General features: G+C 33.0%; 56 protein-coding genes (1 of these 56 running past the window's edge). 39 read left to right on the top strand and 17 right to left on the bottom strand.

Annotated elements, in window-relative coordinates; translation table 11 throughout:
• The 7 genes in view from ACXJH6_RS02845 to napA are tightly spaced (at most 9 nt apart) and all read right to left on the bottom strand, a layout consistent with a single transcriptional unit that may run on beyond the window.
• Positions 1–184 carry the 5' portion of a chaperone NapD gene (locus ACXJH6_RS02845; RefSeq protein WP_456470256.1) on the bottom strand. The gene continues 161 nt to the left of window position 1, outside the view, so 184 of the gene's 345 nt are visible here — the first part of the coding sequence; its start codon is at positions 182–184; its stop codon lies off the left edge, out of view.
• Between the two features lie 9 nt (positions 185–193).
• Entirely contained in the window at positions 194–1,147 is a 954-nt protein-coding gene (locus tag ACXJH6_RS02840; protein ID WP_456470255.1) for a WD40 repeat domain-containing protein, read from the bottom strand.
• 9 nt (positions 1,148–1,156) lie between these two features.
• Positions 1,157–1,633 carry a 4Fe-4S dicluster domain-containing protein gene (locus ACXJH6_RS02835; RefSeq protein WP_456470254.1) on the bottom strand — a complete coding sequence of 159 codons (477 nt, stop codon included), beginning with the start codon at positions 1,631–1,633 and terminating at the stop codon, positions 1,157–1,159.
• Complete coding sequence (locus tag ACXJH6_RS02830) at positions 1,627–2,124, bottom strand: nitrate reductase cytochrome c-type subunit (protein WP_456470253.1); 498 nt, start codon at positions 2,122–2,124, stop codon at positions 1,627–1,629. Before ACXJH6_RS02830 ends, ACXJH6_RS02835 begins: the two co-directional genes overlap by 7 nt.
• On the bottom strand, positions 2,102–2,953 hold the full coding sequence (gene napH / locus ACXJH6_RS02825) for a quinol dehydrogenase ferredoxin subunit NapH (protein ID WP_456470252.1): 852 nt from the start codon (positions 2,951–2,953) through the stop codon (positions 2,102–2,104). The genes ACXJH6_RS02830 and napH overlap by 23 nt, the downstream gene beginning before the upstream one ends.
• The gene (gene napG / locus ACXJH6_RS02820) at positions 2,941–3,762 is read right to left on the bottom strand and encodes a ferredoxin-type protein NapG (RefSeq protein WP_456470251.1); all 822 of its coding nucleotides are present in this window, start codon (positions 3,760–3,762) and stop codon (positions 2,941–2,943) included. Before napG ends, napH begins: the two co-directional genes overlap by 13 nt.
• 8 nt (positions 3,763–3,770) lie before the next feature.
• The gene (gene napA / locus ACXJH6_RS02815) at positions 3,771–6,587 is read right to left on the bottom strand and encodes a nitrate reductase catalytic subunit NapA (protein ID WP_456470250.1); all 2,817 of its coding nucleotides are present in this window, start codon (positions 6,585–6,587) and stop codon (positions 3,771–3,773) included.
• 142 nt (positions 6,588–6,729) lie between these two features.
• Between napA and modA the strand changes: the two genes are divergently transcribed.
• From modA to ACXJH6_RS02725, 18 genes are all read left to right on the top strand, one after another.
• Entirely contained in the window at positions 6,730–7,446 is a 717-nt protein-coding gene (gene modA, locus ACXJH6_RS02810; RefSeq protein ID WP_456470249.1) for a molybdate ABC transporter substrate-binding protein, read from the top strand.
• Positions 7,439–7,813, top strand: coding sequence for a hypothetical protein (locus ACXJH6_RS02805; protein ID WP_456470248.1), 375 nt, complete (start codon positions 7,439–7,441; stop codon positions 7,811–7,813). Before modA ends, ACXJH6_RS02805 begins: the two co-directional genes overlap by 8 nt.
• Positions 7,810–8,487: a molybdate ABC transporter permease subunit gene (gene modB / locus ACXJH6_RS02800; RefSeq protein WP_456470247.1), complete on the top strand. Its 678-nt coding sequence runs from the start codon at positions 7,810–7,812 to the stop codon at positions 8,485–8,487. The genes ACXJH6_RS02805 and modB overlap by 4 nt, the downstream gene beginning before the upstream one ends.
• Complete coding sequence (locus ACXJH6_RS02795; protein ID WP_456470246.1) at positions 8,474–9,337, top strand: ATP-binding cassette domain-containing protein; 864 nt, start codon at positions 8,474–8,476, stop codon at positions 9,335–9,337. The genes modB and ACXJH6_RS02795 overlap by 14 nt, the downstream gene beginning before the upstream one ends.
• Positions 9,334–9,981, top strand: coding sequence for a response regulator transcription factor (locus ACXJH6_RS02790; RefSeq protein WP_456470245.1), 648 nt, complete (start codon positions 9,334–9,336; stop codon positions 9,979–9,981). The genes ACXJH6_RS02795 and ACXJH6_RS02790 overlap by 4 nt, the downstream gene beginning before the upstream one ends.
• Positions 9,968–11,578, top strand: a complete 1,611-nt coding sequence (locus ACXJH6_RS02785) for a sensor histidine kinase (RefSeq protein WP_456470244.1) — start codon at positions 9,968–9,970, stop codon at positions 11,576–11,578. Before ACXJH6_RS02790 ends, ACXJH6_RS02785 begins: the two co-directional genes overlap by 14 nt.
• Before the next feature lie 59 nt (positions 11,579–11,637).
• Complete coding sequence (locus ACXJH6_RS02780; RefSeq protein WP_456470243.1) at positions 11,638–12,195, top strand: cytochrome c3 family protein; 558 nt, start codon at positions 11,638–11,640, stop codon at positions 12,193–12,195.
• Between the two features lie 83 nt (positions 12,196–12,278).
• Positions 12,279–12,698 carry a thioredoxin family protein gene (locus ACXJH6_RS02775; RefSeq protein WP_456470242.1) on the top strand — a complete coding sequence of 140 codons (420 nt, stop codon included), beginning with the start codon at positions 12,279–12,281 and terminating at the stop codon, positions 12,696–12,698.
• The gene (locus ACXJH6_RS02770) at positions 12,695–15,187 is read left to right on the top strand and encodes a cytochrome c biogenesis protein (protein WP_456470241.1); all 2,493 of its coding nucleotides are present in this window, start codon (positions 12,695–12,697) and stop codon (positions 15,185–15,187) included. Before ACXJH6_RS02775 ends, ACXJH6_RS02770 begins: the two co-directional genes overlap by 4 nt.
• On the top strand, positions 15,184–15,654 hold the full coding sequence (locus ACXJH6_RS02765) for a PhnA domain-containing protein (RefSeq protein ID WP_456470240.1): 471 nt from the start codon (positions 15,184–15,186) through the stop codon (positions 15,652–15,654). Before ACXJH6_RS02770 ends, ACXJH6_RS02765 begins: the two co-directional genes overlap by 4 nt.
• Positions 15,655–15,656: 2 nt before the next feature.
• Entirely contained in the window at positions 15,657–16,919 is a 1,263-nt protein-coding gene (hemA, locus tag ACXJH6_RS02760; RefSeq protein WP_456470239.1) for a glutamyl-tRNA reductase, read from the top strand.
• A 24-nt stretch (positions 16,920–16,943) separates the two neighbouring features.
• On the top strand, positions 16,944–17,984 hold the full coding sequence (hemE, locus tag ACXJH6_RS02755) for a uroporphyrinogen decarboxylase (RefSeq protein WP_456470238.1): 1,041 nt from the start codon (positions 16,944–16,946) through the stop codon (positions 17,982–17,984).
• Positions 17,981–18,958: a porphobilinogen synthase gene (gene hemB, locus ACXJH6_RS02750; protein WP_456470237.1), complete on the top strand. Its 978-nt coding sequence runs from the start codon at positions 17,981–17,983 to the stop codon at positions 18,956–18,958. Before hemE ends, hemB begins: the two co-directional genes overlap by 4 nt.
• 36 nt (positions 18,959–18,994) lie before the next feature.
• A complete protein-coding gene (gene hemC / locus ACXJH6_RS02745) occupies positions 18,995–19,882 on the top strand; it encodes a hydroxymethylbilane synthase (protein ID WP_456470236.1) in 888 nt (295 codons plus the stop codon).
• Positions 19,879–21,237, top strand: a complete 1,359-nt coding sequence (hemN, locus tag ACXJH6_RS02740) for an oxygen-independent coproporphyrinogen III oxidase (protein ID WP_456470235.1) — start codon at positions 19,879–19,881, stop codon at positions 21,235–21,237. The genes hemC and hemN overlap by 4 nt, the downstream gene beginning before the upstream one ends.
• Positions 21,238–21,247: 10 nt before the next feature.
• A complete protein-coding gene (locus tag ACXJH6_RS02735) occupies positions 21,248–21,943 on the top strand; it encodes a hypothetical protein (RefSeq protein ID WP_456470234.1) in 696 nt (231 codons plus the stop codon).
• 177 nt (positions 21,944–22,120) lie between these two features.
• Positions 22,121–22,675 carry a DJ-1 family glyoxalase III gene (locus ACXJH6_RS02730; RefSeq protein ID WP_456470233.1) on the top strand — a complete coding sequence of 185 codons (555 nt, stop codon included), beginning with the start codon at positions 22,121–22,123 and terminating at the stop codon, positions 22,673–22,675.
• A gap of 20 nt (positions 22,676–22,695) precedes the next feature.
• The gene (locus ACXJH6_RS02725) at positions 22,696–22,998 is read left to right on the top strand and encodes a hypothetical protein (RefSeq protein ID WP_456470232.1); all 303 of its coding nucleotides are present in this window, start codon (positions 22,696–22,698) and stop codon (positions 22,996–22,998) included.
• A gap of 10 nt (positions 22,999–23,008) precedes the next feature.
• Here the strand turns inward: ACXJH6_RS02725 and hypA are convergent, their stop codons facing one another.
• A complete protein-coding gene (gene hypA / locus ACXJH6_RS02720; protein ID WP_456470231.1) occupies positions 23,009–23,359 on the bottom strand; it encodes a hydrogenase maturation nickel metallochaperone HypA in 351 nt (116 codons plus the stop codon).
• A gap of 46 nt (positions 23,360–23,405) precedes the next feature.
• Between hypA and ACXJH6_RS02715 the strand changes: the two genes are divergently transcribed.
• The 11 genes from ACXJH6_RS02715 (at position 23,406) to ACXJH6_RS02665 (ending at position 40,566) form a co-directional block, all read left to right on the top strand.
• Positions 23,406–23,993: a TetR/AcrR family transcriptional regulator gene (locus tag ACXJH6_RS02715; RefSeq protein WP_456470278.1), complete on the top strand. Its 588-nt coding sequence runs from the start codon at positions 23,406–23,408 to the stop codon at positions 23,991–23,993.
• Positions 23,977–24,843, top strand: coding sequence for an NADH-quinone oxidoreductase subunit B family protein (locus tag ACXJH6_RS02710; RefSeq protein WP_456470230.1), 867 nt, complete (start codon positions 23,977–23,979; stop codon positions 24,841–24,843). The genes ACXJH6_RS02715 and ACXJH6_RS02710 overlap by 17 nt, the downstream gene beginning before the upstream one ends.
• Positions 24,818–25,975, top strand: a complete 1,158-nt coding sequence (locus tag ACXJH6_RS02705) for a nickel-dependent hydrogenase large subunit (RefSeq protein ID WP_456470229.1) — start codon at positions 24,818–24,820, stop codon at positions 25,973–25,975. The genes ACXJH6_RS02710 and ACXJH6_RS02705 overlap by 26 nt, the downstream gene beginning before the upstream one ends.
• 170 nt (positions 25,976–26,145) lie before the next feature.
• A complete protein-coding gene (locus ACXJH6_RS02700; RefSeq protein WP_456470228.1) occupies positions 26,146–27,279 on the top strand; it encodes a hydrogenase small subunit in 1,134 nt (377 codons plus the stop codon).
• A 3-nt stretch (positions 27,280–27,282) separates the two neighbouring features.
• A complete protein-coding gene (locus ACXJH6_RS02695; protein ID WP_456470227.1) occupies positions 27,283–29,019 on the top strand; it encodes a nickel-dependent hydrogenase large subunit in 1,737 nt (578 codons plus the stop codon).
• A gap of 10 nt (positions 29,020–29,029) precedes the next feature.
• Positions 29,030–29,728 carry a Ni/Fe-hydrogenase, b-type cytochrome subunit gene (cybH, locus tag ACXJH6_RS02690; RefSeq protein WP_456470226.1) on the top strand — a complete coding sequence of 233 codons (699 nt, stop codon included), beginning with the start codon at positions 29,030–29,032 and terminating at the stop codon, positions 29,726–29,728.
• 61 nt (positions 29,729–29,789) lie between these two features.
• Positions 29,790–30,374, top strand: coding sequence for a HyaD/HybD family hydrogenase maturation endopeptidase (locus tag ACXJH6_RS02685; RefSeq protein WP_456470225.1), 585 nt, complete (start codon positions 29,790–29,792; stop codon positions 30,372–30,374).
• Positions 30,371–32,095, top strand: coding sequence for a hypothetical protein (locus ACXJH6_RS02680; protein WP_456470224.1), 1,725 nt, complete (start codon positions 30,371–30,373; stop codon positions 32,093–32,095). Before ACXJH6_RS02685 ends, ACXJH6_RS02680 begins: the two co-directional genes overlap by 4 nt.
• A 132-nt stretch (positions 32,096–32,227) precedes the next feature.
• Positions 32,228–34,381 (top strand): carbamoyltransferase HypF, encoded by a 2,154-nt coding sequence (gene hypF, locus ACXJH6_RS02675; RefSeq protein WP_456470223.1) that lies wholly within the window; start codon positions 32,228–32,230, stop codon positions 34,379–34,381.
• A 15-nt stretch (positions 34,382–34,396) separates the two neighbouring features.
• Entirely contained in the window at positions 34,397–37,303 is a 2,907-nt protein-coding gene (locus tag ACXJH6_RS02670; protein ID WP_456470222.1) for a site-specific DNA-methyltransferase, read from the top strand.
• A complete protein-coding gene (locus tag ACXJH6_RS02665; protein WP_456470221.1) occupies positions 37,303–40,566 on the top strand; it encodes a DEAD/DEAH box helicase family protein in 3,264 nt (1,087 codons plus the stop codon). Before ACXJH6_RS02670 ends, ACXJH6_RS02665 begins: the two co-directional genes overlap by 1 nt.
• On the opposite strand, the gene ACXJH6_RS02660 is transcribed toward ACXJH6_RS02665, so the two are convergent.
• Positions 40,558–41,172 (bottom strand): hypothetical protein, encoded by a 615-nt coding sequence (locus ACXJH6_RS02660; RefSeq protein ID WP_456470220.1) that lies wholly within the window; start codon positions 41,170–41,172, stop codon positions 40,558–40,560. The two genes, ACXJH6_RS02665 and ACXJH6_RS02660, sit on opposite strands and share 9 nt — an antisense overlap.
• Positions 41,169–41,690 (bottom strand): hypothetical protein, encoded by a 522-nt coding sequence (locus tag ACXJH6_RS02655; protein WP_456470219.1) that lies wholly within the window; start codon positions 41,688–41,690, stop codon positions 41,169–41,171. Before ACXJH6_RS02655 ends, ACXJH6_RS02660 begins: the two co-directional genes overlap by 4 nt.
• A gap of 342 nt (positions 41,691–42,032) precedes the next feature.
• Between ACXJH6_RS02655 and cbiM the strand changes: the two genes are divergently transcribed.
• The 10 genes from cbiM to mnmH are packed head-to-tail and all read left to right on the top strand — an operon-like array spanning position 42,033 to position 49,173.
• Complete coding sequence (cbiM, locus tag ACXJH6_RS02650) at positions 42,033–42,677, top strand: cobalt transporter CbiM (RefSeq protein WP_456470218.1); 645 nt, start codon at positions 42,033–42,035, stop codon at positions 42,675–42,677.
• Positions 42,674–42,979 carry a PDGLE domain-containing protein gene (locus tag ACXJH6_RS02645; RefSeq protein ID WP_456470217.1) on the top strand — a complete coding sequence of 102 codons (306 nt, stop codon included), beginning with the start codon at positions 42,674–42,676 and terminating at the stop codon, positions 42,977–42,979. The genes cbiM and ACXJH6_RS02645 overlap by 4 nt, the downstream gene beginning before the upstream one ends.
• The gene (locus ACXJH6_RS02640) at positions 42,969–43,514 is read left to right on the top strand and encodes an energy-coupling factor transporter transmembrane component T family protein (RefSeq protein WP_456470216.1); all 546 of its coding nucleotides are present in this window, start codon (positions 42,969–42,971) and stop codon (positions 43,512–43,514) included. Before ACXJH6_RS02645 ends, ACXJH6_RS02640 begins: the two co-directional genes overlap by 11 nt.
• A complete protein-coding gene (locus ACXJH6_RS02635; RefSeq protein WP_456470215.1) occupies positions 43,507–44,256 on the top strand; it encodes an energy-coupling factor ABC transporter ATP-binding protein in 750 nt (249 codons plus the stop codon). Before ACXJH6_RS02640 ends, ACXJH6_RS02635 begins: the two co-directional genes overlap by 8 nt.
• Before the next feature lie 39 nt (positions 44,257–44,295).
• Positions 44,296–45,006, top strand: coding sequence for a hydrogenase nickel incorporation protein HypB (hypB, locus tag ACXJH6_RS02630; RefSeq protein ID WP_456470214.1), 711 nt, complete (start codon positions 44,296–44,298; stop codon positions 45,004–45,006).
• Between the two features lies 1 nt (position 45,007).
• A complete protein-coding gene (locus ACXJH6_RS02625; protein WP_456470213.1) occupies positions 45,008–45,319 on the top strand; it encodes a HypC/HybG/HupF family hydrogenase formation chaperone in 312 nt (103 codons plus the stop codon).
• Positions 45,316–46,431: a hydrogenase formation protein HypD gene (gene hypD, locus ACXJH6_RS02620; protein WP_456470212.1), complete on the top strand. Its 1,116-nt coding sequence runs from the start codon at positions 45,316–45,318 to the stop codon at positions 46,429–46,431. The genes ACXJH6_RS02625 and hypD overlap by 4 nt, the downstream gene beginning before the upstream one ends.
• 8 nt (positions 46,432–46,439) lie before the next feature.
• A complete protein-coding gene (gene hypE / locus ACXJH6_RS02615; RefSeq protein WP_456470211.1) occupies positions 46,440–47,420 on the top strand; it encodes a hydrogenase expression/formation protein HypE in 981 nt (326 codons plus the stop codon).
• A 27-nt stretch (positions 47,421–47,447) separates the two neighbouring features.
• Positions 47,448–48,152, top strand: coding sequence for a bifunctional demethylmenaquinone methyltransferase/2-methoxy-6-polyprenyl-1,4-benzoquinol methylase UbiE (ubiE, locus tag ACXJH6_RS02610; RefSeq protein ID WP_456470210.1), 705 nt, complete (start codon positions 47,448–47,450; stop codon positions 48,150–48,152).
• A gap of 19 nt (positions 48,153–48,171) precedes the next feature.
• The gene (gene mnmH, locus ACXJH6_RS02605; RefSeq protein WP_456470209.1) at positions 48,172–49,173 is read left to right on the top strand and encodes a tRNA 2-selenouridine(34) synthase MnmH; all 1,002 of its coding nucleotides are present in this window, start codon (positions 48,172–48,174) and stop codon (positions 49,171–49,173) included.
• On the opposite strand, the gene ACXJH6_RS02600 is transcribed toward mnmH, so the two are convergent.
• The 7 genes from ACXJH6_RS02600 to ACXJH6_RS02570 all read right to left on the bottom strand — a co-directional run.
• Positions 49,135–49,893 carry an ABC transporter permease gene (locus ACXJH6_RS02600; protein ID WP_456470277.1) on the bottom strand — a complete coding sequence of 253 codons (759 nt, stop codon included), beginning with the start codon at positions 49,891–49,893 and terminating at the stop codon, positions 49,135–49,137. The genes mnmH and ACXJH6_RS02600 overlap by 39 nt on opposite strands.
• A 74-nt stretch (positions 49,894–49,967) precedes the next feature.
• Positions 49,968–50,966, bottom strand: a complete 999-nt coding sequence (locus tag ACXJH6_RS02595) for an ABC transporter ATP-binding protein (protein WP_456470208.1) — start codon at positions 50,964–50,966, stop codon at positions 49,968–49,970.
• On the bottom strand, positions 50,953–51,957 hold the full coding sequence (gene wtpA / locus ACXJH6_RS02590) for a tungstate ABC transporter substrate-binding protein WtpA (protein ID WP_456470207.1): 1,005 nt from the start codon (positions 51,955–51,957) through the stop codon (positions 50,953–50,955). Before wtpA ends, ACXJH6_RS02595 begins: the two co-directional genes overlap by 14 nt.
• 141 nt (positions 51,958–52,098) lie before the next feature.
• Complete coding sequence (locus ACXJH6_RS02585) at positions 52,099–53,031, bottom strand: formate dehydrogenase subunit gamma (RefSeq protein ID WP_456470206.1); 933 nt, start codon at positions 53,029–53,031, stop codon at positions 52,099–52,101.
• A 12-nt stretch (positions 53,032–53,043) separates the two neighbouring features.
• Positions 53,044–53,637, bottom strand: a complete 594-nt coding sequence (gene fdh3B / locus ACXJH6_RS02580) for a formate dehydrogenase FDH3 subunit beta (protein WP_456470205.1) — start codon at positions 53,635–53,637, stop codon at positions 53,044–53,046.
• 10 nt (positions 53,638–53,647) lie between these two features.
• The gene (locus ACXJH6_RS02575; protein WP_456470276.1) at positions 53,648–56,473 is read right to left on the bottom strand and encodes a molybdopterin-dependent oxidoreductase; all 2,826 of its coding nucleotides are present in this window, start codon (positions 56,471–56,473) and stop codon (positions 53,648–53,650) included.
• Between the two features lie 459 nt (positions 56,474–56,932).
• Positions 56,933–57,671 (bottom strand): TorD/DmsD family molecular chaperone (locus ACXJH6_RS02570; protein WP_456470204.1); only part of this gene is annotated, 739 nt, incomplete at its 5' end.

Genomic DNA, 57,671 nt, shown 5'->3' with positions numbered 1-57,671 from the left:
TCTGTTCTATTTGAGTTAGTTTTTCAATTTCCTCTTCAACGTTTTCACCTTCTATCGTAATAATTATTACGCCTTTTTGTTTATCTCCGAAATGAACGTCGCAAAGAGGTGATTCTTGAAGATTTAACCAAACTGCGTCGTAATGTTCAGGCTTTGTTTTTACTATAATACTCGAAATATTCATGTGACTCCTTTATTTGATTTTCCATATAATTATTTCTGCCGGTGAAAAACTTAAAATTTCTTTTTCATTTAAATATTTCATTCCGTTTAAAGCCATGGTGTGGCCTTTTAGAAGTAATTTAGGTTTATTAAATATAGAATAAACCATAATATCGTTTGCCTCGTCATATTGAATTGCAAAAGCGTCCAATGTTGGAGAGAGTGCGGTTGCGTAAGGTAAAAATTTTGCTTTTAGTCTGTTTTTTGCATATCCGCTATTTATATCATAAATTCCGACTCTCATATCACTGCTTCCGTTTATTACAAGATTTTTAATAAAATCCAAACTAAGAGTTTTATCTTTATTGAATCCTTTTATTTCTTTTAATTTTTTCCCGTTAATTACATCTATTATTTTAACGGCTCCGCTTTCGTCTCCTACAGCGGCTTTTGTTTTTGTTTCGTTTAATGCATAAGTGGAAAATACATAATTTCCTGCTTGGATTTTATATAGCCATTTTTTTGATTTTAAATCATAAAGGGCCATTTCATCGCTTAATAAGGCGAAAAATATTTGTGAATTGTTAATAAATCTTGCTTTCATTAATGTCTGTTTTGTAGTAAATAAGTGAGATAATTTATGATTTTTTAAATCGAATAAGAAGAATTCTCTAACAGCGTTTTCCCCTTCGGCAAGAATTAAAAGTGTTTTGTTATCAGGGGAAATATCAAGGGAGTAAATAGGCATAGCTATTAAATCTCCCATAAAATCATGTATTTTAGGTAAAGAAAACTTATAAATATCTTTTAATGTTTTAAAATCTCTTATTACAATTTCTCCATTTTCAAGACCGGCTATTATATATGTGTTATTGTATGTAATTTTTGATATGTAATAAGTATATTTTATAGTCTTGAAAGGAGTCAGCGTTTGATATGCAAAAACCATTATACTTATAATAACTATTAAAAAAATCTTTTTCATTAAAACTCCTTATAAAATTTTAATTTCTATAGCGTTGTTTGGACATACGCTTATACAAAAACCACAGCCTGTACATTTTTCCAAATCTATCGCAGGGTTAAATGTCCCATTATATATTATAGCAGATTCTTCACATATATCCTGACAGGAAAAACAGATTGTTTGATTCCATGCAAGACATTTTGACGGATTAATAATCATTTGAGCGTCTAATTTATTTTTTTTATTTTTTATCGACAATACTTCGTAAGGACAGGCTAAGGCGCATTCGTCACAAAAAGTACATCCGTTTTGTCCAAATTTAATTATAGGAAAATTTTCTTCTATATAAATAATTTTTTCCTTGCATGCATTCAAACAATCTTTTGTTTCACATTCTATACATTTTATAAAAGATTCTTTTGAAGAATAATATGGGGGAAATAAGAAAGACTTAAAAGGAGAGGAAACTCTCCTAAAAAAATTTCTTTTTGATTTGTCTACCAATTTTTTAGGCTTTCAAATTTGTTTTCCACAACAGGGTTTACTTTTGCCTGAGGAGTGTGACAAGTTGTACAGAAATATCTGCTTCCTGCAACTTTTGGAGCTTTTTTGTTTCCTCCGAAATTGTCAACAAAATGGTCTGCCGGCATAGGCGTAACTCCTAAAGCCTTGGCTGTTGAAGGCATATGGCAGTTTAGGCACATATTTTTGCCTACTTTAATAGGAACCATACCTTTTACGCTGTGAGGAATCATAGGAGGTGCGTCTGAAAAAGATTTTTTAAACGGTTTTACTTTTCCAGGAATAGGAGCTGGCGCATGATATTCCACTACAGGCAGATTCTCACTTCCAGCATTTAAATCTGTTTTTCTAACTCCAGTAATTTCTACTGTTTTATTTGAGACTTTATTATTTTGAGTCTGAGATTGTGTAGTACATCCGGCAAATACTAATACTGCCGCTGCTATTGAATTAACTATTAGCAGTTTTTTCATGATTTTCTCCTTTTTTTTGTTTTATTAAATATCTTAGAGTGAATTTTAAAGCGTTATCGTTGCATACCTCAATACATCTTCCGCAGTTAGTACATTCAATTCCGGAAATGTAATCGCTTTTTTTATGAATTACAGGAGAGAGAACCTGATTCTCAGGACATACGATTAAACACTCTCCGCAATTTGTACAGTTATCTTTTTCATGATAAACCCTTACGATGCTTTTTGAGCCTATAATGCTGTACATAGCTCCAACCGGGCATATATGCCCGCACCATCCGTTTTTAAGTACAAAAGCGTCAAAAAGAAAAATTACCAAAAGCCATACCCATCCAAATCCAAGCGTAAAGGCTATACCTCTTGTAAATATTCCGATTGGGCTTATGAATTCAAATGCCGCCGCTCCTACAAGCGTTGAAACTACAAGCATAATTACTAAAAAGAAATATCTGAATTTTTTTATTTTTTGTGCACTGATTAAATTATCTTTTTCATGATGCGTTTTTCTTCTAACCCATGCCGCTAAATCAGTTATCATATTAACCGGGCATACCCAGCTGCAATAAGCTCTTCCTCCTATTAATCCGTAAAAAAAGAGTATGATTAAAACGCCTATAATCAGGTCGGTACTGATAACTGCTCCTGCAAACGCCATTTGAAGTACCGCAAAAGGGTCGGCTAACGGTATAGTGTCAAAAAGTTTGGAAAAGCTTAAGTTTCCGGCTAATATTTTCCATCCGTAATAATTTGCCGTAAAATATAAAAATAATATTGAAATTTGGGTTATACGTCTTAGGATGAGATATCTGTTTTTAATTATTGATCCCATGTTACACCTTGGTTAAGATTTTCAACAGCACTTTTTTTGCTTCTTCCCGTTACGGTAGTTGTTTTGGTAGAAGCTTTTTGAACTCTTTGTTCATCTTTTTTATCCCATCCTTTAACGTACCTATCACCCGCTTTTCCTAAAAATACTTCTCTTGGGAATATTTTTATAGCCGCTTTTTCCGTAACGCAAGCCATTTCACACATTCCGCAACCTGTACAAAACTCTTCATGTACAACAGGGATACGATAAGCGTGTTTTCCCGTTCTTTCGTTTTTTTTCCATTCTATGGTAATTGCTTTGTCCATTTCAGGACATGCCCTATAACAAGCGGTACATTGCAAGCCCCAAAAAGCTATGCAGCTGCTTGGGTCTATTACCGCGACGCCCATTTTAGCGTAGTCAATTGCTACTTCCCCTTTATCATTTTTACACATATCAGGAGTAAGAGCGCCTGTTGGACAGGCGTACATACAAGGTATGTCGTCACACATAAAACAAGGTCCGGTTCGTGCAATAAAATAAGGAGTCCCTATAGGAACTTTATCTCCAGGGGCTCCTAGTTTTAAAGTAATTATTTCATTTCCGTCTATAATTACTTTATTATCTCTGTTTTTGCATGCTTCAACGCATAACCCGCATCTGATGCAGGTTTTTAAAAAGTCTTCCTCTTTTAACGCTCCTGGAGGGCGAAGAGTCAAAGGTTTATCTTTATTCTCTTCGACAAACCCCGCAACCACACTGCCGGCTGCTATTGCAGCAGCCGAAACCTGAGCCATTGAAGTAATAAATGAGCGTCTTTTTGTATCCATTAAAATCCTTACGCTTTATAAATTTTAACTGCCGCTTTTTTGTAATCTGTTTCTTTACTCATTGGACATGTCGCGTCTAAACATACTTTGTTGATGAGTACTTTTTCATCAAACCATGGAACGAATACCAATCCTCTTGGAGGTTTGTTTCTTCCTCTTGTTTCTACTCTTGCTTTTACTTTTCCTCTTCTACTTTCTATTACTACTAAATCAAATCTGTTTAGACCTAACTCTTTAGCGTCTTTAGGGTTCATATAACATAAAGCTTCAGGCATTGCTCTGTAAAGCTCAGGTACTCTCATAGTCATAGTACCGCTATGCCAATGTTCAAGCACTCTTCCTGTACATAGCCAGAAATTGTATCCTTTTGTATCATATTTAGGGTCTTCAGGGTGAACCATAAACGGTCTCCAGAAGATTTTCGCTTTATTTTTAAGGTTAATTTTACCTTTGCTAGCAATAGGACCTTTTAAGTCACCTCTTTTAATTGTTTTTAGTAACGGTCCGTAGAATGCAAATTTTTCACCAGGTTTTGCATGTTTTCTTGCATATGGGTCGTATTCTACGTTAAATCTCCATTTTGTTTCTTTTCCGTTGACTACAGGCCATCTAAGTCCTCTTACTTTATGGTATGTATCAAAATCAGCTAAGTCGTGTGCATGTCCTAGACCAAATTTTCTATATTCTTCCCAAAGAGCTTTATGTACGAAGAATCCGTATCCTTTGAACGGTTTACCATCTTCTCCTATAATTTCTCTACCGTCTCCTTCAGCTTCAGTGTTTTTATGCATTTTTCCTGTTTGAGGATTTTTGGCAATTGGATCTGGCCATGGGAAGTTTTTATGATATTCAGGTCTGTTGTATAGAACATCAAACAGTGTCATTTCAGGGTCGTATCCCATAGCTTTTGCTTTATCAAGTACGTTTGGAAGTTTTGCCTGAGGCCATTCTTTCCAAACTTCTTTTAATTTAAATCTTTTTGAAAATTCCATCATTGTCCAAAGGTCCGGCATTGCTTCACCCGGAGGTGTTACTTGTTGTCTCCAGTGCTGAGTTCTTCTCTCAGCGTTTCCGTAAGCTCCCCATTTTTCATAAATCATAGCTACAGGTAAAATTAAGTCTGCAACTCTTGCAGATACTCCAGGATATGCTTCATTAACAACAATGAAATTATCCATAGTTCTTGCTGCTTTTAACCAGTGATTTGCATTAGCGGTATTTTGCCATGGGTTGTTTACGTGTACCCATACCCATTTGATTTTACCGTCTTCAATGTCTCTCATGATTTTTACAAAGTGGCTTCCAACTTTTGGATTTAGTGTACCTTCAGGTAATTTCCACATTTTTTCGGTAATTTTTCTGTGTTTAGGATTTGCTACAAGCATATCTGCCGGAAGTCTGTGTGCGAATGTACCAACTTCTCTTGCCGTACCACATGCACTTGGCTGTCCTGTAAGTGAGAATGCACCGCTTCCAGGAAGTGACTGTTTTCCAAGCAATAGGTGAATCATATAAATTTGTTCGTTAACCCAGCTTCCTCTAACATGCTGGTTGAATCCCATGGTCCAGAAAGATACTACTTTTCTATTTGGGTCACAGTAAAGGTCTGCTAGTTTTTGAAGTTTTCTTTTGAAACTATCAAGTGATTCGTCTGGGTCACCTTTAGCTACTTTAGCTACATAATCAAGAGTATAAGGTTCAACTCCTTTTTTGAAATCTTCAAAGCTTATTTCCCAATGCCAGAAAGGTTTTTTACCGGCTGCATGTTTCATTTCCATTTCATCGCCGGCTTTCCATTTTCCAATTGGTGATAAAGCTACAGCTTCTTCGTCCGTTACTTTTTTTACTACTTGTTTAACAACGGTATCTTTTTCTTTTTCCGTTACGTTAGGATTATTAGGGTTTCTCATACCGTATCCGGTATCGGCATGTCCTGTCGCAAAGATAGTATGTTTTTTAACAAAATCCCAATTTACGGCATTTCTTTTGATAATTTCTCTTGCTATGTAGTTCATAATAGCAAGGTCTGCGTTAGGTCTGAAAATGATTTCCATATCCGCAAGGTTAGAACATCTGTTTCTGTATGTTGATAAGTTTACTACATAATATTTATCAGGGTTGTTAAGTTTTGCATCTGATACTCTTGACCAAAGAATAGGATGCATTTCCGCCATATTAGCACCCCAGGTGATTACCGTATCTGTAATTTCGATATCGTCATAACATCCTGCAGGTTCGTCAATACCGAATGTCTGATAAAAACCTACAACTGCACTTGCCATACAGTGTCTTGCATTTGGGTCGATGTTGTTACTTCTCCATCCGGCCTTTATTAATTTTACGGCTGCGTATCCTTCTTGGATTGTATATTGTCCAGAACCGAATATCGCAACTCCTGTAGGTCCTAGTTCGTTATAATATTTTTTAAATTGTTTTTCCATTTCATCAAACGCTCTTTTCCAAGAAACAGGTCTGAATTTTCCGTTTTTGTCAAATTCACCTTTATCGTTCATTCTTAGAAGCGGTTGAGTAAGTCTGTCAGCACCGTACATAATTTTTGCGTTGAAGTAACCTTTAATACAGTTAATACCTCTGTTTACTGGACTTTCAGGGTCACCTTTTACCGCTACGATTTTATCGTCTTTTACCGCTACCATAATACCGCATCCGGTACCACAGAAACGACATACGGCTTTATCCCATTGCCAACCGGCTTGAGATTCTTTTGCTGCAGCTTCAGCTTCTTGTGGAATGGTTATTCCAGCTGCGCTTGCAGCTGCTACTGCTGCTGTTGTTTTTAAAAATTCTCTTCTGTTCATTGACATATGCTCTCCTTTTTGAGATTTTACGCTTTTTTTACGTAATAATGATACTACTTTTCTGGAGTTTTGTGGTAAAATTTTTAAAAATTTTATAAAAAAAAGCACTTTATTGGCACTTTTTAATTTTATTTTAAGGATTTTTTATATGAAAAAAATACTCTTTATATCTTTTTTAGCCATATTTTCATTAGCCGATGTATATGTGGCGGCTGCTTCTAATATAAATTACGCTTTACCTGAGCTTATAAAAGAATTTAATAAAAAATATCCTGAAATAAATATTAAAACGGTTTTGGCAAGCAGCGGGAAACTAAGCGCTCAAATAATTCACGGGGCCCCTTATGATATTTTTTTAGCTGCTAATATGAAATATCCTAAATTTTTATATAAAAAAGGTTTTGCAAAAACAAAACCCAAAGTTTATGCAAAAGGCGCTATAATTCTTTTTAGTATAAAAATAAAAAATCTGGATTTAAAAAAATTAAAAAGCGTTAATCAAATAGCTGTTGCTAATCCAAAGACGGCCCCTTATGGAGAAGCTGCTCTTGAAGCTTTTAAAAATGCCGGTATTGATAAATGTATTAAAAATAAATTGATATATGCCGAAACGGTAAGCAGTGTAATCCCTTACGTTTATCATTCCGCTGATGTGGGGGTTATAGCAAAATCATTAATTTATTCAAAAAAATTAAGGAATAAAAGATTCTATTATAAGGATATACCGTATAATTTATATACTCCCATTAATCAGGGAGTGGTATTGTTAAAAGATAATGAAGAGGCAAAAAAATTTTATAGGTTTATCTTTTCTGAAGAGGCAAAAAAAATCTTAAAAAAATATGGATATATCGTAAATGAATAAAATCAGAGCATATTTAGAAAATATTCATTCTTTAAAACACCTTAATTTACTTGAATTTAAAATAGAAAAGTATATACTTAATGTAGTGGTGTTAGAAATGAATATAGATTTAAAAACAGGGGATGAGGTTTTTTTAGGTATAAAACCTACGAAGCTTTTTATTTCCGGTAAAATATGCGATTTTGAAAATGTTTTGCCTGTAAAAATAAAAAATATTCAAAAAGGCGAAATACTTTCAAATGTGTTATGTGAAATTTCATTACAGCAGATAGAAGTTATTATGTTGAGCAAAAACGTGAATTTTGAAAAAGAGGGGTATTTACTGTTTAAATCAACCGACGTATATATTATAGGAAAAGTTAAATGATAGATTTTACCCCTTTTATTTTGTCGTTTAAACTGGCTTTTTTTGTAACATTGATTTTGCTTGTTGTCGGTATTCCTTTTGCATGGTGGCTGTCTCGTTTGAAATCCGGCATAAAACCTCTAATAGAATCCATTACGGCCCTTCCTATAGTATTGCCGCCTTCGGTACTGGGATTTTATCTTTTAGTTTTTTTATCCCCTGATTCTTTTTTTGGAAAAATCATTTACGATATTTTTAATATTAAACTTGTTTTTACATTTGAAGGATTGGTAATTGCGAGTTGTATTTATTCTTTTCCTTTTATGATTCAGCCTATTCAAAGCGGTTTTGAGAGTCTTAACAAAAATATAATAGAAGCTTCTTACGTAAGCGGCAAAGGTTTTTTGACAACGCTTTTTAGGGTAATTCTTCCAAATATAAAAACTTCTCTTTTAACTGCGATTATTATTACTTTTGCTCATACTATAGGAGAATTTGGAGTAGTATTGATGGTGGGAGGAGCTATACCTGGGAAAACGGAAGTTGCAAGTGTGGCGATTTATGATTTTGTTGAAACTCTTGATTATAAAAATGCCCATATATACAGTGCCATTATGCTTTTAATAAGTTTTACGGTATTACTTGCGGTTTATTATATAAATTACAGGATAAAGAAAAAACATGGTATCGGTTAATATTACAAAAACACTTCACGGTTCTAAAGGAAAGATGGAGCTTAATTGTGATTTTGAAATTTCTAAAGGGGATTTTTTAGCCGTTTTCGGGCCTAGCGGTAGCGGTAAGACTACTCTTTTGAGAGTTATAGCCGGTTTGGAAAAATCAAAAGGAGAAATTGTAGTCGATAAAAAAGTTTGGCAAAACGATAAAATTTTTTTAAAACCTCAAAAAAGAGAAATAGGGTTTGTTTTTCAGGATTTTGCTCTTTTTCCTAATATGACGGTACTTGAAAATCTTTTGTATGTAAATAACGATAAAAAATTTGCTTTAAAACTGCTTAAAATGGGGGAAATTTTGGAATTAAAAGACAGATTCCCTTTAATGCTCAGCGGTGGTCAAAAACAAAGAGTCGCTTTAATAAGGGCTATTATGAGGAAGCCTAAACTGCTTTTAATGGATGAGCCTTTTTCGGCTCTTGATGTTTCTATGAGGGAAAAACTTCAAAATGAAATTTATATGTTTCATAGGGAGTTTGGACTAACTACCATTATGGTGTCTCATTCCCCGGGCGAAATTTATAAACTGGCCAATAAAGTTTTAGAAATAGACCATGGAAAAATTATAAATTTCGGGGATGTTTCAAAAATTCTATTAAAAACAAATACAAGCGAAAAATTTTCAATAGAAGGAACTATTCTTGATATAATAAAAACAGATGTAATTTATATTGCAGTAGTCGAAATAGCTTCTAGAATAGTTGAAATAGTCCTTTCTCAAAAGGAGGCTTTAAATTTTAAAACCGGAGATAAAATTATAATATCGACTAAAGCTTTTCATCCGAATATAAAATTAAAGGAAAAAGTATGAAAATTTTACTTGTTGAAGACGATGAATTTATAGGTGAGAGTATAAAAGATTATTTTGAACTTCAGGGAAATCGTGTAGATTATTATTCTTCTCCTAAAAAGGCTTTAGAAGAGATATATCCTAATAATTATGATATTTTTTTAATAGATATTAATATGCCCGGTATGAACGGATATGAATTTTATGAGGAGCTTAAAAATTATGCCGGGGAAGTGCCGGTAATATTTATTACCGCTTATTCTGATATAGAACATGTGGAAAAAGCGTTTGAGTTAGGTGCGGCGGATTATATTAAAAAGCCTTTTGATTTAAAAGAGCTTGAGCTTCGTGTTAAGAGACTGGTTTTTAAAAAAACCAACTGGATAAAAATAAGTGACAATTATAAATTTGACTTAAGTAAACTAAAACTTTTTTATAAGGATAAAGAAGTTGATTTAACCCAGAACGAAAAATATTTTTTGGAAATTTTAGTAAAAAACATAGGGCAGGTAGTTGATAACGAAACATTAAAAGATTATGTATGGGACGGAAAGGATATATGTAACAACACCATAAGAACCCATGTGAAAAAGCTTAGAAGCAAGTTGGAAGAAAATTTTATTAAAAACGTTAGGGGAAGCGGATATAAAATTGAGAAACAGTAACGATTTTAAATTTGATATTACTATAGCTTTTGTGATTTTTGCCTTTTTAATAGTCGTAAGTGTTACTTATACGGCTATTTATATTTTTACAAATTTAACAACACAGGAATTTAAAGAAAAAGTTAAACTTTCGGCAAACAGTTTTTATTATATCTATAACCAAAAAGAAAATTCCATAAAAAACAGCGTCAGGGCTTTGGCTTCTAATGATATTTTTAACGTAAAATTCAATGTAAATCCGGAAATAATAAAATCGGTGTTTAAAACAATGCTTCTTGCTAATTATTCTATAAAAGAAATAAATTATTATAATCCTTACGGAAAGCTTGAGGTAGGATGTGAAAAATTTAATAAAAATGTTATCTGTTATTCGGATAACAGAAGAATGCTTAACACCAAAAACTTTAAATTTGACAAGCTTTTTATAAGAAGAAATTTTGTAAAAGACGCTATAGAGTTTATAGCCATATCTCCAATCATAAATACAAAAAAGGGTTTTATAGAAGTTAAGTCCTTAATTCATTTAGACTATCCTTCCGATTTATTTAACATTATTTTAGTGGATAAAAAAGGTATTATTCATTTTATGTCTTCTTCTTATTCAAGACCGGTTAATAGTATATATGATATTTTTAATTATTTTTTAGGGGATAAAATATTAAAAACAAAAGAAGGTTTTGTTACCGACGATATTTATGTAAAAGAGTTTTCTTCTGATTTTAAAATTATTTTTATTCAAAATAAAAGCGTAATAAGCAAAACCAATAGAGTTTCTCAGAAAATGGCTTTTATTATGCTTATAATTTCTATTTTTGTGGCTATTCCCCTTGGAATGTTTTTTTCAAAACCTTTTTATAAATTTTATGAAGAGCTTGATAAAAGAGTAAAAGAAGAAATAGAAAAAAGACAGCAAAAAGAACAGCTTTTAATGCATCAGAGCAAACTTGCTGCCCTTGGTGAAATGCTTGGGAATATAGCCCATCAGTGGAGACATCCTTTAACTAGGCTTTCCTTGCTTATTCAAAATCTTGAAATGGCTTTTAAAATGAATAAACTCGATGATAAAAGGTTTAACCAGTTTAAAGAAAACGCTATGCTTCAGATAAATTATATGTCAAATACGATAGATGATTTTATTAACTTTTTTAAAAAAGATACAAAAAAAGTAGAGTTTTACCCAAACGAAATAGTAGAAGACGCTATAAAACTTATAGAAGGAAGAATCAAACAAAACGGAGTGGAAATTATCAGGGAAATAGGTTCTGCTAAATCTGTTTACGGATATAAAACGGAATTTTCTCAAGTTATACTTAATATTTTAAATAATGCTATTGATGTTTTAACAGAAAGAAACATAAAGGATAAAAAGATATGGATAAGAATAAACGGTAGTAAATTAGAGATAGAAGATAATGCAGGAGGAATACCTGAAGAGATAAAAGATAAAATATTTGAACCTTATTTTACCACTAAATTTCAGTCTCAAGGAACGGGAATAGGACTTTATATGAGTAGAGTCATAATAACTCAGCATTTTAACGGCAAATTGTATGTTTATAATTCAAAAAACGGGGCTGTATTTGTAATAGAAGTGTAAAAAAGCACTTTATAAGCACTTAATTTGTTTATAATCCTCCTAAAAAAAAAGGTTTGAGAATGAAAAAATCTACTCTTGGAGCGTTAATAGTAGGAGCTGTTGTAGGGCTTGGTATTTCTTATGTTGCAGCTGTTATGGTGGATATTACGGGACAGCCTAAATTTTGTGCCAACTGTCATACGATGAAACCTATGATTGAAAGTTTTCATTACAGTGTGCACGGAGGAAATAACCCTCAAGGATTTGCCGTTCATCACTGTACGGACTGTCATCTTCCGCACAACTCTTTAATCGGGTATTTGTTTGCAAAAGGGTTAAGTGGGGCAAGAGATGCAATGGCTCAGTTTGGTGTTATTAAAATGGTTGATTTTAAAGAAAATTTCTGGGAAATGAAACATTATGTGTATGACAGTGCTTGTCTTAGCTGTCACCATGGAATAAAAGAGCCTGAAAAAGCAATCGGACTTGCAGATAATGTAAAAGAATTGCATCAAAAATATTATTGGGATGCTAAAAATTCAGGAAAAGATATCAGCTGTGTAAATTGTCACAACGACTATACTATGAGTCATTTTGCTCATCCTAACTTGTTGGAAACCCTTAATACTGCGGAATAATTTTCAATTTTCTTCTTTTTTTCTCCTTAATATATATTTAATGTAAAATTTTTGTTACAATACCTCAAAAAAAAGGTGTTGAAATGAAAAAAGTGCTGCTTTTATTGGTAGGTATTTTTCTGTTTGCTTTTGAATGGAGCGGAAAAGTAAATTGGGCGATGAGTTATGATTTGGCAAAGTCGATTGCCGCTAAAGAAAATAAACTGGTAATGGTGGATATTGCTCTAACAAACTGTCCTCCATGCAGGTATTTAGCGACTAAAGTTTACACGGATGATAAAGTTGCGAATTATATAAACAGTAATTTCGTACCGGTGTTTTATCTAGCGGACCAAGATAATATCCCTGCGGAGGTTCGAAACTATTTTACAGGTTCTACTCCGACGATTCTTTTCATAAAACCAAACGGAGAGCTTGTTTATTCTTTTATAGGTGCAAGACCTCCTAGTGCTTTTTTAAAAATTTTACAGGATGTTAACAGTAAATATAAGGTTTCTAAATGAAAGAGGTGTTAAAAAGAATTTATAAAATTTTCTTTTCGCTTGAAGTTGCGGTTGTGCTTTCTTTGTTGTTTATAGCCGGTCAGATGTATGCTACCTTAGGATTTGGTACAATGCAGGAAGCGTGGAAATATGTTTATGAAACAAAATGGTTTGAAGCTATTATGTGGCTTCTTGGCATTAATCTTATTGGAGTTATGTTTAAATACAAAACCTATAAAAAACCACCTGTTTTTATTTTGCATCTTTCCGTCATAATTATTTTAATAGGAGCGGCTGTTACAAGATATTTCGGATACGAGGGAACTCTTCATTTAAGAAACGGAGAAACCAAATCGGTAATTATGATAGAAAAAAGCAAGGCAAATCCTGCAGACGTTTATCCGAAAGAACTCGGCTTTAAAGTAAAACTTGATAAGTTTGTAATGAGAAAATATCCGGGAAGTATGCAGCCAAGTTCTTATGACAGTTATGTTACCGTTATAGATGAAAAAAATAATAAAAAATTTCAGTATCATATTTATATGAACCATATTTTGGTTTATGGAGGATATAGATTTTATCAGGCAAGTTACGATATGGACGAACAGGGCAGTATTCTTTCGGTAAATCATGACCCTGGTATGTGGATTACTTATTTTGGCTATCTTTTACTTGCGATAGGATTTTTATGGAGTATGATTTATAAAAAGAGCAGATTTATGTTAACGGTTAAAAAATTAAAACAAAGCGGGCTGTTTGCTTTTTTCATGGTTATGTTTTTAGGTTACGGTGCGAATTTATATGCTTTTGATTTAAAAGAGTATGCTCAAAAATCAAAAGCCGTTGCCGATGAGTGGAGCAGGGTGCTGGTTCAAAAAAGCGGTAGGGTTGAGCCTATGGATACCCTTGATTTGGATATAGTCCATAAGCTTACTTTAAAATCAAAAATGCATGGTCTTGATTACAATCAAATAGTTGCCGGAATGGTGGCCTATCCTAATGAATTTCAAAAAATTCCTCTTATTTATGTAGGACATCCGGCAATAAGAAAACTTCTTGGAATTAATGGAAAATACGCTCCTTATAACGCTTTTTTCTTTCCAAACGGGGATTTTAAGTTTTCAAAAGAGATTGATACGGCATTTAAAACACCTGATAAAGACAGAACCATTTTGCAAAGAGAATGGATAAAAATTAATGAAAGAGTGTATGTAGCATTTGAGGTTTATACGGCTAAAATATTTAAAATTTTTCCTACCCCTAATGCAAAAAGTATGAATTACAGATGGTTTAGTATAGATGATATTCAACAAGCCATTAAAATGGGAATGATGAACCCTATTGACGCTCAGTTTTATTTTAATCTTTTTAGGGATTTGGCTTTTGGAGTAAAAAATTATGACGTGAAACTGGAACGCGAAACCCGTCTTAAAATATATGAACTTCAAAAAAGTTATTCAGCTGAAATATTACCTAGCCCTAGCCGAATAAAATGGGAAATTACTTATAACAGAATGCAGATATTTCCTAAACTTATAGGAATATATACGACTATCGGTCTTCTTGCTATAGTTTTAGGGTTTATTGAGATTTTAAAAGAGAAAAGATTTAGAAAACTTGAGATTTCTTTAGTCATTATTGGATGGCTTGCCATTTTAATTCATACGGCAAATATGCTTCTTAGATGGTATGTCGCAGGGCATGCTCCTTGGTCTGATGCGTATGAATCTATTATATTTATTGCATGGGGTGCTGCTTTTGCAAGTGTATTGTTTTTTAGACGTTCAATGCTTGCCCTTGGTGCCGGGTTGTTTGTTGCGGGTATGTTTATGATGGTGGCTCATTTAAACAATATTAATCCTCAAATTACCAATCTGGTGCCGGTTTTAAAAAGTTACTGGCTGCTTATTCATGTTGCCGTAATTACTTCAAGTTACGGATTTTTAAGTGTTGGGGCGATGTTGGGGCTGCTTAATTTAATTTTGTTTGCTTTAAGAAAATACAGACCTCTTGACAATCAGATAAAACAGCTTAATAATATTATTTATATAGCTCTTTATATCGGTTTGGCCCTTCTTAGTATCGGTACGTTTCTTGGAGGTGTTTGGGCAAATGAAAGCTGGGGTAGATATTGGTCTTGGGACCCTAAAGAGACTTGGAGTCTTATTTCTATGGTAGTTTATGCCCTTGTTATTCATACTAAGATGATTCCTAAAATGAGAGGGGAGTTTATTTTTTCTTTATTGGCGTTTTTATCGTTTTTCTTTATTTTATTTACTTATTTTGGAGTCAATTTCTATATTGCTCAGGGACTTCACAGTTACGGACAGGGAGTTGCCGACGGTTACGGATGGGTAAATATTTTATTTGCCGGAATGGGGGCATGGTTTGGAGTGTTTATTTTTGGAATTGGAAGTGCCATTATGCAAAAAATTTCAAAACCGGTTGAGCTTGTTACCGATAACGATAAAAACGATTATCATCCGGAGTTTAAAAAGGAGAAAAAATGATTTGTGATTTATGCGGTAGTAATAAAAATGTAAGTGTTTTTAAAGTGGAGCCTAAAGATGAATATGTAAATTTATGTGAAGTTTGCAAAAGTCAAATTGAAAGCGGAAATCTTGACGAAAATCATTTTCAGTGTCTAAATGATTCTATGTGGAGCGAAAAAAGCGCTGTTAAGGTTTTAACTTACAGACTTTTAAAAAAGCTCGGACGGGCAGACTTAATGGATATGATGTATCTTGAACCTGAAGAATTGGCATGGGCTCAGGCTGAAGCCGAAGAAAAGTTTGATAGTGTAGGCAATAAATTAAACAACGGCGATAACATTATGGTTATAAAAGATTTGCCTGTAAAAGGCGGAGATACTATAAAAAGAGGAACGGTATTTAAAAATATACGCTTAGGGGATACCCCGGGGCATATTTTGGCTAAAAATATTTATATAAAAACGGAGTTCATAAAAAAGGTTTAGTAATGTATTATGTTATAAGTTTTAATTATAGAAATTCCGATGTTGTTCTTAGAAGTAAATTAGCGAAGTTAAAGTTGGAGGATTTTAAAGATTTTAAAGAAGTTCTTTTTCTTTCCACCTGTAATAGAATAGAAGTTATGTTTGATAAAAAAAGAGATTTAAACGAACTTTACGATAAGGTTTTTTATAAGGTTATTACTCCTAAAGAAATGGTGAAAGCGGAAACTTATGAAGATGATGAAGCAGTAGAACATATATTTAAAGTGGCAGCTTCTCTTGATTCTATGGTAGTGGGAGAGACACAAATCACAGGACAGCTTAAAGATGCTTTTATAGAAGCGTATGAAAAACATTATATAGGTCAGGATTTGACAAGACTTATTCACTTTTCTTTTAAGTGCGCCAAAAAAATAAGAAATCAGACCAATATCTCAAGCGAGCCTGTAAGTGTTGCTAGTATTGCGGTAAGACTTGCTAAAGAAAAATTAAACGACCTCAGCGGGTACAGTGCCGTTGTAGTCGGAGTGGGAGATACAGCGAGGATTGTATGTAAAAATCTTATAAAAGAAGGTGTTAATATAATTTTGGTAAACAGAACGGTGGAAAACGCACTTGCTTTAAAAGAAGAACTTGGAGATGAGGTTAATATTGACGTTCATTCTTTGGATTCATTGCCAAAACTGATAAATAACTACAGGCTTCTTTTTTCGGCCACGGCTTCAAATTATCCGGTCATTAGAAAAGAGTTTATAAAACCTACAAAATTTAAAAGACTTTGGTTTGATTTAGCTATTCCTAGCGATATTGAAGAGAGCAGTGAATGTGATAATATAGAAATAATTAAAGTGGACGATTTAAAAGAGATAAGCGAAAAAAATAAGAAAAAAAGAGAAAATGAATTAAAAAGCGCAAATGAGCTTATAAAAAGATGTGTAAAAGATTTTAATAAATATTTGCAATCCGTATCGGTAGAGCCTGTTATTAAATTTTTACAGGATAAAGCTCATGAGTGTTCTAAAAGGGCTTTAAAAAATGCCGTTAAAAAGCATTATATTCCTGAAGAGCTTGAAGAAGAAGTCGAAAAAATTCTTCATAACGCGTTTAAGAGGTTTTTACATCATCCTAATATAACTCTTAGAAAGATGGCTGAAAGTGCAGAAGTGGATATTTTCGTATCGGTACTTAAAAAACTTTTTGGTGCAAACGGTATGGATATGGATATAAATAAATGTGAGTACCATATGGAAAAAGGTATATTTAAATAAGGAAAAAATAAAAAAGGAATAAAAATGGGAAAATTTTTTATTGATGCATGTTTTGGAAAAGAGACTCCATATACGCCTGTGTGGATGATGAGACAGGCTGGAAGATATCTGCCGGAGTATATGGAAGTTAGACGTAAAGCCGGAGATTTTCTTACAATGACAAAAAACCCGGAAATGGTGGCAGAAGTTACCCTTCAGCCGATTGAAATTTTGGATGTGGATGCAGCGATTTTGTTTAGTGATATTTTAAATCTTCCAATGGAGATGGGATTGCCTTTGAAGTTCGAAAAAGGAGTAGGGCCTGTTTTTGAAAAAACTATTTCTTTTGAAGAGGATATTGACGCTTTAGACCCAAAAGCCGATGAAAAAATTTCTTACGTATATGAAGGAGTCAGAAAAATAAAAGAAAGACTGCCTGAAAATAAAGCCCTTATAGGTTTTGCCGGAAGTCCTTGGACTATTGCTACATATATGGTGGAAGGAAGAGGCTCAAAGCAGTACGCAAAAATTAAAAAAATGGTTTACGCAAATCCTATGATGCTTCATAGATTACTAGCATTCAATACAAAAGAGACTATTGAATACCTCTCAAAACAGATTGAAGCCGGGGCTGACGCTGTTATGATTTTTGACAGCTGGGGCGGTGCTCTTGAGAAGGAGAAATTTTTTGAATTTTCGTGGAATTATATGAAAGAAATAGCTAAAAAACTTAAAGAAAAATATCCTAATGTACCTGTTATAGGGTTTTCAAAAGGAGTGGGGCTTTATATGAGCGATATGGATGGAGAGTTTGATGTCATAGGAGTTGACTGGAATACTCCTATGGATTATGCTCTTGGTATATTTAAAGATAATTATACCCTTCAGGGAAATATGGACCCTACAAGGCTTTATTCTAAAAGCGCTACAAAAGAAGCTGTTGAAAAGATTGCTGAGATTATGAATGGACATAGGCATATATTTAATTTAGGACATGGAATTCTTCCTGACGTGCCTGTAGAAAACGCCAAATTTTTTGTGGATTATGCAAAAGAATATTCTAAAAAATTAAGGGAGCAAAAATGAATCTAAGAAGACTTAGATTAAATTCAAATATAAGAGATTTGGTTAGAGAAACTTACATAACTAAAAACGACCTTATAATGCCTGTTTTTATTAAAGAGGGGCTTGATGGTAAAAATGAAATAAAATCGATGCCGGGGATTTATCAGTTTGGCGAGAATAGTTTTTTGGATGAGGTGAATGAATGTATCGAACTTGGCATTAAAGCGGTAATTCTTTTTGGAATTCCTAAACTAAAAGATTCCTGCGGGAGCGATGCTTTAGATGAAGAGGGACTTATTGCAAGAAGTGTTAGAAAAATAAAAGAGACGTTTGGGGATAAAATTGCCGTTATTACAGATTTATGTTTTTGTGAGTTTACAGACCATGGACATTGCGGGATAATAAACCCTAAGTTAAAGACGGTTGATAACGATGCAACACTTGAAATAAGCGCAAAACAGGCTTTGATTCACGCACGTGCGGGGGCTGATATGATAGCGCCAAGCGGTATGATGGATAATATTATTGAAACTCTTAGAAATGCATTAGATGAGAATGGATTTTCCCATATTCCTATTATGAGTTATTCTACTAAGTTTGCTAGCGCTTTTTACGGGCCTTTTAGAGACGCGGCCGAGAGTGCCCCCGTAGCGAATGAATATCTGCCAAAAGATAGAAAAACGTATCAAATGGATGTGGCAAACGCACGTGAGGCGCTACTTGAGAGTCTGATTGATGAAGCTGAGGGTGCTGATATTTTAATGGTAAAACCGGGACTTGCTTTTATGGATATTATTAAAACGATAAAAGAAAATACTCTAAAACCGCTATGTGTTTATAATGTAAGCGGTGAATATTCAATGGTAAAGGCGGCAGCACTAAACGGATGGATGGATTATGAAAATTTAATGATGGAAATACTTCTTTCTTTTAAAAGGGCTGGTGCGGATATGATTATAAGCTATCACAGTAAAGATGCGGCAAAATTATTATAAAATGATATAATTTAAATAAAAAATAAAGGGAGATTTATGAAACTGACAATTGCGACAAGAGGTAGTAAACTTGCTTTATGGCAGGCTGAGTGGGTTAAAAAAAGACTGGAAAATTTAGGCCATGAAGTAGATTTAAAAATCGTAACGACAACAGGGGATAAAATTCTTGATAAACCTTTAGCGGAAATAGGAGGAAAAGGGCTTTTTATTAAAGAAGTAGAAGAAGCTCTTTTAAGAGGAGAAGCTCAAATAGCAGTACATTCTTTAAAAGATTTTCCTACTCAATATGAAACGGAACATTTTGAACTGGCTGCTATTCCTAAAAGAGAAGCGGTTGAGGATGTGTTTTTGAGTGAAACATTTGAAACATTAGCCGAACTTCCTCATAACGCGGTTGTTGGGACTAGCTCAATCAGACGTGCTATGCAATTAAAAGCGTTTAGAGATGATTTGGTAATTACCGACCTTAGAGGGAATGTCGATACAAGAATCAATAAATTAAAAAGAGGCGAATACGACGCTATTATTTTAGCTTATGCGGGTATTAAGAGGCTCGGACTTATGAAAGAAGTTAAATATTTTGAGGTTTTGGATACCGATATTATGATTCCTGCTATGGGACAGGGGGCTCTTGGTATTGAAACTATAAAAGATAAAGCCGTAATTGAAGCGGTAAAACCTCTTAACGATTTATGGACAAGAGTAGAAGTGACGATTGAGAGAGATTTTGTAGATGAACTTAATCTAGGTTGTCATGCTCCTGTTGGGGTAAATGCTAAGATTATGGTAGATGATTCCATAAAAATCAAAGCAGCGCTTCTTGATAAAAATGAAAAACTTATTAAAAAAGAGCTGGTAGTGCCGTTTGATGAGTGGCAAACAGCCGGTAGAACATTTGCTAACGAATTTAAGGAATATTTATGAGCGGGATAGATTTTAAGAAACTTTCTCGTTTTTCCCGTCATGCGCCAAGATATACTTCTTATCCTACGGCGGTTGAGTTTAAAGACCTCTCACCCGAAGATATAATTGACGAATTAAAATCAGACAAACCTCTAAGTCTTTATTTTCACCTTCCTTTTTGTAAGAGTGCTTGTTATTTTTGCGGATGTAATGTAGTTTATACAAGTAAAGCTGATAAAAGAAGAAGATATATCGATTATTTAAAGCGAGAGCTTGATATTTGGGCAAAGTATCTTGATACGCACAGAATGGTAAGACAGCTTCATTTCGGAGGAGGTACGCCTACGTTTTTTACTCCAGAAGAGCTTGAGGAAATTTATGAATTAATTTATTCTCATTTTAAAAATTTTGAAAAAGACGCTGAAATCAGCGTAGAAATTGACCCTAGATTTTTTTCTCAGGAACATATGGATGTTATGAAAAAATACGGTGTAAACAGAATCAGTTTCGGAGTTCAGGATTTTAACGAAGAAACCCAAAAAGCCGTAAACAGAATTCAGCCGTTTGATTTAACAAAAGAAGCTGTGGATATCGCAAGGTCTGCGGGAATTAATTCCATAAATATCGACTTGATTTACGGACTTCCGTTTCAGACATTAGAAACGTTTAAAAAGACGCTTGAGCTGGTAAAAGAGTTAAATCCTGACAGATTGGCCGTATTTAATTACGCTCACGTTCCATGGCTGAAAAAGGGGATGAGAAAAATAGACGAAACTACTCTTCCAACTCCTGAAGAAAAGCTTAAAATTTTTAAATACGTTATAGACTTTTTTGAAAACAACGGTTATAAAATGGTGGGAATGGACCATTTTGCAAAACCTGACGATGAGCTTTTTAAAGCAATCGAAAAAGGCGAGCTTCACAGAAATTTCCAAGGATATACTACAAAAGGAGGAGCCGATTTAATCGGATTTGGATTAACTTCCATCAGTGAAACAAGTAAAGCCTATTTTCAAAACTATAAAGATTTGAAATCTTACGAAAAAGCTATTGATGAGGGAAGACTTCCTGTATTTAGAGGAGTTGTGTTAAATGAAGAGGATTTAATAAGAAAATATGTCATTATGGAAATGATGGCGAATTTCTCTTTTGATATTGAAAGATTTGAAAAAACGTTTGGAATTGATTTTAGAAAAAAATTTGAAAATGAACTTAAAGAGCTTGAAGAGTTTATAAAAGAAGGTCTGGTTGAAATTACGCCTAAAAAAATATTGGTAAATAAAACGGGAAGTCTGTTAATTAGAAATATCGTACTTCCTTTTGATGAATATTTCAAAAAAATGGCAAATCAAAAAGTCTTTTCAAAGAGTATATAAAGGAAAAAATATGGTTATCTCAATTGGAAATCTGCCTTTAAAAGAGATAAAAGCGGATGTTTTTTTACATCCTGTAAAATACAAAGATTCCATTACTTACGAACCTATGGCTGAAGAGGCAGTAATTGCTCTTATTGCCAAGCATTTTACATACGATAAAGTTCCTGAGAAGGTAAAAGAGTATTTTGATGAAATGGATGACGGGTATTTGTTTAGTGAGAGCAATTTTGATGAATTTGATTTGGAAAAACTTGATGTCGGAACTATTTTAGCCGGGCGTGATTTATCACTTCATCCAAAAACCGAAAACATAAGGAAGTTTTTAGCTCTTCTCAGGGATTTTGGCGGATTTGAAATAAAAGGTATTGAAGTGCCGGAATTTTTTACCCCAAGCGACCCGGAGCTTGCGGAAATCGTAGAGACGGAAAAAAGTTATGAAATTGCCCTTGAAGAGATTGACGAGCTTGAGAGTTTTGACGGAAGTGTTGTATATGCTTGTGATGACCCTATTGTGGTGAAAAATAACGAACTTTTGTGTTCTCACCAATTTATTATCGCCAATAAAATAAAATCACTTAAAGTAAAAGTTGACGGAGAAATTAAGGAAATTAAAAAAATTCCCGAACTCAAAGGGACATTTGGAGTTATATTAAAACCGGTGGATGAGTATCCGTTTTTAAGAGTTAAAATTCAAAACGTTAATTGAGACACTGACTAAATAAAGTAAAACAATTGTAAATTTAAGTGGTGCGTAAGCAAAAAGAAGCACGGAGCTGTCATATTTTTATTTTTGGAGTTTAGCATGAAACAACCCTAGTTTAGTCAGTACTTTAATTGATTATATTAAGAAAATTTAGTATAATTAGCTAAAAAGGAGGGGAAAATGGCAGTAAATGTATGTGTTCCTTTAGCAAACGGATTTGAAGAAATCGAAGCTATGAGCTTAATTGATGTTATGAGAAGAGGCGGTTTAAATGTAATAGTAGCGGGAGTCGGAGGGGATGTAATTTTCGGTGCTCATAATATTAGAGTGATTCCCGATACTAAAATTGAACTTGTAAATGCGGATGATTTGGACCTGGTGGTGCTTCCAGGAGGTCTTCCGGGGGCTATTAATTTGGCAAAAGACGAATACGTTCAAAATCTTTTAAAAGAGATGGATAAAAAAGGAAAATATGTAGGGGCAATCTGTGCTGCACCTTACGCCTTAAAAGAAGCGGGAGTGCTTAAAGATAAATATACGGCATATCCTGGATGGGAAGAAAACATTAAAAAAGAAGGATATGTTTCAGATGCTAAAGTAGTAGAGGATAAAAATGTATTGACTTCAAAAGGTCCTGGAACCGCTATATGTTTCGGACTTGAAATTGTAAGAAAGTTTGCAGGAGAAGAAGTTTATAAACAGCTTAAAGCAGGGCTTTTAGCAGATTACTGCTAAGGCCTTTATAGGAGGTAAAAATGAGAGGAATTGACGCATTGGAATATTTTTTGGAAAACTGGCATGGTAAAATCAGGGAGTTTGATGAGATAGAAGAATTTGAAGCAATGGTTGAGTATGCTTTTGGAAGCGATATAAGGGTTGTAAATACAAAAGTGATAATTGAAAAATTTTTTGATAAAAGAATAAGATTCGAAGATATACTGTTTGAAGATTTAAAAACCTGCTTTTTACCGGAAGAAGTTGAATTTGACCCTGAAAGCGGAAATCTTTATATCACAAGAAATATGTATAGAATTAAAATAGCGCCTAAAATCTGCTGATTTGGCGCTTTTAATCCGGTGTTTCAAGTTCTAAGCTCATAAGATACATATCTTCTCCGTCGATTATTTCCAAGTCACCGCTACCGCAATGCGGACATAAATATTCATCTTTTTTTAGCGTGCTTTGAGTGTTGCATTTTCTGCACCGTACTACAACGGGTTGTATATTCATTATAAATTCTGCGTTTTCACACATAGTACCTTCTTTAAACGTATCAAATGCGGTTTTTAAAAGTTCCGGTTCTACACCGCTTAAGACTCCTATTTTTATTTCAAGTTTAGTTACTTTCGTGGCTCCGTTTTTTATTGCGTGTTCTTCAGCTAATTGAAGAAGGGAATCTACTATTGAATATTCATGCATTCATCACCTTTTTTTTAAAATTATATTATAATAATAAGAAAAAAGGATAAAAGTGAGCAAAGAAGAAAAAAAAGAACAAATAATGAAAACAGCTTTATCTCTTTTTGCAAAACAAGGTTTTTATAGTACTACAATAGCCGATATTGCCCGAGAAATGGGAATGAGTGTCGGTAATATGTATAATTATTTTCCTTCAAAAGAATCTTTAGCAAAAGAACTTTTAATTTATACGTCAAAAAAATTCGGAGATGAAATTAGAAAAATTAATGAAATGGATATTTCATCGAAAGAAAAAATTAAAAAAATTGTTGAATTGTACTTCAAAAAAGCGGTTGAAGAGCCGGAATTAGTGGATTATTTTATGAGGGTTTATTTATCAAACAAAGAAATATTTAATAACGGATGTGAAGGTATGCTTTGCGTTTCGGCGTTTGTAACTGAGATTATGATTTTTTTTGAAGAAGGTGTTAGAAAAAAAGAGCTTAAAAACCAGGATTTTTTTGCAGCATTCGGGCTTTTTATGGGATATATAGGAGGGCTTGCGTTTTTAAACAGGGAAAATATTTTAGGAAAACCTCTTGAAGAATATATTGAGCCTGTAAGCGAGAATATTTATAATGCGCTTAAAGCCTAAAATAATATGGATAGATGGGGTGGGATGCAACGGGTGTTCTCACTCTTTTTTTAATTATCCTGAAATTTCTTCTTTTTTTGAAAATTTTGAACTTTTATATCATCCGCTGCTTGACACTGATGAATTTAACGTTCAAAATTGCGATATATTAATTATAGAGGGAGCGTTAAAGTCGAATTTTTCTAGGCTCGGAAAAGATTTAAACTCTTTAATATCAGAGCTTTTTTTTAAATCTAAGAAAATTATAGCGTTGGGAACGTGTGCGGTTTACGGAGGAATTTTTGGCAAAGGATTGGTTTTTGATAAAAATGAAAAAGGAAAATTTTATAAATGCAGGGATAGAGTTATAAATATCTCCGGGTGTCCTTCACATCCCGAGTGGATTATGTATGTTCTTAATATGATAAAAAACGATAAAAAAATAGCGTTAGATGAATTTAACAGACCCGTTGAAATATTTTCTTATACTTCCCATATGGGTTGTACAAGAAACGAATATTTCGAATGGAAAATAGATGCTCAGGATTTCGGTTCTAAGGAAGGGTGTCTTTTTTATTATCAGGGCTGTCAGGGGCCTTTTACTCATAGCAGTTGTAATAAAATATTATGGAATGAAGTAAATTCAAAACCAAGAGCGGGTACACCTTGTTTTGGATGTACAGAAGTTTCTTTTCCTAAAAAAGATTTATTTAAAACGGAAACATTTATGGGAATCCCTGCCAATATTCCTTTAGGGGTTAGCAAAAGGGCCTATCTTACCATAAGCGGTATTGCAAAAAGTCTTACGAATGAGAGACTTACAAAAAAACTTATAGAGTGTGAAAATGAAGATAAACAAAAAGATAATTAATAAAATAGAAGGCGAAGCAACTTTAAAAATTTATGAAGAAAAAGATATTATAGACTTTGTCGAAATAGAATTTTGGCAGTACAGGGGAATAGAAAAATATCTTCAAAACAGGCATTATATGGATGCGTTGGTTATTAATCCCAGAGTTTGCGGAATATGCGGTCATTCTCATCTTTTAGCAACTGCCAAAGCAATAGAAAATGCTTTTGGGGCTAAAATTACTCAAAAAGCAAAAATTTTAAGAGAAATTACCACAGGGTTGGAAATTATTCAAAATCATATAAAATGGTTTTATATTACTCTTTTTCCAACTCAAATAAAAGATAGAAGTTTTACCCTTAAAGCTTTGAGGTTATCATCTTTTATTTCTAAAATTATAGCTTTAATATCCGGGCAGTTTCCTCATAATTCTTATATTATTCCCGGAGGAGTTACATGTGATTTGACAAATCTTGAAATATTTAAATTGGAAGATATGCTGAAAATGTTAATGGATGAAATTCAAGCGGTGATTGATAAGGATGGAAATTCTCGGGATTTAGAAAAATTCTTTGAAAATTTACCGAAAAATATAGGAAAATCATTAAATAGATTTTTAGTATTAGGAGATAATTTATTTTTTTCAAAAAACGGAAAAACTGAAAAAATAAAAGAAGAGAAAACAACTTCTCTTTATTCAAATGTACTTTATGAGGATAAATTTTACGAAGTAGGGCCTCTTGCTAGAAACATTAACAATTCTTTGGTAAAAAAAATATACGAAAAATATGAAGATTCAATATACACCAGAATTTTTGCCAGACTTTATGAAATTAATTTAATTATAGAGTATCTTTTAGAAAATATTAAAAATATAGATGTATGTGAGCCTTCTTATATAAAACCCGTTGTTAATAACGCTTCTGGTATTTCGGTTATAGAAGCTCCAAGAGGCAGTCTTATTCATAAAGTGGAAATAAAAGATGAAAAAATCAAATCTTATGAAATCATCGTACCTACTCAGTTTAATTTATCAAACGGTACAAAAGAAAATCCTTCTGCCGCTCAGGCAGCCCTTATGAGTGAAAGAAAAGAGTATTTAGATACTATTTTTAAATGTTTTGATATATGTGCCGTTTGTGTTACTCACTAAAAGAAATAAAAATTACGATAAGACATATTATAATAAAAAATTATAACCTTAAAAATAATAAAAATGTCTATAAAGTGCCTAAATTATTAAAAATTTATTAAGAAATATTGAAAATGAATATTTATTTATATTATAATACTCTTTGAGCAAACAAAAATGGGAGGCAGGTCATGAACGATGCTTTAATGAAACAAATGAAAGAAAGAATCGAAGCTCTCAGAAAACTTCCTGGTATTGGTTCTAAATCAATCAAAGAAGTATTAGAAGAGCATGGATTTACAAGAAGGGATTTTTTAAAATGGTCAGCGGCACTTGCTGCTACGTTGGGATTACCGGCTAGTTTTGCGCCTATAGTTGCAGAAGCTGCCGAAGTTAGTGACAGATTACCTGTTGTATGGCTACATCTTGCCGAATGTACTGGGTGTAGTGAAAGTTTAATCAGAACTGATGCTCCAACACTTGATGATTTAATTTTTAATTATATTAATCTTCAATACCATGATACTATTATGGCGGCGGCAGGATGGCAGGCTGAAGAGAATTACGAAGAAGCACTTGAAAAATTTGCCGGCAGATATGTTTTATGTGTAGAAGGTGGTGTGCCTACTAAAGACGGTGGGGAATATTTAACATTAGGACCTCATGCCGAAACAGGTCTTGAGAAATTAAAAAGAAGTGCTGAAAAAGCAGGTGCTATTATTGCCGTAGGTACTTGTAGTAGTTTCGGTGGTATTCAAGCTGCTTATCCAAATCCGACAGGAACAGTTGGTATTAGTAAAGTTTTGAATAAACCTGTAATTAATGTACCGGGATGTCCTCCAAGCGCTAAAAATATCGTAGGGACAATTGTTTATGTAATTTTATTTGGAGCACTTCCGGCAGTTGATAACTTCAACAGACCAAAATGGGCTTACGGGCTTAGAATTCACGACCTATGTGAAAGAAGAGGTCATTTTGACGCAGGCGAATTTGTAGAAGAATTCGGTGATGCCGGAGCGGAACAGGGATTTTGTTTATATAAAGTAGGATGTAAAGGTCCTTATACGTTTAATAACTGTTCACGTGAGAGATTTAATCAGCATACATCTTGGCCAGTTCAAGCGGGACATGGATGTATTGGATGTAGTGAACCTGATTTCTGGGATGCAATGGCACCGTATGAAGAGCCATTAGCGGACCATAAATTTATGAGTGTAAATGCCGATGCGGTAGCAGATAAAGTAGGTATTACTATTTTAACTGTAGCAGGTGTTGCTATAGCAGCTCATGCGGCATTAAGCGCAATTAAAAATCCTAAGGAGTAATAGATGGCTAAAAGAGTAGTAATTGACCCGATAACAAGAATAGAAGGGCATTTAAGAGTAGAAGTTGTACTTGATGAAAACAACGTAATTAAAGACGCTTATTCAAGTGCGACTTTATGGAGAGGTATTGAGGTTATCCTTAAAGGAAGAGACCCAAGAGATGCCGGATTTATGACTCAAAGAATTTGTGGGGTTTGTACTTATTCTCACTACAAAGCGGGTATTACGGCTGTAGAAAATGCGCTTGGTATCGAACCTCCGCTAAATGCAAAACTTACAAGAACACTTCTTGATTTTGCGCTGTTTTTCCATGACCATATCGTGCATTTCTATCAGCTTCACGCACTTGACTGGGTAGATATTGTAAGCGCTCTTAAAGCGGACCCTAAAAAAGCGAGTGAAGAAGCGTTTAAATATGTGCCAAAAGGTTATGAACCGATTGCTACAGGTGAAGATCATTTAAGAGATGTTCAAAAAAGAGTGGCGAAATTTGCTGAGAAAGGTGATTTAGGACCGTTTAAAAACGCATATTTCGGTCATAAAACAATGAGATTTACACCTGAACAAAATTTAATCGCACTTAGCCATTATCTAAAGACCCTTGAAATGCAAAGAATTGCCGCTCAAATGATGGCGATTTTTGGTGGTAAAAATCCACATCCTCAAAGTTTGACAGTAGGTGGTGTTACTTGTGTTATGGATTTACAAGATCCGGCAAGACTTGCTGAATATATGACTAAATTTAAAGAACTTGCCGATTATACAAACAGAGCTTATTATGCTGATATCGTAATGGCGGCGGCTGCATACGGAAACGAACCAAGTGTTGTTCAAAAAAATAATTTAGGTAACTATATTGCATACAGAACTATGCAAATGTCTCAAAATTCCTGGCTGTTTGACGCATGCGGGTATATTAAAGATTTTGACCTTGGCAAATTCTATGAAATAGACGAATCAAAAATAGAAGAAGACGTAACACATTCTTGGTATAAAGATACAGGATTTAGACATCCTTATGATGGAGAAACCGTTCCTAACTATACAGGTTATGTTGACGGTGAAAGTATTGACGGAGAAGGAAAAGTTGTTCATACTAAAGTTGCTGATCCTAAAGGAAAATATTCTTGGATTAAATCTCCAAGATACAATAAAGAACCTATGGAGGTTGGACCTCTTGCTTGTATGGTAGTTAACTACGCAAAAGGTAACGAAAAAGTTAAAAAAGTTGTAGATGAATTCTTGGCTCAAACAGGACTTCCGGCAGAAGCTTTATTTACAACTCTTGGAAGAACTGCTGCTAGAATGTTACAAACTAAAACAATTGCCGATTACGGTTTAGAAGCATTCAATAACTTAGTAGAAAACCTAAAAGTAGACCAAACTACAGTAGCACCTTATGTAATTGACAAAAACAAAGAATACAAAGGTAGATTTATCGGTGACGTTCCAAGAGGAATGCTGTCTCACTGGTGTAGAATTAAAGACGGAAAAATTGAAAACTGGCAAGCGGTTGTTCCTTCAACTTGGAATGCAGGACCGGCTGATGGAAACGGTAAAAAAGGTGCTTATGAAGCAAATTTAATCGGTATGAAATTAGCAGACCCTGCAAAACCGCTTGAAGTTATCAGAAATATCCACAGTTACGACCCATGTATCGCATGTGCTGTGCATGTAATGGACGTAAAAGGTAAAAAACTTGGTGAATTCAAAGTAGACCCACTTTACGGTGCATGCTAAGGAGGGGAAAATGAAATTTTTAAAAGTTATGGGAAACTATCTCGGTGGAATCGAATTTTCCGCCGGGTATAGATGGCAACACTGGATTAGAGCCATTTCTATTTTTGCATTAATTGCAACAGGTTTTTATTTAGCAAACCCTTTTATTACTTATGCAAATGTATCTCCTGAACCGACTAGATTTTTACATGCCGAAATTAGGGAATGGCATATAATATTCGGTTTTGCTATGATCGGAGCGGTTTTGTATAAGACTGTTTATTTCTTTTTCTTTCCGGAAGCTAAATATGAAAGAGCTTCTTTAAAAGACGCTTTTAATATTAAACTTGCCATTCAGCAAGTAATGTATTATTTGCTTATAGCAAAACACCCTCATACAAAAGGTGTTTACAATCCTTTACAATTTTGGGCTTATACAATGCTTTATGTATTTTTCTATGGTATTATTATCACTGGACTTGCCCTTTATGCCGAAGTTTATCATCAGGGACTTGGAGGAGCTTTATATCCTTTAGCTAAGTCAGTTGAAAGCTTTTTTGGCGGACTTGCATATGTTAGACTTTGGCATCATATTTTTATGTGGGCAATTATTATTGTAGTATTTGTTCATATTTATATGGCTGTTTATAATGCGGTATTTGGTAAAAACGGTGGAATGGACGCAATTTTCTCAGGTATGAAATGGGAAAAAGAGGATAAAGACCACTAATTTTCTCCCTCTTTTTCTTTCAAAAGATAAATTGTATAATTTATTTTTTGAAAGGAATTTAATGAAAATATTGGTGTTGGGAATAGGAAATATATTATTTGGTGATGAAGGAATTGGAGTTCATCTTGTTCATTATTTGGAAGAAAAATATGAATTCGAAGGTCCTCATCAAGTTGATTTTATAGACGGTGGAACTCTTGCTCAACGATTAATTCCCATAATTGTGGAATATGATAAAGTATTTATATTTGATACGGTGGATGTGGATGAAGCTGAAATAGGGGATGTTTATTTTTTTGACTTTTTAGATGTTCCTGAATGTGTCAGCTGGCAGGGAAGCGCTCATGAGGTTGAAATGCTTCAAACTTTAGAGATGATTCATATGATGGGAGATTTGCCGGAGACAAAAATTATAGGAGTTGTTCCTTATGTGATTGGGGAGGATACTACTTTTACTATAACCAAGCCCGTTCTTAAAGCTGCAAAACTTATGGAAAAAATTTTAATTACAGAGCTTGAAAAGTTAGGAATTAAAGCAAAAGTAAAAAATCCAGACGTTGATTTACAGGAAATTGCCAGAGTTTCTTATAAAAAAGGCGTTCCTGAAGAGTCGCTTAGAGGTTTGGAAATAGGGAGTGAGCAATGATTTTAAAGTTTATTTTTGAGACTCCTTCTAATCAGGGAATTATAGAAAAAATTTGTATAAGAGTGGCTGACAGTGCTGGTGTAAAATTGGGTTTAAGTAGGGATTTAAATTATATTTATGCGTATGTCGATGGAGATGAAGGAAGAATAGAAAATTTTTCAAGAAGATTAGCTACAGAACTTCCTCTTTCCATCTTTTTAAAATCCCTAAATGCTGAGATAACAGAAGAATTTAAAGACGATTTAAAAAGAGAGTTTCCAGATATTTCTCTTCCTCCCTGTCCTAAATGTTTAAGAGAGGTAAAAGACAAAAACAGTAAACATTATTATGATATATTTCATCACTGCGAAGTATGCGGATATAAAGTCCTAAAAACTGATATTGAAAATTCAAAAGAACTTTTTGATAATTTAAAAGAAAAATTAAAAAACGGTGATAAAATTTCAATTCAAACAATGAACGGGGCTTATGAAATAAGCAGTAATTTAGAAGAAGCGGAGACAGTTGTAGCAAAAGATTTAGCAAGCGTAGCTAAATATTTTATGGCTTTTGAAGGTGATGCTAAAGCGCTTGCGAGTATTGAAAAACCGCTTGTTACGTTAAAAACAAATCTTGAATTTAAAAAAGATTATGGTCTTTCAATTCCGGCATATGATGTAAAACTTCCTGATTGTATGGTACTTGAGCTTTTATTTGACGGACTTGACTTACCGCTTTTGGGACTTAAAAAAACGGATAATCCTGAAGATTTGATTTTTGAAGTCAAAACCGAAGAGATACCAAAAGCCGTAGTCACCGATTCTATCAAAAAAGATATTTTGTTATATAAAGGAGATAGGGGGATTATTCCTAAATTCGAAAATTTTATAAAAGAAGATATTATAGGCAGACATAAAGATTATGTAGCGTTTAGCGAAAATGAAAAAACTATTTTAGATAGAATTGAAAAGTATAAATTTAATGAATTTAAAGAAGTAAAACCTGCTTTTGGCGGATTTTTCGGGGTAGTTAATCAGTGGGATTTAGAAAATAAAAATATTATGGGATTTTGTTTTTATAAAGAAGGAGAGAGCAAAATTTTTATAAATTCTCCGAAGTTTGGTTTGGTTGAATATATAGATTTTAATTTTTATTTTGATAATTTTGAAGAAATTTTTTCATTGATAGGCGCTATGAACGAAACAGGTAAAAAACTTATAGAAAATTTCTCTAAAAAAAGACCGGAACTTTTCGAAAAAGCGTTAAATGTTAATATTAAAAATAATAAAAAAGGAATTTATTATCTTTGGGGGCTTATCGGAATCGTGCTTGGATTTGCTGATAATGTAGAAGAAGCGGCTATTAAGCTTTTAAAATATGCAAATGAGGCTATGACCAAAAAGGGACCTAGAATCGACTATAAGCTTGAGGGTAATAATCTAAATCCTTTATGGACAATCAGAACGGCTATGAGTTTTAATTTGGCGGGAGTTGATAATTACTTGATAAGTTATGGAGTGATTGAAAGTTTTGCTGAATTTTTAAGCAACACTTACGAACAGGTAAACAAAGAATCTCCTCTTAACGGGGCAGTTATTGTAGGGGATTTGTTTGAAGGAGAATTTTTGAATAAAATTTACAGTTATATAGAAAAAAATTATCCGGTATTTACACCAAAGGCACTTCCTGTAAGCGGAGCTGTTGAAGCATATGGAGCATTAGTGATAAATTCAAAAATTTAACAAAAATTTTACAAATTTAATATTTCTTTAATTTTGTATTTATATACTTTCAGTGCGAAAAAGCTTTTTCATTTTTTCTCCTTTTTTATTTTTTCCTCCTTTTTTTCATTATAATTTCAAAAAAGGTCTCACTTGAGATACAGATATAAAATCAATGGAATTGTCCAGGGTGTAGGTTTTAGACCGAGTGTTTATAAGATAGCCAAAAATCTTAATTTAAAAGGATTTGTATTAAATAGCGGTGATGGTGTTATAATAGAAATTGAAGGTAAAAACGCTTCAAAATTTATAAATAAACTAAAAAACAATTTACCGCCGTTAGCTAAGATAGAATCTATTGAAGAAGAAATTCTCCCTTTAGCAAATTATAAAACCTTTGAAATAAAAGAATCGAAAAACAGTTTAAAAACGACTTCAATTTCTCCTGATAAATCGATTTGTGATGAATGTATTAAAGAGATGTTTGATAAAAACAACAGACGATACTTTTATCCTTTTATAAACTGTACCAACTGCGGTCCGAGATATACTATCATAGAAAATATTCCTTATGACAGAAAAAACACCTCAATGAAAAAGTTTAAAATGTGTGAGGAGTGCTATAAAGAATATACAAATCCTCTTGATAGAAGATATCATGCAGAACCTATAAGCTGTTATAACTGCGGCCCTAAACTCAGTGTTTTAGAAGGTGGAAATTTTAAAGAGATATCTTTTGATAATGAAATAGAAAAAATAAAATTTATAGCCAATAAAATAAAAGAGGGAAAAATCGTTGCTCTAAAAGGGCTTGGGGGATTTCATCTGATGTGTGACGCTACGAATAAAGAGGCGGTTTTGGAACTTAGAAAAAGAAAAAGAAGACCCTCAAAGCCGTTTGCTTTAATGTTTAAAAATCTTGAACAGATTAAAGAATATGCCAAACTTACTCAAAAAGATGAAGAATTAATAAATTCTTATGAAAAACCTATCGTTTTAGTAAAAAAGAAAAAAGAACTCCCGGGTATTGCCGATAAAATAGACAGATACGGCGTGTTTTTGCCATATACTCCTCTTCATCTGCTTTTATTTGAATTTTTGGATTTTCCACTTGTCGCTACAAGCGCGAATGTTTCAGACGAGCCTATTATCAGAGATTCAAATGAGCTAATAGAAAAGCTTGGAAGTGTGGTGGATTATATTCTTGATAACAATAGAGATATAATAAACGCATGTGATGACAGTGTGGTTCAGGCAGTTGGAGAAGATATTATTACTATGAGATGTGCAAGGGGTTACGCTCCTTTTAGCATAAAAACAAAAAACTCTCTTAATATTTTAGCGGTCGGGGCAAATCAAAAAAACACAATTTCTCTTTCTTTTGGAGATAAACTAATTTTATCTCCTCATATAGGAGATTTACAAACGCTTGGAAGTGTTGAATATTTTGAAAGAACGATTAAAACTTTTAGAAGACTTTATGATTTCAATGAGGATATTATAATATGCGATAAGCACCCATATTACGAATCTACAAAATGGGCTTTTAAGCAAAATAAAAAAACTTATCAAATCCAGCACCATTACGCACATGCGCTTTCTACTATGTTTGAATATGACTTAGACGGTGAATATCTATGTTTTATATTTGACGGTACCGGATATGGAGATGACGGGACAATTTGGGGAGGTGAAATATTTATAGCCGATAGGCATAAATATAAGAGAATTCATTATATAAAACCTTTTAAATTAATGGGAGGCGAAAAGGGGGTAAAAAATCCTGCTAATATGGCGGTGGCATTAATTAACGATGACTTAGCTAAAAATTATCCTAATTACAAAATAGCAAAAACTCTAAAAAACGGCTCTTTTCCTTTGACAAGCTCTATGGGAAGAATATTTGATATAGTGGCATTTCTTGGCGGTATGATTGAAAAGAATGAATGGGAAGGTTTAAGCGGACTATTAATTGAGAGATATTATAACCCTAATATAAAAGAAACTGTTGAACTGAATATAGATAAAGAGATAGATTTTAGGCCTCTTCTTAATTTTGCGGCAAAACATAGGGGCGATTTTGAGAGAGTTTCAAGTGTGTTTTTAAATTCTATTATTAAAATGATTGAAAATATTTCAAAAATTTATGATTTACCGATAATTGTCGGAGGTGGGGTGTTTCAAAACAAAACTCTTCTTGGTATAATAAATAAAAAACTAAACCCGTATTTTAATAAAAAGATACCGATTAATGACGGCGGAGTCAGTGTAGGACAGGCTGCATGGGGGATTTGGAATCTAAAATAAATCTAAAGGGATATAATGGATAATAAAACAAAGTTTATAAATTTAATGGAAAATGATATTTTCGGATTGGACAGGGAGCTTGATTTTGGAATATATCATCTTTTTAAAGTTTCTAAAAAACAAATTGAAAAAATTTTGAAAAATATTGCAGAAGATGCGGATGATGATATTTATGATTATTTGTATAATTTTTTTTCATTATATTATGAAGGTGGAGATTTTGGATATACAAAGAGAGCATTTGCTACGTTTACAATCCCTTATATTCATAAAGAGTACCAAACAGATTTAAAAGAAAAATGTAGTTTTGAATCTTCTCATTCTTTTTTTTATGATGGAGAAGAAACGAAATTTACTTGGAAAACGGAAGATAGCTACTATATAAAATCTTCAAAATATTTTAATAAATTGATTGCAAAAATCGGAGATTATGAAATCATTTTTAAAGTAGTTGGAGAAGATGAAAACTTTGACAGTAAAAAAACAAGACTTTTCAGGTTTATAAATGCTAAAAAAGACGATAATAAAATAATTCTTAATTTTAATATCTCAAATACCCAAACACCAAAGCATGTTATATATTTGGTAGTAAGAAATATGATTAAGAAAGGTTTAGAAGAATTTGAATATGTTAAAAGCGAAGATTTTGAAAAAATTCCCTCACAAAACTCGCTTTTTAGCAATTTTGAAATAGAGAATTATAAAAAATATCTTTTTAAAGACTCAAAATCTATTTTTGAAAACAAAAAATCTGGGGAGGAAGATAAAGTTCAAATTTTTTCATTTCCTAAACTTTATATTACAAAAAAAGATTATATTGAAAAAGTTTATAACAAAAATGAGTTAAAGAATTTACTAAATAAAAAGACAGTTGATTTGGACAAAGATATAGACAGAATTTTTGAAGAAGACGAAAATTTAGAGTTTTTTTACAAGCTTGACAGAGTATTTAACGACTTTATAACAGGAGTTGACAGTGATTATTTTATTCACAAAAATTTAAAAAGATTTTTATTAACTGAACTTGATAAATTTATTAAAAATTATGTTTTGTATGATACAGAAAAGTTATTAAGCAAAGAGGGAGAAGACTTAAGAAAAAAAGCCCTTAAATTTAAACAAAAAGCGGAGGAGCTTATTGATTTTTTAGCGGCGGTTGAGGAGTTTCAAAAATATATTTGGGAGAAAAGAAAACTCATAAAAAAAGTTCATTATATTATCTCAAGTAACAAATTGAAAAATGATGAAGATTTGCTGAAGGAAATTTTAAAGAACAAAAATCAAACTGACGAGTGGAAAAATTTAGGATTATGCGATAAAAGTCCGAATATTGATGATTTAAAACAAAAGCCATATCCGGTTGATACAAAACATTTTGATGAAGAATTTAAAATCAGGCTTTTATCCGGGTTTAGCGATTTGGACAGTGAGACTGACGGAATTTTAATAAAAAGCGAAAATTTTCAAGCACTTAAATTTTTAGAACCAAAATTTAAAGAACAGATTAAATGTATTTATATTGACCCTCCATACAATACGGGAAATGACGGATTTGTTTATAAAGATAAATACAAAAAATCAAGCTGGCTTAGTATGATGAACGACAGACTGAGATTAGCAAAAGATTTAATGAGAGATGATGGGGTTATTTTTAGTAGTATTGATGATAATGAATTAGATAATTTATCTATTATTTTTAATCACATTTTTTCTAAAGAGAAATTTATTGCAAAATTACCAAGAACAGTAGGAACTGTTCCTAAGACAACAACTATAATTCAAAATCGGCACGATTATGTAATATGTTATGTAAAAAAAAAGATGAATGTTTTTGGTATTGATGACAATATTTCACAAGAACATTTTAAATTTAATGATAATGATGGAAGAGGAGAATATGCTTTAATTCATCCATTAGATTCAGGAACTATTAGATATTCTTCTAGTTTAGATTATAAAATATATTTTAATGGAAAATATTTTATTCCAGGAGGACATTTAAAAGACAAACCTGCGAATACATGGTCTTGGAGATGGAATAAAGACTTAGTAAAATGGGCGATTAAAGAAAATTTAATTGTAGAAAAAAATAATCGATTATATACTAAAAATTATAAAAGCATGAAAATTGAAAAAAATGGAAATTCGTATAAATTAGTAAAAAAAGAAATTGGCAAACCATATACTAGTGATATTTTATTTTCAGAAAATTTTGGAAATAGAGTAGCAACAAGAGAAATAAACAGTTTATTTAATGAAAATGTTTTTAAAAACCCTAAACCTACCAAATTAATTGAAACTTTAATTTCAATGATTAAAGATACTAATTTAATTCTTGACTTTTTTGCGGGAAGTGGTACAACAGGTGATGCTGTTATAAGGTTGAATAAAGAAGACGAAAGAAAAAGAAAATTTATTTTAATTGAGGTAAATGATTATTTTGAAACCGTAATAATCCCGAGAATTAAAAAAGTCAGTTTTTCAACAGAATGGAAAAATGGAAAAGCTCAAAAAAGCAATGGAATTGGTGGAATTTATCAATATATTTATTTGCAACAATACGACGAATTTATTGAGAATTTAAAAATTGAATTAAAAGAAAGTGATATAGAAGCTGAATATCTTTTTAATCCGCTAAAAAACAATATAAATGAAATTGAAATTAAACCGACATTGGAAATATTGTTTAGTTTTATTTATCATAAAGGTTTCAAATTAAAAGAGGTAAAAAAAGAAGAGAATTTTTTAATTGGAATTTGTGAGGAAGGAGTGGTTGTTTTAGGAGAGGGCAAAACCGATTTTAAACAATTCTTAGATAAATATACTTCAAAAGTATATACCAATTTGAAACCAGAAAATAATATAAATCCGGATAAAAATGAAATCGAAATAATTACAAGTGCTGATTTTAAAGGTATATGATGGAATTAAAACTTTATAAAGAGATTATAAATGAACTTAAAAATAGTTATGAAGATATTGACTACTTTATAGATAATCCTACGGAAGAATTTAAATATTTAATAGAAAATGATGAGTATCTGAAATTTGATTTTAGTGATATTGAAAAAAAGCTTGGAGTAAAACTTAGATATTATCAAAAGCTGGCAGTCTATTTTTCAAACTATTACCTAAACAACTTTTTTGATAAAAAACAAAATAACCAACTTGCCTATTGGATGGCTACAGGAAGTGGAAAAACACTTATTATGAAAGCAGATATTATTAATTACTTAAATTGTCTGAAACAAAAAGGTGAATTAAAAACAAATTCTCAAATAGAGATAATAATTACTTCATCATTAGCAGATTTAATTGAGCAGTTAAGAGAGGAATTTGCTGGGTTTGTAGAGAAGTTAAAAAGTGATTTTAATATAGAAAAAATTACCATTGATACTATTCAGTCCCTTATGAACAAAGATGAGTATAATCAAGCTTTACAACCTAACGAGTTTAGAATAGTTTTAGCCGATGAAGCACATATCGGGCTTAGTTCAAAAAGCAGCGCATTTAAAGAGTTTAAAGATAAACTTGTAAAAAATAAAAAACAATCTTTTTTATTTGAATACTCAGCTACTTTTTATGAAATATCAGATGAATTACAAAAGGAGTATGAGGAAAAAATCGTTTTTGATTATAACTATGATAAGTTTTTTAGGGATTTTTATGGTAAAGATTTTAAATTTGGAATAATTAAAGCAGATGCACTTGATAATGAAAATATACAAGAAAATATCAAACAGAATTTAAATGATTTTAATGAAAAATTAACAGCATTTGAAAAATGTAATAAGTTTGAAGATAAACCGCTTTTAGTGGTAGTCGGTAATAAAGTAAATGTCAAAAGTAGTGCAAAAAAAGAAAAAGAAAGTCTTAAAAATGAATTAAGCGATGTTTTGATGTTTATTGAGGAGATAATTAATTTAAATGACGAGCAGGTAAAAAATTATGAGAAAATATTTAATACTTCTTCTAAAACCGACCTTTATTTAATTTACAACAGGACGGATGATGAATTACTTTTGGCTTTTGATGAAAATAACCCTTTTGGACTTGTAAATGTAGGAGATAGTGCAGGATTGATTAAAGAGTTGAGGAATAAAAATGGAGTAGTGTATAGAGAAAAAAATTTTATAGATGAGAACTGGAAGTTTAAAAATATAGATAGTAAAAATTCTCCTATAAATATATTAATTGGAAGCAGAAAATTCAGTGCAGGATGGAACAGTTTCAGGGTTAGTCAAATTTGTCTTATTAATTTCGGGGTTGGGAAAGGAAATACGATTATTCAGATTTTTGGAAGAGGGGTTAGATTAAAAGGAATTAAAAACGATGGGAAAAGGAAAACTAATTATGTAGATGAAAACAGCTTTAAAACAGAATTTAAGCCTTATTCAAGTGAGAGTAGGTTAAGCAAAGAGGAATATGATAATTTAAAGTATCTAGAGACTCTTTTTATCTACTCTTTAAAATCTACATATTTAAAAAATTTTATTGAAGCTCATACCTCAATATTCAAACAAAAAATAATTTTAAAAAAAGAGATAAATAAAAAGTGTAAAGTTAAAAGTATAGTAATTAAAAATGATTTTGATTTTGTAAAGATTAAAAAAATTGAAATTAAAGATGGCAGAATATCTTATGAATATGATAATAAAAAGTATGAATTTGATATTAATTTTAAATTAAAGCTTGGAGAAAGTGAATTAGAAATTGATGAAAGTTTATGGAATTATATTCAAACAGATGAGTTGGAGAAATTTATACATAATAAAGATTTTGTAATTGATTTAGATACTCTAAAAAATTTAGTAAGAAATAAAAAAATAAAGATATTTTATGATGAAGAGCTAAGTGTCAAAAAATTTGAAAATTTAATCTATAAACTTATAAATAACTTTGAAAAATATATTTTCAAAAAAATAGAGAAAAAGAAAAAGAGTTATAAATTAGAAGATATCGAATATCCTTATGATGAGTATAAAGTAGAGGTTGTTTTGGAGAAAAAAGCAGATATTGATATGTATAAAAAAATTTTAGTTGAGGTAGTGGAGTTTATAAAAGAAAAGTTAGATAAAAATTGTCAAATGCCAGAAATAGATACTTTAAAAGTATTATCAAAAGTAACTGCAAAAGAGCAAAAAGTTGATATTGAGAAACTTTTTGAACAGATTAATATTTCATGCCATAATCCTATTGCCTTGCATCCGGAAAAAAACTTAGCACTGGAAGATGATAAAAACAATAAAAAGTCGCAGCAAAAGAGCCTGTTTGATTATATAAAAGAACAAGAAAAAAATATTGAAAAAATTTCAATTTCACCGGATAGTTTAGATAAATATGAAAAAAGATTTTTAGATGATTTAACAAAATATATTAATGAAAAGAAACTAAAAGTTAAAGTATTAAGAAATATTCCTAAAAAAGGGAGTGGAATAATTGGTGAAAAAGATGATTTTTATCCAGATTTTGTAATCGAATATAAAAAGGATAAAACCACTCATATAATCTTTTGCGATCCAAAAGGTATAAGAGACCCTAAAAATTTATTTAAAGTTTGCTTAGCTCCTTATTTGCTAAAAGAGTTAGAGCAGGATAATTTAAAATTTCATTCATTTATAATTTCACATACAGATTTAGAAGATATAAATTGGCCTCCTGTTAAAGGTCTGAGTGAGGATAAATGTTTTGATTATTTTAATTTGCTTTTTTATAGAAAAGAGTATATTAAAAAAATTTTTGAAAAAATAGAAAATGACACTATTGCATCTTATTATCAAGAATTTAAAAAAACAGGTGTTAATAATTTAGAGGATAATATTTTGTTTTATTTTAAGCTTAAAGATAAGTTTGAAAAAATTAAGAATATACAAATAATTGAAGATTTTTTTAATGATTTTGAAACAAAAAGTGTTAATGAATTGAACAAAGATTATGATATTTGCAGTAAAGCAATAAAAAAAGATGAAATATTAAGGCTTTTTGTATTAAAATATATTATTAATATTTCGCAGGAAGAATATAATGAGATTTGTAATAATTTATCTTCTTTAAAAGAATTATTTAAAAATAAAAAAAATTTAATATCAGAAATTGTAGCGGAAATTTTTGCTATCCCTGCTCAAGGAATACTTACAAAATTTGGAAAAGCGTTAATAGAAGATGTCAAAAGGAATCTAAAATAAATCTTTAACCTCGATTTTATATCCGTTAAATCTAAATTCCGCTTCTTTTAAATAATAAAAAAACTCTTTTTCGCTTATTCCTTTGAATCTTTTTATGAACTCTTCAAAAAAAATCCAGAATTTTTTTATGGTTGTTTTTTCATAAATTTTAATGATTTTACTTTGTCGAAACATAGACTTTATTTCATTTGGAGAGAGAGTTTCATAATTTTTCATATTGCTTAACATTATGTTGTAAATGTTACCACCGTAATCTATAGTGAGAAAATTTTGTGCTTTGTAAATGGAGTTCGGGCTTTTTTTTAATGATTTCGGAATATACAGGTACTCTTCGAATTCATTAATGTTTTCTTTTTTCAAAAATTCCTTTTCACATATATCGGCTATTACTCTTCTTATGTGTTTTATCTCTTTGACAACTGCGGCATAAGATATGTTATATTTTTTGCTGATTTCATTTGGTGTTAATAAATCCAAAAAGCCTTTTAAGATTTTTGCTTTTCTTTCTATTTTTTTGGGTGAAAATTTTCTTTTACATTTTGCACATTTATAGTATCCGTCTTTTAGTTTATATAAAATATAGTGTTCGCAGTAGATACAGCTCATTTCTTAGGCTTTAATATACATACAATTAAAACTCCAGGTACTCCTAAAATTCCTAAAAACCCAAGATATTCACTTCTGTTTTTATGTTTTGCTATAACACTGCTAAGTGCCACAAATCCTATTCTGGCATATGCTATAAGAGATACACCTAGAATAAAAGCGATAATAGCGAGTGTCTGATTTTGTATTTGATTAAATCTTGTCAGATTTACCAAAAACCCTCCGAAAATATTCATAATTACAAAAAGTATAAAAAGTTTTAACGGGTCTTTGAAATAAAAAGCATTTAAATAATTTTCCGCTTTTTTAACGTAATAATAGATTGAAAAAATAATAAGTCCTAAATTTATATAAAAATATAAAGGATTGGTGAAGCTTAGCAAAAACAATACGGCAATAACAAACGGAATAATTAAAGAGATATGAGAATATTTTGTCTGCGGGATTGTAAGAGGTTCTTTTTTACACAAAATAATAGTTACGATGATAATCAAAAGCTCAATAATAAAAAAAAGCATTTTTTTCTCCTTTATTTTAGTTCTATTATTATACAAGAAAAAAGTTTTTTTAAGCAACATTTAAGAAATTTAGTTATTATTTCTTAACCATTTTAAAAAATCCTTTTTCTTAACTTTTTTTTAATATAATTGAGTTATTATTCGTTCAACCTTTTAGAAAACCTCTTCTTTTTTTACTACTTTTCAAATCCTTTGACACTTTCTGCAAAACAGTTATTGATGTATGTTATCATAAAATTTATCAATTGTTTTTTAAATAGTCCTAGAAGTATACAAGAAATATTTAATTTTAAGTTTTTTTTAAGTTAGTGAGTTACAATTCATTCAAAAAAAGGGGAAAATATGCATATAGCCGACGGATATCTCTCACCTGCAACCGTTTTAGCCAGTTATGCCGTAGCAGTGCCTTTATGGATTTACGGATTTAAAAAATTAAAAGAAAAATTAAATGAAGAAACTCTGCCTGTTATCGGAGCATTGGCGGCATTAAGTTTTATTATTATGATGTTTAACGTGCCGGTTCCGGGAGGTACGAGCGGTCATGCTATAGGAGCTGCTCTTATTGCTATACTTTTTGACCCATGGATAGCTTTTGTGAGTGTTAGTCTGGTTTTATTGATTCAGTCAGTTGTATTTGGAGACGGGGGTATAAGCGCCTGGGCTGTTAATTCTCTGTCAATGGGATTTGTAGCAAGTTTTGTAGGATATTATGTCTTTAAAGTTTTAAAAGATAAAACAAGATTTGCCCCTTTTATAGCAGGGTATGTTTCAATAGTAACAGCTTCTTTCGTTGTGGCGACAGTGCTTGGAATTCAACCGATTTTTTGGAGCGAAAACGGGCATCCCTTATATTTTCCTTTTGATTTAAAAATCACTATTCCGGCAATGGTTGGGGAACATATGCTGTTTTTTGGAATAGTTGAAGGAATTTTTACTCAGCTTATTTACGGATTTCTAACAAAAAAAGAATTGAAGGAAGTTCAATGAAAGAGATTAAAAAAAGATTATTGATAATTTTAGGGGTAATGTTGGCCTTGGTGCCTCTTGGACTTCTTACGGATAATCCGGCATGGGGAGAGTGGGATTTGGATTATTATAAACAAAAACTTGGATTTGTCCCTGAAGGAATTGAAAAAGCGGTAAGTATCACTCCTTTAATTCCGGATTATGAAGTGCCGGGACTTGGTACTGTAAGCGGGTATTATTTGAGCGCAATTATAGGAGTGGTGCTTGTTTTTGGGCTCTATTTTATTTTAATAAAAATTTTAAAAGCTAAAAATGAATCTTAAAAGAATTTTTTTTATTCTTCTTTTTTTCCTTCTTTTGTCATTAAAAAACATGGAAATAATTGCTTTATCGTTAGCTTTATTTTTAATTTTTACGTTTGTTTTGGATAAAAATCTCAAGCTGTTTATAAAATCGCTAAAAGCTGTTTTATTGTTTAATTTAGGGGTAAGTATAGGTTATGTAATACTCTCTTTTTTTAAAAATATCGACCCTTGGCATTATATTTTGTATATAAATTTGAAAGTAGTTTTAATGACATATTTTGTTTTTTGGTATTTTAATAAAATAAGCATTGTTGAATTTTTTGCTTTTAGCAGAGAATTTAGTTATCTTTTGACTATTACTTTATCTCAGATTTATTCTTATAAAAAAACATTTATCGATTTTAGGGACGCGTTTAGAGCAAGAGTTGTAAATTTAAGAGATAAAGAAAAGCAGTTTATTGTTAATACGTTTAAATTTTTTCTAAACAAAGCCATGAAAGATTCTAAAGAAAGGGCATTGGCTATGAAAGCAAGGGGATTTTTTGATGATTAGAATAAAAAACGCTTATTTTGACTATGAAGGTCAAACGGCATTAGAAGGAATAAATTTTAAAATGGAAAAAGATAAAGTTGTTCTTCTTGGGAGCAACGGGAGTGGAAAATCGACTTTTTTAAGAATAGTTGCGGGGCTTTATTTTTTAAAAAAAGGCGAATATTTTTTTAAAGGTAAAAAAATTACGAAAAAAAGCGTTAATAAAGAGTTTAGAAAAAGTATAGGCATATTGTTTCAAAATCCGGAAGCGATGATATTTAACCCTACCGTATATGATGAAATTGCTTTTTCCCTTAAAGAATTCGGGTTTAGTGATGTGGAAGATAGGACGATTGAAATAGCTAAAAAATTTGGAATTGAAAAACTTTTAAAAAAATCTCCCCTAAATCTCAGCGGAGGTGAAAAACAAAAGGTAATGCTGGCTTCTGTTTTGGTTTATGAACCTGAAATTCTGCTTCTTGACGAACCAACGGCCGCTATGGACCCGAGAACCACAGGATGGTTTATAGATTTTATGTATGAACTGAATATTCCGGCTATTATAGCAACTCACGATTTGGCGGTGGCATATGAGATAAGTGAGAGGGCTGTTGTTATGAGTGAAGAACATAAAATTATTTTTGATGGAGATATGGAAGAGCTTATGAAAGATTTGGATATATTAATTAAGGCTAATCTTATTCATAAACACAAACACAAACACAAAAAATTTATTCATTCTCATTATCATTTGCATTTTTAAAGTATAATACGGATAAATAATAATTCATAAGGAGCAAAAATGGCGGAAATTATTAATGAAGATATCAAAAACAATCCTCAGTTATCACATAAAGTGACTGTTATTGAAAAAATTTTAAGTAAAAATAACGCAATGGCTGAAGAGATAAGAGAAGAGTTTAATAAACATAAAATTACGTGTTTTAATATGATGAGCTCTCCGGGAAGCGGTAAAACGACTACGCTTGAAAATCTGGCTGAAAAACTTCCTTTTAAGTTTGGAGTTATTGAAGGGGATTTGGAAACTTCTAGAGATGCCGATAGAATAAGAAATAAAGGGATATGGTCATTTCAGCTTCAAACGGGACGTGCTTGTCATCTTGATGCCGGAATGGTAAAACACGCAATTCCTCATTTTCCGTTTGAAGATGTTGAAGTGGCTTTTATTGAAAACGTAGGAAACTTGGTATGTCCGGCAAGTTATGATGTGGGGGCTCATTACAATATGGTATTCGTAAGCGTACCGGAAGGTGATGATAAAATTGAAAAATACCCTGTAATGTTTAGAAAGGCTGATATTGTGGTAATTACAAAAGCCGATATGTTAGACTTTTTTGATTTTGATGTTGAAAGGGCAAAAGAAGCCGCTCAGAAATTAAAACCCGGAGTGCCGGTTGTTTTATTAAATAACAAAACGGGTGAAGGTCTGGATGAGATAATCGAATGGATTAAAGAGAAACGTCAAGAACATTTAAAAAATTTGGAGGGTTAATATGTGTTTGGCGATACCGAGTAAAGTTTTAAAAATTACAGAAGACAATATGGCTGAGGTTGATACTTTGGGAGTTAAGAGGGTCGTAAGTCTTGATTTGATGCCAGAACCCGTAAAAGAAGGGGATTATGTGTTAATCCACGTGGGATACGCAATGGGTAAAATAGACGAAAAAGAGGCATTAGAGAGCATAGAAGTTTATAAACAGCTAGCCGAAGCGGCAATGGAAGAAGATTATGAAATAGACCCAGAAAAACTGGTAACGGAAGAGGGTCCGCTTCTTTATAAACCGCCTACAGAGGAAAATACATGAGTTTGAGTCTGAAAGATTTATATTTCAAATTCCGGGACCCGGAAGTGATTAAAACATTAAATACGTTAATTCATAAAGAGGCTGAAAAACTTAAAGAGCCTATGAGGGTTATGGAGATATGCGGAGGGCATACCCATACGATTATGAAATACGGGCTTAAACAACTTATGCCTGAAAATATTACCTTTATTCACGGTCCTGGATGTCCTGTTTGTGTAATGCCAAAAGAGAGAATTGACCATGCAATTGAGCTTGCCAAACAACCGGATGTAATCTTAGCTACCCTTGGGGATATGATAAGAGTGCCCGGAAGCAAATCAAGCCTTGCCAAAGTCAGGGCCGAAGGAGCATATGTAAGACCTCTTCATTCTACGTTTGACGTGTTACAAATAGCAAAAGACAACCCCGATAAAAAAGTTGTGTTTTTTGCGATAGGTTTTGAAACTACTACTCCGATGACAGCGGCTTTAATGGATAGAGCGTTTAAAGAAGGTGTTAAAAATATATATTATCATATAAATCATGTTCTTGTACCGCCTCCTATGCGCGCAATTATGAATAGCGGAGATGCTAAAATAAACGCTTTTATAGGACCAAGCCATGTCAGTGTTATAATCGGGGCAAAAAGTTATCAGTTTTTGGTGGATGAATATAATACTCCTGTAGTGGTAGCCGGGTTTGAGCCTGTGGATGTAATGGAGAGTATTTTAATGCTTTTAAAACAGAAAAATGAAGGCAGATGCGAAGTTGAAAATCAGTATAAAAGAGCTACAACCTGGGAAGGTAACGTAGTAGCGCAAAAACTTATAGAAAAATATATGGATGTCAGGGATACTTTTAGATGGAGAGGTCTTGGAGATATTCCAAAAAGCGCTCTTAAACTAAAAGATAAATATGCTGAATTTGACGCAGAAAAAATATGGGCGGATGTACTGCCAAACGAACCTAGTGATGACCACAAAATGTGTATCTGCGGGGAGATATTAAAAGGGCTTAAAACTCCTAAAGACTGTAAAGTATTCGGCATGGCATGTACTCCAAGCAATCCTCTTGGAAGCTGCATGGTAAGTGACGAAGGTGCTTGTAATGCTTATTATAGATATGCCAGATAGGAGATAATATGAAAAAAATAACTTTAGCTTACGGTGGCGGTGGTGAAGAGACTAATAAACTCATAAACGACCTTTTTTATAAATATTTCGATAACGAAATTCTAACTTCGGCTGAGGATGCGGCTGTTATAAATTCGGAAGGGAAAATAGCTTTTACCACCGATTCTTTTACGGTCAGCCCTTTGTTTTTTAACGGTGGGAATATAGGTAAGCTCTCAGTTGTTGGTACTTGTAATGATATAGCAATGATGGGGGCAAAACCTGAGTATTTAACATGCGGGTTTATGATAGAAGAAGGTCTTACGTTTGATGAACTCGAAAAAATAGTAAAGAGTATGAGCGAAGAGCTGAAAAAAGCGGGTGCTAAAATTGTGGCCGGAGATACGAAAGTGGTGCCTGCTGGAAGTGTGGATAAAATTTTTATTAATACTTCGGGAGTCGGGAAGGTAATAAAAGAAAATATTTCGGCTCATAATATAAAACCGGGAGATAAAATAATCGTAAGCCGAGATATCGGAAGACACGGAACCGTTATTATGGCTCACAGATACGGGGTAGAAACAAATATCGAAAGTGACTGTAAACTTTTATGGGATGAGGTAAAAGCATTAATAGATGGAGGTATTGACATAAAGGCTATGCGTGATGCCACAAGAGGCGGAATAAGCGCGGTTTTAAACGAATGGAGCAGGGCTAGCGGAGTGGGTATTGAGATAGATGAAGACAGACTTCCTGTTAGTGATGAAGTGGTTGGGCTTTGCGAAATATTCGGATTTGAACCTGTGGATTTGGCAAACGAAGGAACATTTGTTTTAGCTGTCGGGGAAAAAGATGCTAAAAAAGCCGAAGAGATATTAAAAACTTTCAATAAAAACGCTTCAGTAATAGGTGAAGCCGTAAGCGGTGATAAAGTAGTGTTAAAATCGCCTTGGGGTACAAAAAGGGTAATAGAACTTCCAAAAGGTGAACTTTTACCAAGGATTTGCTGATTTAAAAATTTTATATTAGGAGTGAGGGTGAGCAGACAAGAACAAATTGTTAAAATGTTTGATTCTATTGCCAAAAGATATGATTTTGTAAATAGGGTTTTAACGTTTGGAATTGATAAAAAATGGAGGGAAAAGTCAATAAAAACAGTTTTAAACCTTATAAATAAACAAGAAATAAAGGTACTTGACGTTGCCTGTGGGACGGGCGATATGATAGAGATTTGGAAAAAAGAAGCAGCAAGAAAAGGAATAAAAATTACCGTCTGCGGTCTTGACCCAAGCAGCGGAATGCTTGAAGTCGCAGAAAAAAGATTTTCTGATGTAAAGTTTTATAACGCTTATGCCACTGATATACCGTTAAATGATGAAAGTGTTGATGGAATTAGTATCTCTTTTGGAATAAGAAACGTAGTGGAAATTGAAAAAGCGATAAAGGAATTTTACAGGGTCTTGAAAAAAGACGGTATAGTTTTGGTACTTGAATTTACAAAAGCTGAAAAAACTCATAAATTAAGAGAATGCGTGGATTTTTATTCAAATAAAATTTTGCCTAAAATCGGCGGTATTCTCAGTAAAAATAAAACTGCTTATGAATATTTGCCTCATTCGATTGAAAATTTTTATACTCCAACCGAACTAAAAGAGCTTTTCGAAAAAAACGGATTTAAAACCGAAAAACTTTCATCGTTTAATTTGGGACAGGTTACTCTTTTAATAGCGAGAAAATTTTAATTTAAATAATGGGGAAACGATGAGTGTTATAGGAATTGAAGAATTTTTAAATGAAAAATTCGATTATATTTTAGATGCGAGAAGTCCTAAAGAATTTAAAGAATCCCACATTCCTGGCAGTAAAAATTTTTATGTATTAAATAATGCTCAGCATTCTTATATAGGTAATATGTATAAAAACTATTCAAAATTTCAGGCAAAAAAAGAGGCGGTTAGTTTTATGCTTGAAAATATTTCGGCACAGCTTAAAGAGTTTGACGCGAAACCCGGCAGTAAAATTGCGGTTTATTGTGCAAGGGGAGGAAAACGTTCAACCGCTCTTTATACAATACTTTCACAACTTGATTACAGGGTTTATAAACTTGAAGGGGGTTATAAGGCTTATAGAAAATGGGTACTTAATTATTTACAAAAATTTCCTCATAAAAATTTTATAGTATTAAGAGGTAACAGCGGATGTGGCAAAAGTGAACTTTTAAATTATCTTAAACCTTCTTTGGACCTTGAAAAACTGGCAAATCATTACGGAAGTCTTTTTGGAAACAGGGGTCCGCAGCCCTCTCAAAAACAGTTTGAAAATGAGATAGCCTGGTTTTTATATAATACAAATCCTCACAAACCTATATTTGTTGAAGCTGAAAGCCCAAGAATTGGCAATCTTATAATACCTAAACGGCTACATCAAAGAATGTTAAGCGGAATTCAGATAGAAATCACCGCAGATATAAGTGAAAGAATTAAAAGAATTGTTAAGTATTACGGAAATATAGATAAAAACGAATTTATTAAAAATCTGGAAAAAATAAAACCTTTTATATCGGGAAAAATTTATGAGGAAATAAAAGAGAATTTTAATAAAGGAAATCTTGAAAAAGTGGCGGAAATTTTGCTTTTGGAATATTACGACAAAAAATATAAAAAACAAAAAGCTGATTTTATAATTAAAAACGAGAATTTACAAAAAACAATACAAGAAATTAATTCAATAGCCGCTTCTGTTGTTAAGCCATCTGATAGTTAAAAAAATAATTACTGAAAAAATAATCATTAAAGCCGCGACGGGTGCGGAATAATTCAGTCCGAAATTAATAAATCTGTCGTATATTAGCACCGGTACGGTCATAGGATGATAAGCAATTATTACCACTGCTCCGAATTCACCTAGACCTCTTGCCCACATCATAAGCATTCCGTTAATAATATCTTTTTTGGCATTTGGAATTACGATTTTTATAAACGTTTCAAATTGATTTGCCCCAAGAGAACGCGCAATATTTTCAAGCTTAACATCTACGTTTTTAAAGCCTTCTTTTGCCGAATTTATAAGATACGGAGCTGATAAAAACATCATAGCAGCCATTATACCGGTTGTGGAATCAATAAATCCGAGCCCTACGGAATTTAAAAAGTTTTGAATTTTTTCAGTGCCGAATGTCATAAGAAGTGCGATACCCGCAGCCGTATGAGGTACCATAGTAGGAATGTCTATAATACTTTCAAGAAGACTTTTTCCGAAAAACTCATATCTTGCTATGATATAGGCAAGAGGCAGCCCGGTAAATAACACAAAAAGTGTAGCCATAAAAGATACTTTCATTGTAAGAAAAATAGAGTTTAAAACTTCTGTATCTTTAATTGTTTCAAAATAAGCATCCATACTGACGCCAAAAATCAGTTTTAATAAAGGAATAGTTAAAAATAAAACCAATACTCCTGAAAGGATTATAAATATTTTTTTCATCATTTTAACATTCCTTATGGTTAATTAGTTTTAAGTTTATTAATTTTCCATTGTCCATTGTCAATTTTCCATTCTTATATAAACACCACATCTTTTTTATTAAAACAGATGTAAATTTTTTCTCCTTTATTAATTAAAAGTTCTTCAAATCTTTTTTTCGGTGTTTTAATAAAAAACTGAAATTCTTTTACTTTTACGAATATTTTATAATGGTCTGTTATTCCCATAACTTCTTCGATAATTCCTTCAAAGCAGTAATCACTGTTTAACGGGGTTTTAGTGATAATAATCTGGTTTGGATCAATTGAAAAGTATTTGTGAGAATTTTCAAATCCTAAAAGAGATATGTCAAAAAGATTTTTAAAGCCCAAAAATTTAGCAACTTCTAAGGAATTTGGATTTTTAAGGACGTTTTTGGCATCCCCTGTCTGTAGCAAAATACCTTTTAGTATAATTCCGAGTCTGTCGGCGAGATATGAAGCTTCCCTGAAGTTATGGGTTACATGTATTACTGAGAGGTTGTATCTTTTAGGGAGCTCTTTTAAGTTTTTCATAATTTCGTTTCTCATAGTAGGGTCTATGGCACTAAGAGGTTCGTCTAACAGCAGCAGTTTTGGCTGAGAGTATATCGCTCTGGCAAGCGCCACTCTTTGTTTTTCACCGCCGCTTAGATTTTTAATGTCTCTATTTAAAAGATTTTCTATTTGTAAAAAACTGACTAAATCCTCAAAAAGCTCTTTATTTTTTTTATGATATTTTTCGGAAAAACGAATATTTTGTTCTGCGTTTAGATGAGGAAACAGGGCAAAATCCTGATATAAGAACCCGAAATTTCTTTTTTCGGGAGGCAGGTTTGTAATATTTTTGCCTTCAAGGTATATTTCACCTTCAATTTCCTGAAATCCGGCTATACTTTCAAGTAAAAGCGTTTTACCGCTGCCTGTTTTCCCGAGCAGAACAAAATATTCGTTTTTTTCAATATCAAGTGAAAGAATATTGAGTTTAAATTTTCCTTTTTTTAAAAACAGGTCTTTTATTTCTAATAATTTTTTTTCATTTTCACTTTTTTTCACTTCTTTCACCTTTTATCCCTTTCCATTTTTCACTTTTCACCCCGCCACTTTCCAAGTGGCCGGGTTCGCTGCGCTCATTTTCCATTTTCCATTCTCCATTTTTAATAACTCCCTGTCCGTTTTTTTGCATAATAGCCTGACCTTCGGGTGAGAGGACGAATTTGACGAATAAATCGGCGCCTTTTTTATTAGGGGCGTTTTTAAGTGCGGTAACGCCGTATATCATCGGTTCGCCTTTTTTTACAATGAATGTACCCGGTTTTTTACCCGTTATTTTAAAGCTTGCCTGTTTGTAAAAATCAGCATATTCTTTTCTTCCTAAATTTATTTCCGGGGGAAGATTAATATATTTAAGTCCGTGCTGTTTGGCTACCGATTTGTAAATAAAGAGATAATCAAATGCACCGGCTTCAAGCAGTCCTAAAAGGTCTGTTTCTTTCGGTCTTACTATCACTTTATTTCGGTTTTCCTCACCGTTTGTATAGTAATCCCCGTATCCTAAGAGTTGGTCGTAAAAGTAAGGTTTTTTATAATAAATTCCGGCCAGTTTTGCAACTATTACGGCCCTGTATCCGCAGGGGTCAAGGTTTGGGTTTGAATGTCCGACTTTTATTCCCGGTTTTAAAAGAATATCAGTCCAATTTTCAGAATTAATTATATTTGCGTATTTTGAATGAGGGGTAAAAGCTATTACCATTTCGTTTGTTGCAAAAAGTGCGTTAAATTTTGCATATTTAGGTATTAAAAGATTGTCAATTACTTTATAATCCGCACTTGCCATAACATCGGCTTTTTTGTTCAAATCCGTAATTTTCCTCGCACACGCCCGGCTTCCGGCTGCTTCTCTTATTACATCATACTGAGGGTATTTTGATTCGAATTTTTTTTCTATCTGCGAGAAAGGGACGCTTAAACTTCCGGCATGAAACACTATGATTTTTTCAGCACCGAATAATGCCGTTACAATAAGCGATAAAAAAATTTTTTTCATTTTATTTTTTCCTTAAAAACTTATTTTTTATATTTTATAGTTTATGATACGTTTTTATTGTCTTATATATGACAAATGAGCATATTTTTTTATGCTATTTTTGCATATTTTTAAATATAAAAAAAAGCCCCTAAAAAGGGCTTATTTTTCGCATTTTTCGGCTAATTCTTTATCTTTGCCTTCTTTTATTATTCTTTTGTAAAAGATTGAATGAAGATGTTTTAATTCATCTTCACTTTTGCAACCGTCAATCATGCTTTGGAGTGAACCTTTAATGGCAAAAAGACTCATATATAAATGAGTAAAAAAGAATGCTACGACGATTATGGCTAACAATAGATGAACGATGACTGCTAATCTTAATAAATCGATGTGATAAAAATTTAAATTTTTAAGGAGGGCTATGTCAAAATCCTGAAAATACATCATAACACCGGTAATAATCATTATCATTCCGCCAAGTGTCGCCAGCCAATACCACATTTTTTGTCCGGCGTTAAATTTATCTGCCGGGATTTCTTTTTTTTCTTTACTGAGGTATCCTCCTAAAATCATAAACCATTTTATATCCCAAAGTCTTGGTAGCATATCTTTAAGCCACATTAAAAACATTGGAATAACAGCAATACCAAATAATACGGCGCCTATGTCGTGAAGATATCTTGCAAATCTTACAGGAGTGCCTCCACCGAAAAATTTGGCATAAATAATTATTATTCCGGTCGGTACCAAAAGAACAAAACCGGCTGCCGCAATCCAGTGAATAATTCTTTGCCAACTCGGAAATACCAAAAATTTTCTACCGTGATGAGAAAATATTTTTGGTCCTATTATTAAATAATGAACTAAAAAAACGGTGGGAACGGCGATTAAAACAATCAAAAAAATAGTTTTAATCCAATGGGTTTGGAGATATAAAAACAATTCTCCATATTTATGCCATCCGGGTATCGCTTCTATTAGTTGCGGTGATATAAGCGCACTTCCATGATGGACGGGAGCCTGATTAGGCTCCGCCAAAGGAACTGTGCCTGCAAAGGCAAAAGTGCCAATTATAGGCATTATTTTTTTCATAACAAATCCTTATTAATAAGCTACGTCCCACCCGTAAGGTGTCATAGGACCTTTACCTTTTGCTGCTTCTCTTGCTCTTTTAATAGCAGAAACGCTTTCAGCGTCACCTACTATAAGTGCGTTTGTAGAACATACTGCCGCACACATAGGAACTTTGCCTTCGGCGATTCTGTTTTGACCGTAAAGTTCATATTCTTCTATTGAATTGGTAGGTTTAGGACCTCCCGCACACATAGTGCATTTATCCATAACCCCTCTAATTCCAAACGCGCCGTCTCTTGGGAACTGAGGAGCTCCGAAAGGACATGCGTATAAGCAGTATCCGCATCCTATGCATTTGTCTTTATCGTGAAGCACTATGCCATCTTCTCTGATATAGAAACAGTCCACCGGACATACCTGAGCGCAAGGTGCGTCGGTACAGTGCATACAGGCGATTGATGTTGAAAATTCTTTACCCTCGATTCCTTCATTTAGCGTAATAACTTTTCTTCTGTGAATGCCAACCGGCAGCTCATGTGCCTCGGCACATGCTACCGTACAGGCATTACATTCTATACATCTGTCTTCGTCACAGTAAAATTTCATTCTTGCATATTCATACATCTTTTACTCCTTACGCTTTTTCAATGCGGACTAAGCCCACTTTTGTTTCAGGAATCTGGGTAATAATGTCATATCCGTAGTTTGTAACGGTATTTGCCGATTCGCCTGTTGCGTATGGTACTAAACCTTCAGGGTAATTATCTCTCAAATCCACACCTTGCATAAATCCTGCGAAATGATACGGTAGGAATATTCTGTCCGGTGCAACTGAATATGTAAATCTTGCTTTAACTTTGATTTTGGTTCCTTCAGGTGAATGAATCCAAATCATATCTCCGTTATTAATACCGTGTTTGTAAGCAAGTTCAGGATTGATATCCGCAAACATTTCAGGCGCAAGAGCAGCCAAATATTTGCTGTTTCTTTCAATAATTCCGGCACCGCTGTACATTACAAGTCTTCCTGTCACAAGTATAACAGGGAATTCTTTTGACCAGTCTGTTTTCTGAATTGATTCATATTTAGTATCAACTCTGTAATGGTTTTTCTTATCATGGTAAGTCGGATATTTTTTAGCCAAATCATATCTTGGCGTATGAAGAGGCTCTCTGTGCATTGGGATTTTATCAGGGAATGTCCAAACATAAGCTCTCGCTTTTGCGTTACCGTAAGGCGCTACGCCGGCTTTAAGAGCATATTTGGCAATAAGTCCGCTTAAATCCACTTTCCAGTTTTTACCCATTATTGCTTTTTCGTGAGCTGATAGTTTAATTCCTAAAACTTTTTCAATATTGTCTTTTGTAAGTTCAGGATATCCGCCTTTAACTTTTGCACCTTTAATTGTGGCTCTTGGACCCGCTAATAGGCTTTCGCCTTTATATTCGGTTCCAAATCTTGCCCTGAATCCCATACCGCCTTCGCTGACAGGTATGTCAATGTTATACAGTACCGGGCTTCCGGGATGTGTTTCGCTCCAGCACGGCCATGGCAATCCGTAGTATTCGCCTTTCATAGGACCGATACCTTTAAGTGTAACCTCATCAAACATATGCCAGTTTTGCTGATGTTTTTTAAGTCTTTCAGGCGTCCATCCGGTAAGTCCGATTGTTTTGATGATTCTTGCAATTTCGCGTGTGGCGTCTTCGGGCCATTTGAATGTATCTTTTACTTTTACGGCTTTTCCGTTTCTAACACCCATCATCATGCCTCTGACGAATTCATCGTAAAAGCCGAATTTTTTAGCAAAGATGAACATAATTTCTTCGTCCGTTTTGCTCTCATATAACGGATCCACGACTTTGCTTCTCCACTGAGCCGTTCTGTTTGTAGCCGTTACGCTTCCTTCACATTCAAACTGGCTGGCAGTCGGAAGGATATATACGTTGTCTTTTTTGTTTGTAATAACAGCGGCTTCGTTTGCAAACGGTTCGGCAACTACAAGCAGGTCTAATTTATCAAGCGCCTGTTGGACTTTTGCCTGTTGCGCGATTGAAGTAATACCGTTACCTTGTACCCAAAGCGCTCTTATAGGTGCGTCGGAATACGTTTTTTCTTCCTGTAATACTCCCTGCCACCATTTAGCAAGTGTAAATCCTTTTGTATGCATCCATTTTTTAGATGCAAATCTTTTTTGAAGCCAGTTAAAATCAACACCCCAGTTATGTGCGAAATATTTCCAGCTTCCTTCACTAAGTCCGTAATATCCAGGAAGTGAATGAGACAGACAGCACATATCGGTAGCACCCTGAACGTTGTCGTGACCTCTTAGGATGTTACATCCTCCACCGAATTTACCCATATTTCCAAGTGCCAACTGAAGTATAGGAGCCATTCTGGTATTGGATGAACCGATTGAGTGCTGGGTTAATCCCATGGCCCAAATAAGAGTTCCGGGTTTGCTTGTAGCATAAGCTCTTGCAATTTTATATACAAGGCTTGCCGGCACACCCGTTACGTCTTCAACTTTTTCAGGTGTCCATTTTTTAGCTTCTTCGATTACATGATCCATTCCGAATACTCTGTTTTTGATGTAATCAGGATCATGCCATCCGTGTTTGAAAATTAAGTGAAGCATTCCATACATAAACGGAATATCCGTTCCAGGTCTTATTTTTGCATAAAGGTCTGCTTTTGCAGCCGTTTTTGTATATCTAGGATCAATTACGATTAACAGTGCATCGTTTCTTTCTTTAGCTTTTAATATATGTTTAAATCCTACAGGATGGTTTACTGCCGGGTTGGCACCAAATATAATAATAGCTTTTGAATTTTGAATGTCTCCAAGATGGTTTGTCATAGCGCCATAACCCCATGTGTTCGCGACCCCCGCGACTGTTGCGCTGTGTCAGATCCGTGCTTGGTGATCTATATTGTTCGTTCCCCAAAATGCTGCGAATTTTCTGAAATAATATGCCTGTTCGGTGCTCATTTTAGCACTACCTAAAAACATTGCAGCATCAGGTCCGCTTTCTTTTCTGATTTGAAGCATTTTTTCACTGATTTCGTTAATAGCTTCATCCCAACTTATTCTTTTCCATTTCCCGTTTACTTTTTTAAGAGGATGTTTAACTCTTTTTTCAGTTCTTACATAATCTATAGAATCGATACCTTTACAGCAGTGGCTTCCGTGGCTGATAGGATGGTCTTGTGCGACTTCCTGTCTAACCCACACACCGTTGTGAACTTCTGCTATAATTCCACACCCAACTGAACATGTAGTACATACAGTTTTAACTTTTTTACTTCCAGGGTACGGGTCTTTGATTTCTTCATCGGTGGCATTTCTAACAGCAGGTGCCGCATTTAGCATTGTAGCACCGGCTACACCTGATAATGCCGCCATTTTCAAAAAGGCCCTTCTACCCACTTTCGGATTCATTTTCTCTAGTGAGCTCATTTTTTCTCCTGAAAGGGCGTTTTTGTAATAAAGTTCCCAGTTTTTGGTTTTGCGATAAAGAATCTCTTTTTTCGGTGAGTGTCCTCTTACCACACCGTTGTCATTTTCCGGCTGAGCGGATTTGGCAAAGGCTAGTGTAGAAGAAGCGACACTCAGTGCTCCGATTCCAAGAGCTCCTTTAAGAAAGCTTCTTCTTTTCATTTTTGCTCCTTTTTTTAAGATACCCCACAAAATATTCATTTTGCGTGGGCCCCAAATTTATACCCCAAAAAACTTTCAGTTTTTCGGGGACCTCAGATTTTTACCCCACAAAATATTCATTTTGCAGGGGATCTGTTTTTTCGGATTTATCTCGTAAGAGATAACGGCAGGACTCGGTTAAGCCCTGCGGTTATATCTTAATACCCCAAAAAACTTTCAGTTTTTCGGGGACCCCTTTTTAATTTTCCATCTACTATTTTAAACTTCATCCTCAACATCTCCGCCTTCTTCAAGGTTGCATACCAAGCTTTCGCTCTCTTTTTTCTTACGTTTTTTTCTGAGTGCAGCTTCTTCGTCGGCTATACATACATTACAAACTTCTTTTTTAATTTTTTCAATTACCGGTTTTGGTTTTTCAAGGAATATCCTTTCACTTTCAATAAACGCTTTTAACACAACCGCTATGTCTTTATAAAGATTTGAAGCCTCATGCATATACACATTTTCTATAAAGTCGTCTATAAAAGTGTTTAAAATATCAAATGTTTTATTCTCAAGCCACTCGGATTTTTCATCGCCTTTTAATTTTTCAAGTATCAGATACTGCATAAACGGCAAGATAAACCCTATGTCATCTTCGCTGTCTTTGTACTCTTCGTTTTTTCTGAATTTAGAGCTAAGCACAATATCCACCATTTTAACTTTCATTTTGCCGTTTTCTATTTCCTCATCGTAAAACGACGCTGTTGTTGGAACCGGATCTTGAGAGAGGTCGTAAAAAATTTCATCATACTCATTTGCTAATTTTTGAGTATCGTAATTTTCCACAAAATGTTCAAGTGCTTTTTTTGAATTTTCTTCAAGGGCGTGTTCTTTTAGGATTTTTGCTGCTTCCTTTACTCCTGTGAATCTGTCTTTATCATAAGTAAAAGTAAAAAGTTTTGAAAAAAAACCGTAATAAAAAGCTCTTGCTTCGTTAATTTCCCTGTTTTGCATT

The sequence above is a fragment of the Caminibacter sp. genome (genome assembly GCF_053999135.1).
This window is presented reverse-complemented; position numbering and strand designations above follow the sequence as displayed.

What these genes read in the sequence shown, in the direction of transcription:
- hemE (WP_456470238.1), top strand. Translation starts at nt 16,944, where the DNA reads ATGGGAAAATTTTTTATTGATGCATGTTTTGGAAAAGAGACTCCATAT.
- ACXJH6_RS02640 (WP_456470216.1), top strand. Translation starts at nt 42,969, where the DNA reads ATGAATCTTAAAAGAATTTTTTTTATTCTTCTTTTTTTCCTTCTTTTG.
- ACXJH6_RS02735 (WP_456470234.1), top strand. Translation starts at nt 21,248, where the DNA reads ATGGTTATCTCAATTGGAAATCTGCCTTTAAAAGAGATAAAAGCGGAT.
- ACXJH6_RS02790 (WP_456470245.1), top strand. Translation starts at nt 9,334, where the DNA reads ATGAAAATTTTACTTGTTGAAGACGATGAATTTATAGGTGAGAGTATA.
- modA (WP_456470249.1), top strand. Translation starts at nt 6,730, where the DNA reads ATGAAAAAAATACTCTTTATATCTTTTTTAGCCATATTTTCATTAGCC.
- ACXJH6_RS02775 (WP_456470242.1), top strand. Translation starts at nt 12,279, where the DNA reads ATGAAAAAAGTGCTGCTTTTATTGGTAGGTATTTTTCTGTTTGCTTTT.
- hemN (WP_456470235.1), top strand. Translation starts at nt 19,879, where the DNA reads ATGAGCGGGATAGATTTTAAGAAACTTTCTCGTTTTTCCCGTCATGCG.
- hemB (WP_456470237.1), top strand. Translation starts at nt 17,981, where the DNA reads ATGAATCTAAGAAGACTTAGATTAAATTCAAATATAAGAGATTTGGTT.
- ACXJH6_RS02795 (WP_456470246.1), top strand. Translation starts at nt 8,474, where the DNA reads ATGGTATCGGTTAATATTACAAAAACACTTCACGGTTCTAAAGGAAAG.
- ACXJH6_RS02705 (WP_456470229.1), top strand. Translation starts at nt 24,818, where the DNA reads ATGAAGATAAACAAAAAGATAATTAATAAAATAGAAGGCGAAGCAACT.
- fdh3B (WP_456470205.1), bottom strand. Translation starts at nt 53,637, where the DNA reads ATGTATGAATATGCAAGAATGAAATTTTACTGTGACGAAGACAGATGT.
- ACXJH6_RS02600 (WP_456470277.1), bottom strand. Translation starts at nt 49,893, where the DNA reads ATGAAAAAAATATTTATAATCCTTTCAGGAGTATTGGTTTTATTTTTA.
- ACXJH6_RS02770 (WP_456470241.1), top strand. Translation starts at nt 12,695, where the DNA reads ATGAAAGAGGTGTTAAAAAGAATTTATAAAATTTTCTTTTCGCTTGAA.
- napH (WP_456470252.1), bottom strand. Translation starts at nt 2,953, where the DNA reads ATGGGATCAATAATTAAAAACAGATATCTCATCCTAAGACGTATAACC.
- hypB (WP_456470214.1), top strand. Translation starts at nt 44,296, where the DNA reads ATGGCGGAAATTATTAATGAAGATATCAAAAACAATCCTCAGTTATCA.
- ACXJH6_RS02805 (WP_456470248.1), top strand. Translation starts at nt 7,439, where the DNA reads ATGAATAAAATCAGAGCATATTTAGAAAATATTCATTCTTTAAAACAC.
- mnmH (WP_456470209.1), top strand. Translation starts at nt 48,172, where the DNA reads ATGAGTGTTATAGGAATTGAAGAATTTTTAAATGAAAAATTCGATTAT.
- ACXJH6_RS02625 (WP_456470213.1), top strand. Translation starts at nt 45,008, where the DNA reads ATGTGTTTGGCGATACCGAGTAAAGTTTTAAAAATTACAGAAGACAAT.
- ACXJH6_RS02685 (WP_456470225.1), top strand. Translation starts at nt 29,790, where the DNA reads ATGAAAATATTGGTGTTGGGAATAGGAAATATATTATTTGGTGATGAA.
- ACXJH6_RS02710 (WP_456470230.1), top strand. Translation starts at nt 23,977, where the DNA reads ATGCGCTTAAAGCCTAAAATAATATGGATAGATGGGGTGGGATGCAAC.
- ACXJH6_RS02585 (WP_456470206.1), bottom strand. Translation starts at nt 53,031, where the DNA reads ATGAAAAAAATAATGCCTATAATTGGCACTTTTGCCTTTGCAGGCACA.
- hypA (WP_456470231.1), bottom strand. Translation starts at nt 23,359, where the DNA reads ATGCATGAATATTCAATAGTAGATTCCCTTCTTCAATTAGCTGAAGAA.
- wtpA (WP_456470207.1), bottom strand. Translation starts at nt 51,957, where the DNA reads ATGAAAAAAATTTTTTTATCGCTTATTGTAACGGCATTATTCGGTGCT.
- modB (WP_456470247.1), top strand. Translation starts at nt 7,810, where the DNA reads ATGATAGATTTTACCCCTTTTATTTTGTCGTTTAAACTGGCTTTTTTT.
- hemC (WP_456470236.1), top strand. Translation starts at nt 18,995, where the DNA reads ATGAAACTGACAATTGCGACAAGAGGTAGTAAACTTGCTTTATGGCAG.
- ACXJH6_RS02730 (WP_456470233.1), top strand. Translation starts at nt 22,121, where the DNA reads ATGGCAGTAAATGTATGTGTTCCTTTAGCAAACGGATTTGAAGAAATC.
- ACXJH6_RS02635 (WP_456470215.1), top strand. Translation starts at nt 43,507, where the DNA reads ATGATTAGAATAAAAAACGCTTATTTTGACTATGAAGGTCAAACGGCA.
- hypE (WP_456470211.1), top strand. Translation starts at nt 46,440, where the DNA reads ATGAAAAAAATAACTTTAGCTTACGGTGGCGGTGGTGAAGAGACTAAT.
- hemA (WP_456470239.1), top strand. Translation starts at nt 15,657, where the DNA reads ATGTATTATGTTATAAGTTTTAATTATAGAAATTCCGATGTTGTTCTT.
- ACXJH6_RS02725 (WP_456470232.1), top strand. Translation starts at nt 22,696, where the DNA reads ATGAGAGGAATTGACGCATTGGAATATTTTTTGGAAAACTGGCATGGT.
- ACXJH6_RS02680 (WP_456470224.1), top strand. Translation starts at nt 30,371, where the DNA reads ATGATTTTAAAGTTTATTTTTGAGACTCCTTCTAATCAGGGAATTATA.
- ACXJH6_RS02645 (WP_456470217.1), top strand. Translation starts at nt 42,674, where the DNA reads ATGAAAGAGATTAAAAAAAGATTATTGATAATTTTAGGGGTAATGTTG.
- ACXJH6_RS02655 (WP_456470219.1), bottom strand. Translation starts at nt 41,690, where the DNA reads ATGCTTTTTTTTATTATTGAGCTTTTGATTATCATCGTAACTATTATT.
- ACXJH6_RS02695 (WP_456470227.1), top strand. Translation starts at nt 27,283, where the DNA reads ATGGCTAAAAGAGTAGTAATTGACCCGATAACAAGAATAGAAGGGCAT.
- napA (WP_456470250.1), bottom strand. Translation starts at nt 6,587, where the DNA reads ATGTCAATGAACAGAAGAGAATTTTTAAAAACAACAGCAGCAGTAGCA.
- ACXJH6_RS02660 (WP_456470220.1), bottom strand. Translation starts at nt 41,172, where the DNA reads ATGAGCTGTATCTACTGCGAACACTATATTTTATATAAACTAAAAGAC.
- cybH (WP_456470226.1), top strand. Translation starts at nt 29,030, where the DNA reads ATGAAATTTTTAAAAGTTATGGGAAACTATCTCGGTGGAATCGAATTT.
- ACXJH6_RS02700 (WP_456470228.1), top strand. Translation starts at nt 26,146, where the DNA reads ATGAACGATGCTTTAATGAAACAAATGAAAGAAAGAATCGAAGCTCTC.
- ACXJH6_RS02840 (WP_456470255.1), bottom strand. Translation starts at nt 1,147, where the DNA reads ATGAAAAAGATTTTTTTAATAGTTATTATAAGTATAATGGTTTTTGCA.
- ACXJH6_RS02780 (WP_456470243.1), top strand. Translation starts at nt 11,638, where the DNA reads ATGAAAAAATCTACTCTTGGAGCGTTAATAGTAGGAGCTGTTGTAGGG.
- ACXJH6_RS02670 (WP_456470222.1), top strand. Translation starts at nt 34,397, where the DNA reads ATGGATAATAAAACAAAGTTTATAAATTTAATGGAAAATGATATTTTC.
- ACXJH6_RS02830 (WP_456470253.1), bottom strand. Translation starts at nt 2,124, where the DNA reads ATGAAAAAACTGCTAATAGTTAATTCAATAGCAGCGGCAGTATTAGTA.
- cbiM (WP_456470218.1), top strand. Translation starts at nt 42,033, where the DNA reads ATGCATATAGCCGACGGATATCTCTCACCTGCAACCGTTTTAGCCAGT.
- ACXJH6_RS02765 (WP_456470240.1), top strand. Translation starts at nt 15,184, where the DNA reads ATGATTTGTGATTTATGCGGTAGTAATAAAAATGTAAGTGTTTTTAAA.
- napG (WP_456470251.1), bottom strand. Translation starts at nt 3,762, where the DNA reads ATGGATACAAAAAGACGCTCATTTATTACTTCAATGGCTCAGGTTTCG.
- hypD (WP_456470212.1), top strand. Translation starts at nt 45,316, where the DNA reads ATGAGTTTGAGTCTGAAAGATTTATATTTCAAATTCCGGGACCCGGAA.
- ACXJH6_RS02665 (WP_456470221.1), top strand. Translation starts at nt 37,303, where the DNA reads ATGGAATTAAAACTTTATAAAGAGATTATAAATGAACTTAAAAATAGT.